Source organism: Collinsella sp. CLA-AP-H1 (assembly GCF_040092945.1).
In the GTDB taxonomy this organism is placed as follows: Bacteria; Actinomycetota; Coriobacteriia; order Coriobacteriales; family Coriobacteriaceae; genus Collinsella.
Map to the genome: position 1 here is coordinate 1 of NZ_JBBNKO010000001.1, position 56,451 is coordinate 56,451.

The window sequence follows — 56,451 nt, forward strand, 5'->3', positions numbered from 1 at the left end:
ATGGGGCACGGGCGGGCGCTCAAGGCCGTCGCGAGGAAGCGGCTCAGGGCGATATACGCCGTGATGCGCGACCGGGTGCCCTACCGGGAGTAGCCCCGACGGTTGACAAAACTATAGGAACACCCAACGACTACCTTGCATCAATCTAATAAGTTGCGGTGAGATAGTTCTTGAATTGGCCTTTTTGAGGGCTCAACAGGAACTATCTCACCGCAACTGCGTTGGGGCGTTTTTGGCAACTGGCTTACTTGCTCATGAACAGCCAGATTGCGATGATCACCAGGATTGCGGCGATGATGCAGGCGATGGCTCCGGTGAATTTGACGCGTGAGTCGCGGGTTCGCTTGCGCACGTCGTCTTCGGCGGCCTCGAGTTGGGCAACTTCGCGCTCGGTCTCGGTATGCTCGGCCTTGTCGCGTGACAAGGACCCGGCGAGCGATTCGGTGATCTCGGGATGGTCGTGCACCTCGGTCGCCTGTTCGATAATCGACTGCGCATGCGCGGCATCTGCCCGGGCGTTTGCGATGGCCTGCTCTTGCTCGCGGCGTGCCTTGTCCTGCGTGGCGATCTTTTCGCGCAGCTCGCGCTGGCGCGTCGCGGCGGCAGTTTTTGCGGACTGCAGCTCGTCGCGCGCGGCATCTGCCTCAGCCGTTACGGCCTGGTGCGCGCGTTTAGCGTCGGCGATGGGGGCCTGTGCCTGCTCGACGGCCTGCTCGGCGGCGGCAAGTGAATGCTCAAGATCGGCAGTCACTTGCGGAATATCTTCCTCGGCCTTGCGGAGGGCGTCGGCAGCGTCGGAGATTTGCATAGACAACTCGTTGGTGCGTACGGTGTAATTGGCGGGATTTGCCGAAGGGTTGCGCTGCAGCTCGGCATACTCGCGACGCAAGGTCTCGAGCTGTGCGCGCGTAGCATCGGCAGTTTGTCGTGCGGCGGCGACACCGGCATCGCGCTCAGCCTTCACTTTGTCGCGGATACGCTTGGAATCCTCAAGGCGACGAACGAGGCGGTTGCCGGTCTCGCGCGAGCTCGCCTCGCGGGCTTCCACGGCGTCGAGTGCAGCCTTCAGGCGGAGCTCGGTCGCATCGTCCTCTGCCTTCATTTGCTCGAGCTGGCCCTTGAGCTCCGTCGCTTTGGCGGCATGGGCATCACGGTTAATTTCAGCTGCCGCAGCGGTCTTCTGTGCCGCGGCAATCGCCTGGCGTTGATCGGCGACAATCTGGTCGAAGCGTCCCGCGATATCCTGCCGCGTCTCGAGTTCCTCTGCCTGGTCGGCGATGCGCTGCTCAAGCTCGGCTAAATGGGCGCGGGCATCGGCGAGTGCCTTCTTGGCGGCGTTCATCTCGCGCATGGCCGACGCGCCCTGGGCGATAAAAGTGCCCACGGCGTTAGCGGTGTTCGAGACGGCGCTCCCCAGGTCGCGACTCGTGGCGGAAGCATGCGAGGTGGTCGGGTGCGCGGCCTCGGCGGCATTCGTATCGGCAGTCTGCGGCGTGGTGATATTGCCGGTGCCGCCTTCGATCACGGAAAAGCCCGCTGCGTGCGGGTCGACCGCGTCGGCGCCGATCGTGGGGTGCTCGAGTTGTAGAAACGAGGGCATGGTGCTGCCCTGGTCGGCAACCGGGGTCTCGCCGGGCACAAACGTCGAGGCGGCCTCGGCGGCTTCCTCTTCCTCGGCGTCGACATCGGCATCGGCGACAGCGTCCTTCATCGCTTTGACGGCATCCATCATGGAGTCCATGACGGCGTCGAGCTCTTCTTCCGAAGACACCTCGATGGGGCCCGCTACTTGCGGAGCGTTCTCGGCCTTGGGCTCAGTGTCGCTCGGGTCCGGCTGCTCTAGCTGCTCTTCTTTGTCTTGCTCTGCGGCGACATTTGCGTCTGCGGCCTCGTCTGCGGCGGCAGGAGCCTCCTCGACAGCGGCATCAATGCCGCCATCGCTGCTGGTAGAAGTCTCGCAGTCGTCAATGGTGTCTGCGGAATCATCAATATGCTGTTGAGTCTGGGGGTCCAGCTCGTCTGTCATAGGCATGTGCTCCTCATCGTTGTTTGTCACCCTATGATAAAGTCTCGCGCCGACATCCCGCGCCCCGCAGCAAAGTTTCAAAACGTGTTCGATGGCTAGCGTCGATAGCAAAAACTCGGCCACTTTATCCAGTTTGTACTTGACAATCCCTTCGCCGAAAGACGTTATGCCGTTCGCCTGCCGAGGCCTTTTCTTTTCACTTGAACACGCTAAAGTTGCATCTCAGCTTTTGGCGCGTTTATTTTGGATGCGCGCAGTCGGCGGGCGTGCCCGTCGCGATTCGAAAGGACTTTGTATGGGACTTTTCACTGGTAAGACCGTGATCGTCACCGGCGGCGGCAAGGCCACGCTCAAGGACGGCTCCGCTGGCTCCATCGGTTACGGCATCGATATCGCTTTTGCCAAGGAGGGCGCGAACCTCGTTATCACCGGTCGTAACGTCGCCAAGCTCGAGGCCGCCAAGGAGTCTCTTGAGGCTGAGTACGGCGTCAAGGTTCTGCCTGTTCAGGCCGATGTCTCCGCCGGCCAGGACAACGAGGCCGTCGTGCAGAACGTTATCGACAAGGCGATTGAGGAGTTCGGTCGCATCGACGCCGTCGTCAACAACGCTCAGGCCAGCGCCTCGGGTGTGACCATCGCCGACCACACTATGGACCAGTTTAACCTGGCCATTTACTCTGGCCTGTATGCCACCTACCTGTACATGCAGAAGGCCTATCCGCACCTGAAGGAGACCAAGGGCTCCGTGGTCAACTTTGCTTCGGGCGCCGGTCTGTTTGGCAACTATGGCCAGTGCAGCTATGCTGCCGCCAAGGAGGGTATCCGCGGCTTGACCCGCGTCGCCGCCAACGAGTGGGGCAAGGACGGCATCAACGTCAACATCGTGTGCCCGCTTGCCTGGACTGCTGCGCTCGAGAACTTCCAGGATGCCTATCCCGAGGCGTTTAAGGCCAACGTCCACATGCCGCCGGCAGGCCACTACGGCGACGTCGAGAAGGAGATCGGCCGCGTGGTCGTTCAGCTCTGCGGCCCCGACTTTAAGTACATGAACGGCGAGACCGTTACCCTCGAGGGTGGCATGGGCCAGCGGCCTTAGGGGTTACGGCGTTTTACCAAACGCCGTAACGGGCCGACGCTGCGCGGTCACCAGGGCGACAACTTGTCATTCAAAGAGGGCGGCATGACCAGAAGGTCTATGCCGCCCTCTTTTCATGCCAATTTGTTCGCCCTGGCGACCGCTCGCTGGCGTTGCCAGAGCATCGGCGTTGCCTTGGCTGTTGGAAATGATCCCAATGACTATGACCCCTTTGCGCCAGTTTCTGTCGAGTCGGTGCTTCTTGCGGGTTGCCCGTATAATGGTCTGCGTATGAACCGCAACCAAGGAGTTCCAGTTTATGGACCAGAATCTCTTTAAATTCGACCTAATCGCCGAGGATCCGACGACGCACGCGCGCGCCGGCGTGCTGCATACCCCGCACGGCGACATCGAGACACCGATCTTTATGCCTGTGGGCACCAAGGCAAACGTCAAGGGCATCCCCACCGAGACCGTTAAGCAGCTCGGTGCGCAGATCGTGCTCGCCAACACCTACCACCTGTCCATGCGTCCCGGCGAGGACACCATCGCCGAGCTGGGCGGACTGCACAAGTTTATGAACTGGCACGGCCCCATCCTCACCGACTCGGGCGGTTTCCAGGTCTTCAGCCACAACGACGCCGTCAAGCTCACCGACGAGGGCGTGCGCTTTATCGTCAACGATTACGACGGCCGCCACGTGTTCTGGACGCCCGAGGACAACATGGAAATCGCCATGAAGCTCGGCTCCGACATCTGCATGCAGCTCGACCAGTGCCCGGGCTATCCCGCCACGCGTGCCTACGTCGAGCGCGCCGTTGAGCTGTCGAGTATGTGGGCCGAGCGCTGCTACAAGGCTCACACCCGCGATGACCAGGCGCTCTTTGGCATCGTCCAGGGCGGCATGCATCTGGACCTGCGCCTGCGCTCGCTGCGCCACCTGGAGGAGTGCGGCGACTTCCCCGGCTATGGCATCGGCGGCTACTCGGTGGGCGAGGACCACGAGACCATGTTCGAGACGCTGGCGCCGCTGGTTTCCGAGTACATGCCTAAGCACAAGCCGCGCTACCTCATGGGCGTCGGTAACCCTACCACGCTCGTGCGCGGCGTTGGCGTGGGCATCGACATGTTCGACTGCGTGCTGCCGACGCGCACCGGCCGCATGGGTACGGCGTTCTCCAGTGAGGGTCGCCTTAACTTTCGCAACGCGCGCTTTGCGCACGACGACGGCCCCATCGACCCCACCTGCACCTGCCCGGTGTGCACGGGCGGCTACAGCCGCGCGCTCATCCGCCACATGGTCACGCAGAAGGAGATGCTCGGCGGCATTCTGCTGTCGATGCACAACATCTACTACCTGCTCAACCTTATGCAGCGTGCCCGCCAGGCCATTATTGAGGGCCGCTACGGCGCGTTTGTGAGCGACTGGATGAACAGTCCTGCGGCGGTGGATTACTAAGGGCGGCGCGGACGCGTACGGAGCGCGGGCAACGGCAAAGGGCGAGCGTCGGCCGGTCGTCGCGTTTGCTAACACGGTTGCGCGACCGCTGACCGATAGCTTGCAAGCGCTTGATGCATCGTGGGTACCATACCGAATAGTTGATGTTCGGGCGGGTGTTTGGCGCATGGCGTCGACCCCGCCCATTTCTATTTTCGATAGGAGTATCCCATGATTAAGAATGAGAGCGTCGAGGGCGAGCCGGCCTACGACGAGACGTACCGCCGCGGTCCCGTGGTCATGCGCGGCCCTATGATTCCCAAGGACAACACCTACGCCAACCTGCTGGCGCCCGAGGATTCAACCGACTGGCTGCACGCCGACCCCTGGCGCGTGCTGCGCATTCAGGCAGAGTTTGTCGATGGCTTTGGCGCGCTGGCCGAGCTCGGACCCGCAGTGACCATCTTCGGCAGCGCCCGCACGCCCAAGACCGATCCGCTCTACAAGGCGGCGCGCACCGTCGGCCGCAAAATCGCCCAGCGCGGCGTGGCGGTCATAACCGGTGGCGGCCCCGGCATCATGGAGGCGGCCAACAGGGGAGCGGCGAGCGTCAACGGCAAGTCGGTTGGCCTGGGCATTGAGTTGCCGCACGAGCATGGGCTCAATAAATACGTGAACCTCGGCATGGACTTCCGTTACTTCTTTGTGCGCAAGACCATGTTCGTCAAATACAGCTCGGGTGCCATCGTGTTTCCCGGCGGTTTTGGCACGCTCGACGAGATGTTCGAGGTGCTCACGCTGGTGCAGACGCACAAGGTCAAGCGCATGCCGCTCGTGCTGGTAGGCAGCGAGTACTGGCAGGGCTTATTCGACTGGCTTAACGGTCCGGTGATGGACACCGGTATGATCAGCCCGCTCGATCCCGAGCTCGTACACAACACCGACGACCTCAACGAAGCCGTCGACATTGCCCTGAGCGGGCTGATGTAGGGCAATCGTGCCCACCGCGATATGAATATGTATGGCAATCTGATGCTATCTAACGTCAGTTTGCCATTTATATTGGGTATACTGATGCAAAAGACGAGGGCGAGGAGGTCGCGTATGTCTACTGCAACGGTTAAGCCTACGACGGTTCGCATCGAAGAGGGGCTCAAGGAGCAGGCGACTGAGTTCTTGGATTCGGTCGGCCTCAGCCTCAATTCCTATCTCAATCTTGCCGTTCGGCAGCTTGTAAATCAGCGAAAGATTCCTTTTGAGATTGTAGGAAGGGCGGAAGTGCCCAACGAGGCGACGAGGCGTGCCATGGTAATCGCCGAGGCTCATGAGTTGGGGATTTTGCCGGACGATAGCCCGTCATTCAACGACGCTGATGAGCTTATGTCGTTCCTCGATGAGGACTAGCGATGTTTGAGATTAAAGTCGAGGCTCAGTTTAAGGCGGATTACAAACGGACGATGCGCATCCATCCGCAGCTAAAGAGTGAGTTTAAAGCGGCGGTTGCAGAGCTTGTGGCCCATGGGTCGCTTCCAGCGGAGTACGGCGCCCACGAGCTCTCAAACCCGGGCGGAAACTACAACGGCCACATCGATTTCCACCTATCCGATGGCTTGGTCGATGTGGTTGTTCTATATCTGCCCCATAAGACTAACCCAGTGATCAGGCTGGTGCGAATGGGCACTCATCAGGAGCTTTTTCAGGGTCCGCTGGGCTGATCGCCGATTTATAAGTTGCGGTGGAATAGGGATTGATTTGCGGCCGATAAGCCAAAAACAGTCCCTATTTCACCGCATCTGATGTGGGCGTTCCTAGTGAGTTGGCTGGTAGCGGGGGCAGTAGCTGATGGCGATGGCGTCGATGCCTACATGGGTGGCAATGGTGCAGCCGATGGGGCCGGTGCCGGCGTCTACATAGTCTTGGCCTGCGAGCGCTTGGCTGACGAGCTCCTGTTCCTCGGCGGCGCCGGTCGTGAGCACGCGCACGCTGGAGCCCGGATGCTCGGCCAAAAATGCGAGGCAATCGGCCATGGTGTTGGCAACGATGCGCTTGGCGCCGCGGCCCTTCTTGATGGCCTTGATCTCGCCCGATTTCCACTCCGGCGAAACGGCCAGGCGAATGTTGAGCATCTGGGTGAGCTGGCCGGCGAGTTTAGGTGCGCGGCCGTTCTTAACGAGGTTCTCGAGCGTGCGGGGAATCAGCAGCAGGTGGGCGTCGGGCAGCGTCGCGCGGATCTGCGCCTCGGTCTCGTCCAGGCTGCGGCCGTCCTCGCGCATGGCCAACGCGTACTCCACCAGCAGGCCCTCGGCACCCGAGCCGGTGCGCGAGTCGATGCAGCGCACGTCGAGCTCGTGTGTTTCGGCCGTCAGGCTGGCGTTGGCATAGCAGGCGGACCACTCGCTGCACAGCGAGATAAAGATGGCGCTGTCGTGGCCGTTGGCGAGCACGCGGTCAAAGAGTGCCTTGAACTCGCCGGCGCTCGGCTGCGAGGTGTGCGGTAGCTGCTCGGAGCCTGCCATGCGGGCGACGTATTCCTCGGCGGTGATTTGCACCTGGTCGAGCAGATCCTCGCCCTCGATAATCACATGCAGCGGAATCACGTAAATGCCGAGCTCTTGGGCGCGGGCGGGGGAGATGTCCGACGTGGAGTCGGTTATGATGGCAAAAGACATAATTGCACCTTTCGTTGGGGCGCTTGCGCGCCGCCTTCTTAGAGCAAAGTGCGACAAGTATAGTGGAGTTGCTCTACATTGCTAGGTTCAATTGTTGAATAGTCAACAGTTTGAAATGTCGGTGTGGAAATCATCAACTGGGGAAGAGGAGTGCCGATGGCAGCGCTGGAGATATGCAAGCGGCCGGTTGTGCTGTTTGATTTTGACGGCACGGTGGCAGATACGGGTCGGGCGGTGATGACCTCGACGCGCAAGACGCTTGCCGCGCGTGGGTTTTCGGAGGCGCAGATGGGTGACCTGCGCCGCATGATCGGGCCGCCCCTGTGGAAGAGCTTTCACGACTTTTATGGCTTCTCCCGCGAGGAGTCGCTTGTGGTGGCTGACGAGTACCGTGCCTTTTTTGATGAGCTGGGACCGGAAGAGTATCCTGTGTTCGACGGAATCCCCGAGCTGCTCGATGGCCTTGTCGCGCAGGGGCATCGCTTGGCCGTGGCAACGTCACGCATGGAGGCGAAGTGTATCGACATGGTGGGAGAGCTGGGACTTTCTCAGTTTGAGGCGGTGGTTGGCATGAATCCGCCGCAGGGGCGCGAGACCAAGGCCGATTCGGTCCGCGATGCCCTGTCAGAGCTCGGTGCGACGGCGGGCGATGCCGTGATGATCGGCGATCGCTTTAACGACGTCGAGGGCGCGCACGCGATGAGCGTGCCGTGCATTGGTATCTATTCGGGCGCGGCGGCGCCGGGCGAGCACGAGGCGGCGGGTGCCGATGCAGTGGTGCACTCGGTGGCCGAGCTTGCTAAACTTTTCGCTATCTAATAGACGTAATGTGAGGGGCGGGCGTACCCGTCGCTCATTGGTAAGGAGGTCGTCCATGAATCAGGTGGAGCAGAGCGTTACCGAGTATGTCGACGAGGTCTGGGAGGACGTCGTCGCCGATATCGAGCAGCTGGTGAGTTATCCGTCCGTAGCCGTTGCTGCCGATGCGGAGCCTAGCGCGCCGTTTGGCCGCCCGGTTCGTGATGCGCTCGATTGCGCGCTCGGCATTGCGCAAAAGCTCGGCTACCAGACGAGCGACGACGAGGGCTATGTGGGCATTGCCGATATCCCGGGTCGCGGCGACAAGCAGCTCGCGACCATCTGCCACGTGGACGTGGTGCCCGCCGGCCCCGGCTGGAACACCGACCCGTTTGCGATGGAGCGTCGCGAGGGCTGGCTGCTCGGCCGTGGCGTGATTGATGACAAGGGTCCGGCGGTGTTGTCGCTCTACGCCGGTGCCTACCTGCTCAAGCACGGCATTGTGCCGCGCTATACCTTCCGCGCGCTGCTGGGCTGCGATGAGGAAGTGGGCATGTCCGACGTTCACCATTATCTGGAAAATCACGCAGACCCCGACTTTTTGTTTACGCCCGATGCCGAGTTCCCGGTCTGCAATGCCGAGAAGGGCCAGTTTGGGGCGACGTTTGTGAGCCCCAAGATTGAAGGCGGGCGCATCGTGTCGTGGAGCGGCTCCGAGGCGAGCAATGCCATTCCGTCGCAGTCCATCTGCGAGCTTGCGATTGCCGCCGATGAGCTGCCGGCGCCCGTTGAGAACGCCGACCGCCTGGAGATCACGGCGCTTGATAACGGGCGTGCGCAGATTTTCGCCCACGGTATTGGCGGCCACGCTTCGATGCCTGAAGGCACCATCAACGCCGTCGGCCTGATCGTGGCGTATCTGCGCGAGGCCGAGGACGCGTTTGGTGCACGCGACGAGCGCCTGCTGACGCCTGCCGAGCACGAGTTCGTCAAGTTCCTGGCCTTTGTGCATGCGGATGCCTATGGCCGCGGCCTAGGTATCGATGCGACGAGTCCGGCGTTTGGCCCGCTTACCTGCAACGCTGGCGTCATCCGCGTGGCGGATGGCCATATTGAGCAGGTCATCGACGTGCGCTTCCCCGACAGTACGAGTGCCGATACCATCCGCGAGCAGCTCGACCCGCTCGTGGGCCGTTTTGGCGTGACGTGCCAGCTGGGTCGCGCTAAGGTGCCGTTCTCGGTGTCTGCCGACGATCCGGCCGTGAAGGCGCTTATCGATACCTATAACGAGTTCACCGGCAAGCATGCCGAACCCTTTGCCATGGGCGGCGGCACGTACGCGCGCAACTTTGCCCGCGCCGTCTCGTTTGGCCCCGAAGAGACCGGCCTGGAGCTGCCCGCGTGGGGCGGCCAGATGCACGGCCCCAACGAGTGCGCCAACGAGGAACAGCTTAAACAGGCGCTCAAGATTTACATCGTGGCCATCCTGCGCTTGAACGAACTCGAGCTTTAAGGTTACGCGGTTTCCCAATCTAAGCTGCGGTGGAATAGTTCCTAGAATGGGCCATTTGATGGCCAAGCAGGAACTATTTCACCGCAACTTTGTTTTTATTGGTGTAAAAGGCTGGCCATGTTTGGCGGCGGGTTTGTTATTCGTTTGTAAAGCCGAGCCGCGCTTGCGGTAAGGGTCTATCAAATGCCCGTAAGAAACCGCAGTTGGCGCGGACCCTACCCGGTCGGGGCCGTATCTTTCCAAACAGCAAAGCGGGCAGGGTGCCCGCGAGTCGCATGTATGAAAGGAAGATCATGCTCGATCAGGCTTATTCTCGTCGTCAGTTCCTCGGCCTCGCTGGTGGTCTTGCCAGCATCGTCGGTCTCGGTCTCGTTGGTTGCGGCGGCTCCGGCGCATCCGACGCCGCCGACAAGGGTAGCGCCGCTGCTGCCGAGTCCGTCTCCGGCGAGGTGACCTACGACGGCGCCTCCTCGTTCCAGGCTCTCGTCGAGGCCGCTGCCGAGAAGTTCATGGATGCCAACCCGGACGTCTCCGTCTCCGGCTCGGGTAACGGTTCGGGCAAGGGCCTGACCGCTGTTGCCGCCGGCACCGTCACCATCGGCAACTCCGACGTCTTCGCCGAGACCAAACTCGAGGCCGACCAGGTCAAGAAGCTCGTCGACCACGAGGTTGCCGTCGTGGGCATGGGCCCCGTCGTCTCCAAGAACGTGACGGTCGACGACCTGTCCCTCGAGCAGCTCAAGGGCATCTTCTCCGGCCAGATCACCAACTGGAAGGAGGTCGGCGGCGACGACGCCAAGATCGTCGTCCTCAACCGCAAGGCCGGCTCCGGTACTCGCGCCACCTTCGAGGCTGCCGTCTTTGGCGACGAGGCTGTCGACTTTAAGGGCGACGCCGAGCTCGACAAGTCCGGCGACGTCCAGACTCAGATGGGCAGCACCGACAACGCCATCTCCTACCTCGACTTCTCGCACTTCGACGACTCCAAGTTCAACGCCGTCAAGGTCGAGGGCGTCGAGCCCAAGAGCAAGAACGTCACCGACGACTCCTTCAAGATCTGGGCTACCGAGCACATGTACTGCGCCAAGGACGCAGACGAGGCCACCAAGGCCTTCCTGGACTTTATGCTTTCCGACGACGTCCAGGGCAAGCTTGTCGAGGAGCAGGGCTTCATCCCCGTCTCTGCCATGAAGGTCGTCAAGGACGCCAGCGGTAAGGTCTCCGCTAAATAGGTAATCGCCCCCGGAAAGGTTTGCAATGGCAAAACAGCTGCCAAAGCGCGACCTTGAGAACGTGGGCCTGGGCGTCACGGGCGCGTGCGTAGCGCTCGTGACGCTTGTTGTTGCCGCGCTTATCTTCATGGTCGCCCAAAAGGGCCTCTCGGCTTTTGTTAAGGATGGCGTTTCGGTCGTCGAGTTCTTCACTGGTACCAAGTGGGACCTGGCTAACACAGCCGAAAACGGTCTGCCTTACACCGGCGCCCTGCCCCTGATCGTCACCTCGTTTGCGGTCATGGTACTCTCCACGCTCATCGCACTGCCCATCGCTATCGGCTCTGCCATCTTTGCGGTCGAGATCCAGCCTAAGTTTGGTTCCAAGGTCTTTCAGCCGCTTATTGAGCTTTTGACCGGTATTCCCTCGGTCGTCTTTGGCCTGATTGGCTTTCACGTGGTCGTCGGCCTTATGAAGAGCGTTTTCCATGTGAGCACGGGCCTGGGCATCTTGCCCGGCGCCATCGTGCTGGCCGTCATGATCCTGCCGACTATGACTACGCTTTCGGTCGACGGCCTGCGTGCCGTGCCCGACAGCTACCGTCAGGGCTCGCTCGCGCTGGGCTACACCCGCTGGCAGACCATCTGGCACGTGGTGCTCAAGTCTGCCATGCCGTCGCTCATGACTGCGGTCATCCTGGGCATGACCCGCGCCTTTGGCGAGACGCTCGCCGTGCGCATGGTTATCGGCGGCATCGAGGCCATGCCGACGTCGCTGCTGTCGCCGGCCTCGACCATCACCACCACGCTCACCACGTCCATGGCAGTCTATGCCGAGGGCTCGGCCCAGGACGATGTTCTGTGGGCGCTTGGTCTGCTGTTGATGGGCATGAGCCTCATCTTCATCCTGATCATCCATCTCATTGGCCGCAAGGGGGCGAAGGCTCGTGGCTAGCACGCGCATCCATACCGACGAGGCGAGACTCGGGCGCGTCCAAAAGCAGGACCGCATCGCTACGGGCGTGCTGACGGCGATCGTCGCCATCGTCATGCTCATCGTCATCTCCATGGTGGCCTATATCCTGTTCGAGGGCATTTCGACGCTGATCCAGCCGGGATTTCTCACGCAGCCCGCGCGCGCCAACGGAACCCAGGGCGGCGTGCTCTACCAGCTGTTCGACTCGTTCTATCTGCTGCTGATCACCCTGGCCATCTCGGTGCCCATCAGCTTGGGCGGCGCGGTCTTCCTGGTCGAGTACGCACCGAACGGCCCTATCCGCGACATCGCCTCCACCGCCATCGAGACGCTATCCTCGCTGCCTTCCATCGTCGTCGGCATGTTCGGCTTTCTGGTGTTCTCGGTGCAGCTGGGCTGGAAGTATTCCATCATCTCCGGCGCCGTCGCGCTCACCATGTTCAACATTCCCATCCTGGTGCGCGTGATTCAGCAGGCGCTCGAGGACGTGCCACAGGCCCAGCGCGATGCGTGCCTGGCCATGGGCCTTACTCGCTGGGAGGCCACGCTGCACATCCTGATCCCCGAGGCCATGCCCGCCATCGTGACCGGCATCGTGCTTTCGGCCGGCCGCGTGTTTGGCGAGGCCGCGGCGCTGCTCTTTACCTCGGGCATGAGCTCGCCGGTTCGCCTGAATTTCTTGAGCTTTAACCTGTCGAGCCCCACTTGCGCCTGGAACGTGTTCCGCCCCGGTGAGTCGCTCGCCGTGCACATCTACAAGATTTACGGCGAGGGCAGCCCCGAGGCCCAGCAGATCGTCTGGGGCACCGCGGCACTGCTGATGATCTGCGTGCTGCTGTTTAACGTAGTTGCCCGTATCGTGGGCAAGCAACTGGCAAGGAAGATGACGGCCGAATGAGCGAGATGAATGCAACGCCCGCAACCGAAGCGGCATCGTCCGAGGCCCAGGACTTCCTGTCGAGCGTGGGGGAGAGCGAAAAGCGCGTTCGCGTGAGCGGCAAGGCCGTGAGCGACGAGGTTGTGCTCTCCACCAAGGACGTCAACGTGTACTATGGCGACCACCATGCGCTGCACGATACGTCGCTCGACTTTCACAAGGGCGAGATCACGGCGCTCATCGGGCCTTCGGGCTGCGGCAAGTCGACCTTCTTGCGTAGCCTCAACCTCATGAATCGCGAGATTCGCGGCTGCCGCGTGGAGGGCGAGATCAATTACCGTGGGCGCAACGTGAATACCAAGACCGAGAACACGTACGAGCTGCGTCGCTCCATTGGCATGGTGTTCCAACAGCCCAACCCGTTCCGCAAGTCCATTCGCGACAACATCACGTTTGCGCCTAAGCGCCACGGCATCACCGACCGCGACGAGCTCGACCGCATGGTCGAGGAGAGTCTGCGCGGCGCGGCGCTGTGGGACGAGGTCAAGGACAAGCTCGACAAGAGTGCCTACGCGCTTTCGGGAGGCCAGCAGCAGCGTCTGTGCATCGCGCGCACGCTGGCGCTCAACCCCGACGTGATCCTGTTTGACGAGCCCTGCTCGGCGCTCGACCCCATCTCGACGCTGGCGATCGAGGACCTTATGTCGTCGATTGTGGCCGAGCGCGCCATCGTCATCGTGACGCACAACATGGAGCAGGCGTCGCGTGTGTCCAACCGCACGGCGTTCTTCTACATGGGCGATATGGTCGAGTACGACGAGACCGACGAGATTTTCCAGCGGCCCAAGGATAAGCGGCTGAATGATTACCTCACCGGCATGTTCTCCTAGTCCGGGACATGCTTGAGGCCCGCGGTGGCCACGGTCGCCACGGGACTGATTGGAGGGGCGGGTCATCTCTTGCGGGAGATGGCCCGCCTTTTTGCTCTGCGACCGAAACGACCACCACAAAGGGGACAGGCACCTTCGTGGTGGTTTGGGGTGGGGCTCGCTGCTATCATGGACAACGTTGAATTTCTACGAAGGAGCAGGGCATATGGCGATTCTTTTGGGATGCGATTCCGTCAGCCTAGAGTTTCCCACCAAGCATATTTTCGATAGCGTAACGCTCGGCGTGGGCGAGGGCGACCGTATTGGCATCGTCGGTAAAAACGGCGACGGCAAGTCGACGCTGCTGAGCGTGCTCGCCGGCACGCTGGAGCCCGATGATGGCCGCGTGACGCATCGCCGCGGCACGACGATCGGTCTGCTCGGCCAAAAGGACAACCTCGTCGATACCGACACCGTGCATCATGCCGTCGTCGGCGACACGCCCGAGTACGAGTGGGCGTCGAGTCCGCGTACACGCCAGATCCTCTCCGGTCTCATTAGCGATGTTCCCTGGGAGGGCGCGGTGGGCGAGCTTTCGGGCGGCCAGCGCCGTCGCGTGGACCTCGCGCGCCTGCTGATCGGCGACTACGACGTGCTCATGCTCGACGAGCCCACCAACCACCTGGACATGCGCACCATCAACTGGCTCGCGCGTCACTTAAAGGCCCGCTGGCAGCGCGGCCAGGGCGCCATGCTCGTGGTCACGCACGATCGCTGGTTCTTGGACGAGGTCTGCACTAGCATGTGGGAGGTCCACGACGGCCAGGTCGATCCCTTCGAGGGCGGCTACTCGGCATACATCCTGCAGCGCGTGGAGCGCGACCGCATGGCCGCCGTCACCGAGGAGCGTCGTCGCAACATGGCACGCAAGGAGCTCGCGTGGCTGAGCCGTGGCGCCCAGGCGCGCTCCACCAAGCCCAAGTTTCGCGTGGATGCCGCTCGCGAACTCATCGCCGACGTGCCGCCCGTGCGCGACGAGCTGGAGCTCAAGCGCCTGGCGGTGAGCCGCCTGGGCAAGCAGGTCATCGACGTGATCGACGTGGACGCCGGCTATGCGGATACCGACGGCGCGCCCAAGCAGGTGCTCTCCGACGTGACCTGGCTTATCGGCGCGGGCGACCGCTATGGTCTTTTGGGTGAGAACGGTGCCGGCAAGTCCACACTGCTCGACGTGATCCAGGGCAAGATCGCGCCCCTGCGCGGCCGCGTGAAGATCGGCCAGACGGTACGTTTTGGCGTGCTATCGCAGCAGCTCGAGGAGCTCGAGCCCTACATGGGCGACACGATCCGCGAGGTGCTCAGCAACTATAAGAAGTACTACGTCATCGACGGCAAGGAGACTTCGCCCGAGAAGCTCTGCGAGCGCCTGGGCTTTACGACCCAACAGCTCTGGAGTCGTATCGGCGACCTTTCGGGCGGCCAACGCCGTCGCCTGTCGCTGCTGCTGACGATCCTGGACGAGCCCAACGTGCTTATCCTGGACGAGCCGGGCAACGACCTGGATACCGATATGCTCGCGATTGTCGAGGATCTGCTGGACGGCTGGCCCGGCACGCTGATCCTGGTGACGCACGACCGTTTCCTCATGGAGCGCGTGACCGACCAACAGTGGGCACTGCTTGACGGCCACCTGACGCATATGCCCGGCGGCGTCGATCAGTACCTGCGCCTGTGCAACGCCACCGCCGAGGGCGAGCCCGTGGGTGCGCCGAGTGCCAAGACCGGCACGTTCGACACCGGCGCCGCAGCGGTTGCGGCCGAGAAGCCCAAGACGAGCGGGCAGCCCAACGGTCTTTCCAATGCCGAGCGCCAGAAGCTCCGCCGCGAGGTGAGCTCGCTCGAGCGCAAGATGGAGACGCAGCGCGCCCGCGTGGAGGAGGCCGAGGCCGCCATGGCCCAGGTCGATCCCACCAACTACACGGCGCTGGGCGAACAGCAGGCAAAGATCGACGAGGCCCACGCCGCCATGGACGAGCTGGAGATGGCGTGGCTTGAGGCGAGCGAAAAGCTCGAGGGCGAGGAGTAGACGAGGATGATCAAAGCCGCGTTTTTCGATATCGACGGCACGCTGCTGAGCTTTAAGACCCACCGGATTCCGGCGTCGGCGCAGCAGGTGCTCGACAGTTTTCACGAGCAGGGGATTGCATGCGTGATTGCTACGGGTCGTCCGACCTACCAGATGCCCGATTGGCTGTTCAACTTGGGTTGGGATGCGTACATTACGCTTTCGGGCCAGCACTGCTTTGATGCCGAGGGCGTCTACCGCAGCTGCCCGATTGACCCGGACGACGTCGCGGTGATTGTGGACCAGGTGGCGCAGGGGCGCTATGACTCGCTGTGCATGCAGGGCGAGAACTCGTTTGTGAACCGCCTGTCCGAGCGCGTGGTGACTGCCGGCAGCAATGCGGGAATCGTCTACCACGAGGAGCCGTTTGACCATGCCTTCGATGCGCCGGTCTACCAGTTCTGCGCCTTTGTGGATCCGGCCGACGAGCATATCGTGACCGACGCCGTGTCGCATTCGCTCACCACGCGCTGGTGCGATCTGTTCTGCGACATTATTCCGGCCAACGGCGGCAAGGACTTGGGCGTAGCGGCGACGCTGGAGCGGCTGGGTATCGACGCGAGCGAGGCGATCGCCTTTGGCGACGGCGAGAACGACCTGTCGATGTTTTCCGCCGTGGGCACAAGCGTGGCCATGGGTAATGCGCAGGATACCGTGAAGGCCGCGGCGACCTACGTGACGTCCGCCGTGGACGACGACGGGATCTACAACGCCGCGAAGCACTTTGGGCTGCTATAGCTGCGGCTCGGCACTTGGGGACGTTCCTTTTGTGCCGGCAGCTGGGGACACTCCTAGTACGTTGCGTACGGTGTCGCCCTGCTTGCCCCGCGCATTTTGTGAAACACGGTTAACTTTTTAAACAACGTAGTAAGACATGGGCAACTTTTGCGGTAAAGTAAGCCAAGGAAAGTATCCAAAGGCTAACTAACGATCATCGCGAAAGGCGGCCCATGGCCCTACGTGAATCTGGAGAAGACTATCTCGAATCTATTTATGTGCTCTCGGAGCGCCAAGGCACGGTGCGCTCAATCGACGTCGCCGAATACCTGGGTGTGACCAAGGCGAGCGTCTCTAAAGCCATGGCGACGCTGGAAAACAGCGGCTATGTCGAAATGGGCAAGCGCGACGTTCATCTGACGGAACGTGGTCTGGAGGTCGCTCGCCAAATGTGGGAGCGCCACTGCTTTTTCGTGCGGTTGCTCGAGGAAGCCGGTGTTTCGGCGGATGTCGCGTCGCAAGAGGGTTGCCACATGGAGCACTGCCTGAGTGAGGAGAGCTTCGAGAAGCTGAGGGCGATGTTGGGACGGGAAGATGCGGCCGGCGCAACAACGGAAGCCTAATTGACCCCCAGGAGCGCGGAGTTCGCGTAAAGCGCGAACCAGCGAAAGGGGGATAGGGGATTCGAACAACAACGAGTCCGACGCAGTCCAAAGTGGAGCATTCGGTGCGCGACGCCATCACAGCTGAGCTATCTCTTCGTTCCCAAAGAGGCGCGCCTCCCGCGCCAAAGGCGCGGGACAGCGACCGGGACCAGTGGCCCCACCAACTAAGTCCAACTCAGACAAGGAACCCCGCCAGCAAGCGATGCCCAAGAACCGCCAGCAACGTTACCGCAGGCCGGGACCGGGCTTGGTTTTGAAAACATTCCGCAGACCAGAAGTGCCCCCGTTCGTAGCTCCGAAGGAGCAGAACGGGGGCACTTCATTGGTCGAGGACGTTTTCAAAACCAAGCCCGGTCCCGGCCGGACAGCCCACGAACGCTACAGGTTCTTGACACCCATCGCGCGCATGGCGTTCAGGATGGCGATGATTGCCACGCCTACGTCGCCAAAGACCGCAAGCCACATGTTGGCGATGCCGAGCGCCGCAAGCACCAAAATCAGCAGCTTAATACCCAGCGCGAAGATGATATTCTGCCAGACAATCGACATGGTCTTGCGCGCCACGCGGATCGCGCGGGAAATGTTGGACGGCTTGTCATCCATCAGCACGACATCCGCCGCCTCAATCGCAGCGTCGGAGCCCATGGCGCCCATGGCAATGCCCACATCGGCGCGCGTAAGCACAGGCGCATCGTTGATGCCGTCGCCGACAAAGGCGAGCTTGCCCTTACCGCTTTCGGCCGCGAGCAGCGCTTCAACACGCTCGACCTTGTCGCCCGGCAGCAGCTGCGCATGGAACTCGTCGAGGCCGAGCTGCTTGGCCACCGCAGCAGCCACTTCCTCGCGGTCGCCCGTGAGCATAACGGTGCGCTTGACGCCGGCGGCGTGCAGGTCGCGGATCGTCTGCTCGGCATCGGCCTTAACGGTGTCTGCAATCACGATGTGGCCGGCGTACACGCCGTCAACGAGCACATGCAGAATCGTTCCAACGACCTCGCAATCGGGCGCTTCGACTCCGGCCGCGGCGAGCATCTTTGCGTTGCCAACGACGACGTGCTTGCCGTCGATGGTTGCCGTCACGCCGTGGCCCGCGTCGTTGGCGGAGTCGCTCACGCGTTTGGGGTCGACCTCGCCCTGGTAGGCGGTGCTTACCGACTGCGCGATGGGGTGATCGGAGAACGACTCCGCAAGGGCTGCGACCTCAAGCAACGACTGCTCGGTATAGCCAGCCTCGGGGTGCACCGCGACCACCGAGAAAGTGCCGTTGGTGAGGGTGCCTGTCTTGTCAAAGACGACGGTGTCCACGTCGGCGAGCGTCTCGAGGTAGTTAGAACCCTTGATGAGAACGCCCAGTTTGGAGGCGCCGCCGATGCCGCCAAAGAAGCTCAGCGGCACGCTGATCACGAGCGCGCACGGGCAGCTGACGACCAGGAAAGTCAGGCCGCGCAGAATCCAGTCGGACCAGGCACCGGTGACCAGGCCGCCGCCAAGGGCGAGCACCGCGGCCGCGCCGGTGACGGCGGGGGTGTAGACGCGGGCGAAGCGTGTGATGAAGTTCTCGGTGCGTGCCTTCTTTTCGCTGGCATTCTCCACGAGCTCCAGGACGCGCGCGACGGTGGACTCGCCAAAGGGCTTGGTGGTGCGCACGTGGATGAGGCCCGTCATGTTGATACAGCCGCTGATGATATCGTCGCCGGACTTGGCGGGGCGGGGGACTGACTCGCCCGTGAGCGCGGCGGTGTCGAGCTGGGTTTCGCCCTCGACGATGACGCCGTCGATAGGCACGCGCTCGCCGGGCTTGACCACGATCACGGTGCCGACGGCGATGTCATCGGGAAAGACCTGTTCGAGTGTGCCGTCGGCTTGCTCGACGTTGGCGTAGTCGGGCGCGATGTCCATCATGGCGCTGATTGACTTGCGGCTTTTGCCCACGGCATATGCCTGGAACAGCTCGCCGACCTGGTAGAACAGCATGACGGCGGCGCCTTCGGCCATGTGCGGGTCGGTATCGGGGAAGAGCACCATGGCAAACGCGCCGATGGTTGCGACTGCCATAAGGAAGCTCTCGTCGAAGGCCTTGCCGCGGCGGATGTTACTGAATGCCTTTTGCAGTACGTCGTAGCCGGCAATCAAAAACGGCACGAGGAACAGCACAAAGCTGGCGTAGATGTCGCCCGGGGTGCCGAATGCGGCGGCGAGGGTGCCAAGCTCATCGAGGGCGCACACCACGGCAAAAATGCCCAGCGCTACCAGGATGCGGTTGCGCTTATGCTCGAGTGACTCTTTTTTCTTGCGCTTCTTCTTTTTCTTTTTGGGGTCGACGGTGACCATGACTCGTATCCTCCCATTTGAATGTATGAACACTCGCTCATATAATTTCGCGAGCAAAGGCCGCGGTAAGCGCGGCCTTGCGGGTCAGCGTATGCGCAGGCTAGAGAATGATCTCGCAGTCCGGCTCGGCGTCGGCGGTGAACTCCACGACACGGTCGAGGACCTCCTCGAACTCGGCGTCGTCGGCCTCGAGCGTCAATTTCTGGGTCATAAAGTTGACGGACACGGATTTGACGCCCTCGAGTTTGGCCAGCTCGTCCTGAAGCTCGCGCGCACAGTTGGCGCAGTCGATCTCGTCGAGCTTAAACTGCTTTTTCATGGTGGGTTCCTTTCTCTGTGTTGGCGACCTGGGTGCCGGTCGCGTTGATACCGTGGTTGGTTGCTATTCGCAGATATGGCTCATGCCCTGGTTGAGCATGGTGTAGACATGATCGTCGGCAAGCGAGTAGAGGATGTTGCGGCCGTCGCGGCGGAACTTGACCAGGTGCGACTGCTTAAGCGTGCGCAGCTGGTGCGATACTGCCGACTGCGAGGTTGCGGTCGCCCCGGCGATGTCGGCCACGCAGAGCTCGCGGCCCATGAGGGCATAGAGAATCTTGATGCGCGTGGTGTCGCTGAAGACCTTGAACAGGTCGGCCAAGTCGTACAGCAACTCCTCGTCGGGAAGGTCCTCGGGCGAGCAGGTGGTGGGGATCACGGGTTCGGTGGCCTCGATGTCAGTCTTTGTTTCATCAGCGTGGTCGCTCATTGCAACATCCTTTCATATGAACATGCGCTCATATAACTTGCTTCCGATTATATGAGCGCATGTTCATATGTCAATAACGTTCAGGTAATTCGTCGTACAAAATGATGAGGAAAAGCGGACGAGATCCCGGACTAAGCGGTTTTGATTAGCGATGCCGGGGTGGGTGCCCCTGCGCCGTGCAAAAAATGGAGTATTCTGCAACGATAGGGGGTCTGTTAATCTATCGCGGGCCAAATAATGTAGTTCAAGAGCTATCTTAGGGTGTTAAACCGATGAGTTCTTCCTCAAATGTTGCCTAACGTTCTCACGCAAGAGTGATTTCGCTTCACATTTGGATCCACTCGAGGGTGATGGACACCCGACCCTGCTGAATACTCGCAATTTTGCACGTCGCTAGGGTACCCACCTTGTTAGTCGGCCTAGTTTCCGGCCCCGAAGACCCTGCCCTCGGGCGTGAAGCTGCTTGTTTGGTTGAGTGATGGGCTGCCTGGTTCGACGATTTGCATGTCATCGATTGCCGGAGCCTCGTTAATCATCGGATCGTCCAATGTGATGCTTTCGAGCATTGCTTTTTCGAGATCGATTCGTTGACGCTCTTCGGAATCCTGGCGAAGCTCCTCCTGGATTCGTTTCTTCTCCTCAATAAACCTTCTGAGCACAAACAGTCTCAGGTCCTCTTGCATGATTTGAAAGTCTTTTGGCAAACGCGAGGGGCGTATACCTTCTTTTCTTTGGATTGCCTCCATGACCCTAACGAAAGAGCTGGCATGCATAAAGGAATAACGGCTGACGGTGATGATTCCGTGCCCCATGGATGCAAGTGCGTTCTTGCGTTCTTCGTCGATGGCACGGACTTCTTCCGCGTCGTGATAAAAACCGTTGTATTCAATATCTGTTCGAGATTTCTTCAGATATGCATCCATAAAGAACTTTTTGCGTCTCGTGAGATTTTTTGCGGCAGCGGTGACCTGTACCTCGTAATCGGTCTCAATTCCCTTAATACCAAGTCCACCTTCGCTTTTGGGCAGCGTAAGCATCATGACAAAGGCCGTTTCCATGGGAGAGCGGCATCCATCGCGTACACATTGAATAGCCTTTCGGGCAAGGGCCAAACCATCGCATCTGGTAATGGAATTAAAGAACTGTTTTAACCTCTCGGTCGAGGTAAGTGGGAAACGCTCGGTATAAGAGGTAGAAGAACCGGTTCCAAGGGAATAGGCGCCGCACAGTTCAAAGTAGTACTCCACTAGTTCGCGAAAAGGGAGATAGGTGGCGGCCTGAAGTGCGCAAAGCTCAACGCCAACAATGTAGATGTCATCTTCTAGCTCTATAAAACGCGAGCATGAGAATCGCTTTGACGAAACGTGGCATCGGCAGTCCATCGCGTAGCGCGCGTTCCTGCGATCAAACACCATTACCTCGGGGGAATGGTTTGCGTCGCGGGCAACATCATGTTTGGCAAGCCATTCTGTGGCCGCGTCGAGGAGCGTTCCGGTGGGGCACGATCCGTAAATTGCGACAGGGCTGCAGGACTCGATGTCTTTCGCAGAAACCGAATGCGCGGCCTGGTAGACCGCTTTTGCCGTGGTATGTGACAATACGATACTCATGGTATATATCGTGTCAGCTAATGCTGCGTTGATGGCGCTGAGTGGAAAAGTCGTTTTAGAGGTCTAACCAAATGCTGTCCAAAAGCTTGACGCAATTATGGGTTGGTACGCCCTAAATAAATGTTTTCGCAGCTCGGCTATAGCATAGAAATACTCAATTGCTGCACATTTGGTATCGATGCATCGCCATCCGAACACGAATCACGTGTCGGGAAAGTGCCGAAGTAGTTAAAAAACAGGGTTCAGAATTTGTGAAGAGCGGGCCTGCTTGTGGAACGTAGGGCGGCCTCGCTGCGGGGGTTCCCGCTGTGAGGCCGCTCGTGAGCAAGCAGTGTTTGTTGCAGACGTTTCTACTTGGCAAACAGGTTCTTGAGGTTGAATTCGGCCTGGACGGTACGGAGCATGAGGTCGGTGTCGTCGAGGCCCAGGTGCTGCTCGTTGGCGTCGGCGGCGAGGGTGCCACGGCGGCGCGCCCAGTTCTCGAGCGCAGCGGGCGCGGACTCGCGGGGGAGCGAGCGCACGTCGGCGTCCAGGCTGCGGCAGATCTGGCGCGAGTCGATGACGATAATCTTGCCTGCGCGGCGTGCCTCGGCGTAACCGTCCAGATGAATTTTGAACCAGCTGTCCTCGAAGGCGGCATTGTGCGCCATATAGGGGTACTTCTTCATGAGCTTGAGCAGCTGCTTCTGCAGCTCCTTGTTCTCGCGGAACGGCTTTTTGCCGTCGATGTCGTCCCAGGTGATGTGATGGATGTTCGATAGCGGCACGTCCTCGCCGCGGTAGATGTCGGGCAGGCCGCAGTAGTGTGCCTCGGCGTCATGTGGCACGGCGTCGCTGGTGAGATCCATGATCTCCCAGCCCACGTTGATGATGTAGCCGCGCTCGGGCGCGCGACCGGTGGTCTCGATGTCGATGCCCAGCACCGTGCCTTGGATGGGCTTGCGGGCATATGCCACGCCGAGTGCGTCGCGGTCACCGCGGATCTCGCGCATGACCGATGCGGCGGTACGCTTTTGCATCTTGCCGATGGCAGCGCAGGTGTCGGCATCGGACAGGCCGCGCGAGAGCGTCGCGGGCGTCACGTTGCGCAGGCGCGCCTCGCCAATCTGGTCGCACAGGTCGCGGTTGCGGTCGGCCAGGTCGCGCACGGTGGCAAAGTCGAAGCCGGGGTCGCCCTCGGCGGTAAAGTACTCGGTCTCGAGCACCTTGAGGGCCTCCTCGCCCTTCTGGCGCTCGGACTCCATGGCGCCGTGATCGCCGTAGATAAACATGGGGATAAACGGCTGGCGCTCGTATTCGAGTGCTTGCGAAACATTCATATGCTGCTCCTTGGACGGGCCGCGTCGCGCGGCTCGGGGTTACTGAGTTGTGGCGAGATGATAGTTTACCATGGGCAACTATTGGCACCGCGCCCGGGACAACTACAATACCCTAGTTGACCGCTAGGACTTTTACAATGCTGCCGAAAGACACGAAAGGTTCCATCCGTCATGGATTTACTGATTGATATTCTGCTCGACGCCGGCAAGGACACGCTGTCGTTGGTGCCGTTTTTGTTGGTGACGTATTTGGCTCTTGAAACCCTTGAGCACGTTGCGGGCGATCGCGTCAACGGCGCTATCAAGCGCGCCGGCGCCGCGGGCCCCGTGGTTGGCTCGCTGCTGGGCATGGTGCCGCAGTGCGGATTTTCGGCCATGGCAGCAACGCTGTACGCCGGCCGCGTCGTGACGCTGGGCACGCTGGTTGCCGTGTTCCTCTCGACCTCCGACGAGATGTTGCCGCTGTTACTCGCCGAGCAAGTTCCCGTGCAGACCATGGCGATGCTGCTCGCCTCGAAGGCGCTGATCGCTCTGGTTACGGGCTTTATCGTGGATGCGGCTATCCGCGGCCTTCGTCGTAATGCCCGCGCGCATGCGGCGATTCGCCGTACCGTGCTGGGGACCGCTGCCAATCCGGCCCATGTGAACTGCGCGCACGACGACCATACCGGAGGCGACATCATTGACGAAGTGGCCGAGGCGGGCGTAAGTGCCGATCACATTCACGAGCTGTGCGAACGCGATCATTGCGGCTGTGACGAGGACGAGGACGAGCGCGGACATGGGCACGGCCACGAACACAGCCACGACCATGGTCACGCGGACGAGCACGAGCACCACCACGACCACAGCCACTCCCACGAGGGTGCGCCCGTTCTGTCGATTATCCGCAGCGCGATCTCGCACACCGTGCAGGTGTCGGTATTCATTTTCCTGGTGACGCTGATTCTGGTAGCCGTCCTCGAGACCTTTGGCGAGTCCGCAATCGAGCAGTTCCTGCGCGGCAATGAGACGCTCGCCGTCCTGGGTTCGGCGCTTGTCGGTCTGATCCCCAACTGCTCTGCTAGCGTCGTTATTACGCAGTTGTACCTCGAAGGTGCGCTGCAGTTGGCGCCGATGCTTGCCGGCACGCTCATTTCCGCCGGCGTGGGCTACCTGGTGCTGTTCCGCACCAACCGCAGCGCTCGCGAAAACGCCGTGTTCCTTGTCATGATGTATGTCATTGGCGCCGGTTGGGGACTCGTTCTTTCCGCCTTCGGCCTCTAAGCAGGCCTAACAAAACGGGCTTCAAAATAGTCATGCTCGGCGCCTGCACAATGCGGCGATGCATGGCATTTTGAAGCCCGTTTTTTTGTTGAGCCATGGATCCTGAGTGCCTACACCGCTCAAAACAAAAAAGGCAGATTTCCGGGCATGTCCCGAAAATCTGCCTTGGTTAGCGCAGCAGATTGGTGAGGTTGCGTTTAAAGCGGGCTCGGTCTTCGCTGGTGAAGGCTGCCGGACCGCGGGTGCGTCCCCCGGCGCGGCGCACCTTCTTTTCCTCGTGGCGAATAAATAGTTGCATGTCGATGGTCGCCTTATCGTAGACGCGCCCGCGCACGCCAATGGCGGCGGCATCGCGTCCGAGCGCCATGCTCGCCAGGCCTATGTCTTGTGTCACGACCACGTCGCCAGCCTGCAGGCGCTCGACAATGGCAAAGTCGGCACTATCGGCTCCCACACTCACATCGAGCGTCGTGACCCAAAAGCCCCGACGCGCATGCTCGGCGTCGCGCGGATCGTCGCGGCGAATGTGGCGCTCCAGGTTTTGCGTGCTGTTGCCGGCGATAACGACGGCGACGCCCGCCCTCCGCGCGCAGTCGATCGACTCGCGCGTGACCGGGCAGGCGTCGGCATCAATAAAAAGTGTCTTTGGCATCTAACGCACCAGTTTGCCAAACTGAATGGCGCGGACAACGAGCGTCACGGCAAACACCAGCAGTGCGGCACCGCTAAAGATGACGAGCATCTTGGCCGACCACAGCGGATAGATAAACACGAACATGCCCGCGATGATGGAGAGTGCGCCGCTCAGGATGGCGAGGGCGCGGTTGGCGGAAAGCTCGGACTCCAGAATGGACATGACGCCCTCGACGATCCAGCCAAAGCCGGCGACGACCACAACAAGCGTGGTGAGCGTCGCGGTCGAGAAGGCCTGGTTGCGCAGGATTATGACGCCGCCCAGAATGATGAGCAGGTTGGAGATGATGCTCGTCACGCGCCAGCCGGTGGGCAGCAGCGGCTCGAAAACAGCGGTAAACAGCCTGATCGCGGCCGTGATCACAAAGTAGAAGCCCAGGACGGTCGTCAGGAAGACGAGGGACTTGGCGGGCGCAAACAGCAGTTCGATGCCGGCGACGAGCGCCAAGACGCCCGTGATGGCGTAAATCCAGCGCACGGCCTTGACGGCCTTGCCTGCCATGCTTTTCTCGTCAAATCCAAACGCGCTCGATTGCTTGTCATCGTTCTTAAAGATGCCCATGATGTCTCCTTTCGTGCGGCGTAAGCCGTAGCTCTTGCAACCAGTATCGCCCAAGGGCGCTGTCGCGTGGGGCGGAAGGGGCGAATTGGAGCCTCACCTTCGCGAATTGTCACCTTTGTTCCCGTTTGGATGTGGGATATTCAACAGATGTAGAACATTACAGCTCTGTTCGTTATTGCCTACGTTTTAGGTTAGATTTTCTAAAGGACAATTGGCTTTTATTGAGGGGTCCCTATGAACGAAACAGTTCCCGCGGCGCCGACGAGCGCCGAGTCGATGGCAAAGCAGGGTTGCGAAAAGCTTGGCCTGGACACGTTTGACGCGCTGGTCCGCCGCGCCCGCACGTGCCGCCGATTTGACGAGTCCATGCGCGTACCGCGCGAGTTTTTGCTCGAGCTGGCGGAGCTGGCACACCTGGCCCCTTGCGGCGCCAACGCTCAGCGCCTGCGCTTTCATGTGGTGAGCGGTGCAGAGGACTGCGCGCGCGTATTTGATGAGCTCGCCTGGGCCGGTGCGCTCAAGGACTGGCCGGGTCCCGATGAGGGCGAGCGCCCGACCGGCTACATCGCGATTCTTGCCGAGCGCGCTGTTCCGGGTAAGCCCGCCGCGCCCATCACCGAGGTCGACACCGGCATTGCCGCCCAGACGATGATGCTCGCCGCTCGCAGCGCCACGCCCGAGGTGGCGGCATGCATGTTCAAGGCCTTTACGCCCCACGCGATTGCTGCCATGGGGCTCGATAACGACAAGTATGAGCTCAAGCTGATCATGGCTTTTGGCGTGCCAGCCGAGACACAAGTGATCGATGCGATCGACTCCAACCCCGACGGCTCTATCAATTACTGGCGCGATGAGGTGCAGGTGCATCACGTGCCCAAGCGTCCGCTTGCCGACGTGCTGGTGTAGTTGAGCGTCGCTGCGGCGTGATCCGTCGGAAACCACCACAGAGGTGCCTGTCCCCTTTGTGGCGATACGAGGGGAGGGCGTGTGGCCGATCTGTATTTGGTGCGGCATGGGCAGACCGAGCTCAATGTGAAGAACATTTTGCAGGGCTGGCACGATTCGCCGTTGACGGCGCGCGGGCGCGAGCAAGCACTGGCGACGCGTGCGGCGTTCGAGGACCGCGGCGTGACCTTTGACCATGTGTATTCGTCTCCGTTGGGGCGGGCGCGGTGTACGGCCGAGCTGATCGTTGGCGAGGGCCGTTCCATAGAGCTGGTCGATGACCTGCGCGAGTGGCATTTGGGATCGTTGGAGGGCACATCAAACCGCGAGATGCCGACGCAACCTTGGGGTGATTATCCGGTTGCCTTTGGTGGCGAGTCGGAAAGTGAGCTTCGCGCACGTATGGTCGCGGCGCTTTCCCGCATCATGGCCCGACCGCAGCACAGCTGCGTGTTGGCAGTCTCCCACGGCTCTGCCTGCCAGGAGTTTCTTAGATGCGCGACTGGCGGGGGAGAGCAACCCGACAACGGCGCCGTGCTTCATTTTGACTACCGCGACGGGGCGTTTTCGCTCTTGGGTTGGTAACAAACGAAAGGACCCCTATGAATAAAGACCTGTATCTGGTTCGTCATGGACAGACGATATTTAACCTCAAGCGCATTATTCAGGGCTGGAGTGACTCGCCGCTTACGCAGCTGGGATGCGACCAGGCGGCGCGTGCCGGCATGTTCTTGCGTGCGCGCGGCATTGAACCCGACCATGCCTACACCTCCACGCTTTATCGCACCGAGCAGACTATCGCCAACTTGTGGCCGGGCTTGGCGTACGAGCGTCTGGACGGCCTGCGTGAGTGGTTCTTTGGCGACTTTGAGGCCGAGCGCGTGATGCTCATGCCCGAACGCCCGTGGCGCGATTTCTATCGTCAGTTTGGCGGCGAGGGCCAGATGCAGGTTCGCGAACGCATGGTCGCGACGTTGACCGAGCTTATGCAGCGTCCGGACCATACGTGCGTGCTCGCGGTGAGCCATGGCTCGGCTATCAAGGAGTTTATGGATCACGTGAAGGGCGCGGCGGCAGACGAGCGCGACCGCGTGCCGGGCAATTGCTCGGTGCTGCACTTTGCGTTTGATAATGCGACGGATGCGTTTGAACTGGTTGAGATCTTTACGCAGGAAGACTACGCGCGCGAGCTGGGGCTTGAGCCGCTCGTGGCGGCAGCAGGCCCGCAGCGCGGGTAGCGCGGGCGTTGCGATGCGGTTTGCCGGCGTAATTGTTTGATGCGAAAGGGGCGGAGATGCATACGCATGTATCCCCGCCCCTTGCTTGTTGAGCTGCCGAGTCTTTGTACTGGGCGTTTAGACTCTGCTAGAACCGCGCGACCTGGTGAGTGAGCAGGCCCGTCGGGACCTGCGGTGCGGCGCCGCTGACCTGCGCGGCGGGGAACAGTACGGCTACAGCAAAGTTGAACGGCTCTTTGCCAGAGTAGGCGCCGGCGGCGCGGGCCTCGTCGGCCAGAATCTGCGATGCCCCAGCCAGTGCGGCGGCATAGGCGGGGTCGTCGGCCAGTGCCGGCTCCGGTGCCTGATCGAGCATAGCGCGGATGGCTCCGACGGCATCCTCGCGCTTGACCTCCCACACACGGTGCGTAATGCCGGCGGGGTCGGTGACGGCATAGAGCGAAGCGCCCTCTTTGGCGGCGCCGAGGATGATATCCATGACGGGCGAGGCTTCGTAGGCGAGCGACACGGGGCGCGGCTGAACTTTGAGTTCGGCGATCGCGTGCGCAGCGGCGAACGCGTCGACGTTCTCGGCGGCAGCCTCGTCGCTGCCCGTCAGCACGTTAACCGGGCAAATCGCCACGACACCCGTCACGCGACCCGGCTCGCCCGAGCATTCGTACACGTAATACGCCGCGCCTGGATCCTTGAGCATCAGGCCGTCGGCAATGGCGCCGCGCAGGGCATCGTTGCCGCTCAGGATACCGCCCATCGCAGGCAGCGCCTCGAGCACGCGGTCCTGAGCCGGTCGGATGCAGGGAAACGGAAGTGCTTTCATGGACGGTCCTAACGTGTGAGTCGGTTTGTTCGCGGCTTATTATGCCCCAACTTGGCCGCCTGCGTCCCAGAGCGCGTTGTCAGCGAGCGCGATGAGTACGTTCTGGCAGCGAACGATATCGGCGTGAGGCACATGTTCGTTGGGCTTGTGCGCGAGCGCGAGCGAGCCGGGGCCATAGCTCATGCAGTTGCGGTTACCTGTCTTGCCGGCAATGACGGCAGTGTCGGTGTAGCCGGTAAAGAAGCCGACGGTCGTGTTCGCGTCTGTCACGTCATCGGCGGCACGCTTGAGCGCAGCTAGAAGGGGAGAGCCTGGGTCGCGCTCGATGGCGGGGCGGTCGCCCGTCACGGTATAGCTTCCATGGCAGCCGGGAACCGCGGCCTCAGCGCCGGCGATGGCTTGCTCTACCATGCGCGTCGCGGCGGCCGTGTCGGTCGGCGGGGTCAGGCGCATGTCGACCCAGACCTTTGCGTGGTCGGGCACGACATAGGGACGGTAGCCACCCTCGATCTGTCCAAACGTGATGGTCGATGGCCCCAACTCATCATGCACGGGCAGCGCGGCAAACGCGCGGCGAAGCGAACACACGACCTCTGCCATGGCGGCGACGGCATCCGCGCCCTTCCAAGGCTGGCTCGCGTGTGCCGTGACGCCGGTCATCTCAATCTCGAACCATGCGCGTCCCTTGTGCGCCACCTGAATTTGTCCATCGGTGGGCTCGGTGTCCAGCACCCATTCGCGCGAGCCGATCCAGCCGGCATCGATGGCCGCCTCGGAGCCGCGCATAAAGTCCTCCTCGTCGACCGAGCAGATGAGCGAAAAGCCGCGGCGGGGCAGCGCGCCATCCGCCGCTACGCGCTCGAGCGTGTGGACCAGTGCGGCAATGGCGCAGGCCAGGCCACCCTTCATATCGCAAGCACCGCGGCCATAGAGTTTATCGTCACGCACGATTGCTCCGAGCGGCGGAATGCCTGCGTCCCAGCCGTCGCCCAAGGTGACGGTATCCATGTGGCAGATGTAGAGGAGCCGTGGCTCGTCGCTCAAGCCGGGCACGGTGACCATGAGATTGCGGCGTCCGGTCAGCACCTCGAGTTCCTCAACCTGCACGGCATGGAGCATCGGATGGCTCAACCGCTCCAATTGAGCCTCAACCAACACTTTGATATAGCGTTCAATCTCGCCCTCATACGCACCTGGGTCGGAACTGTCGATCCGCACGAGCCCTTGCGTAAGCCGCCAAGCAAAATCTGTATCAACCATAGGCACCTCACAGATAGTTAGGTCAACATACAGATTGTATGCCAAGAAGCGGCTCGGTGCATTTAATGGAGCGCTCACAAAAACGGGGGCGCCTCTCGTGCGAAAGGCGCCCCCGTGGGCATTCAATGTCAGTGACGGGCAGGCCACATGGGGAACTGCCCGTCAGATCAGCCGGCGCTACTTGATCACGCGCACGCGATACATCGACGGAATCTGCTTGAGCGCCTCGATGGTGCTGCTGTCCAGGTGCTCGTCGGTGTCGAACATGGTGTAGGCGTTCTCGCCAGCGGACTCGTTGGTCATACGCTGCACGTTGGCGTTGTCCTTGGCGAGAATGGCCGTGATCTGGCCGATCATGTTGGGCACGTTGGCGTGCAGGCAGGCGATGCGGCTTGCGGCGCGCGCCTTGCCCATGCTGCAGGCGGGGTAGTTGACGCTATGTGCGATGTTGCCGTTCTCCAGGTAATCCTTGAGCTCGCTGATGGCCATATCGGCGCAGTTGGCCTCGGCCTCGCCAGTGCCGGCGCCCGAGTGCGTGGTGATAAACGTGTTGGGCATCTTGACGGTCTTGGGCGTGGCAAAGTCGCAGCTAAACCAGCTGAGTTTGCCCGCGCGCAGGGCGGCGTCGACGGCGTCCTCGTCAATGATGGTCTCGCGTGCGTAGTTGATCAGCACGGCGTCGGGTGCCAGCAGGTTGATCTGCTCGGTACTGATCATGCCGATGGTGTCGGCCTTGCTGGGCACGTGCACGGTGAGGTAGTCACAGCCACGGCAGAGGTCCTCGAGCGTGCCCACGCGCTGCACCTCGCGGCTCAGCACCCACGCGTGCTCGACGGAAATGAACGGATCGTAGCCGTAAACGTCCATGCCCAGGTCGACGCAGGCGTTGGCGACCTTGGAGCCCACGTTGCCCAGACCGATGACGCCGATGCGCTTGCCCTTGAGCTCGCGGCCCACAAAGGCCTTCTTGGCTTTCTCGGCATCGACCTGGATCTCGGGGTCGTCGGCGTTGTCGCGCACCCAGTTCATCGACTGCACTACGCCGCGGCTCGAGAGCACCAGCATGCCCAGGACGAGCTCCTTGACGGCGTTGCTGTTGGCGCCAGGGGAGTTAAAGACGACGACGCCCTTCTTGGCGTACTCCTCGACGGGGATGTTGTTGACGCCGGCGCCGCAGCGGGCGATGGCGCGGATGCCCTCGGGCAGCCCGTAGCCGTGCAGGTCGGTCGAGCGCATCAGGATCGCGTCGGCCTCTTCGGCGGTGCTCACAAATTCGTAGCCCTCGCCAAACTCGACTTTGCCGTCCTTGGTGATGTCGTCGATGGTCTTAATCTTGCGCATGAAAAACTCCTTAGCAGGTTTTAATCTAAACAGGGTGGTTTGAGATGGCTGGTCGGCCCGCGGGTTGCGGGCTAGTTAGATCGCGGGCTCAAACTATGCTGCGCTTCGAAGTCCTTCATGTACGAGGCCAGTGCCTGCACGTCTTCCATGGTTACGGCGTTGTAGACGCTGGCGCGCATACCGCCCACCAGGCGATGGCCCTTGACGTTTTGAATCTGGTGCTCGGCCGCGCCTGCGACAAAGGCCGCGTCGAGTTCGGCTTCGTCGGTGCGGAAGGTGACGTTGGCGATGGAGCGACTGTCGGCCTGCGCGGTGCCATGGAACAGCTCGCTGTGCTCGAGCAGGTTGTAGAGTAGGTTAGCCTTGGTCCAGTTGCGCTCGGCCATGGCGGCAAGTCCGCCGGTCTGCTCAACCCAACGGAACACCTTGCCGCACACGTAGATGCCAAAGGTGTTGGGCGTGTTGAGCATGGAACCCTTGGCGGCCTGGGCCTTAAGGTCCAGGTACTGCGGCGTCTGCGCAAAGGCTGGGCCATCTGCGATGAGGTCGTCGCGCACGATGACCACAGTCACGCCCGCGGCGCCGGCGTTTTTCTGCGCGCCGGCGTAAATGAGCCCGTAGCGCTCAACGTCGAGCGGCTGTGACAAAAAGCAGCTCGAGACATCGGCGACCAGCGGTACGTCGCCGCAATCGGGCAGCTCGTGGAACATGGTGCCAAAGATAGTGTTGTTCTGGCAGATGTAGACGTAGTCGAGCCCGTCGCCCGCGGCCTCGGCGGCAATGCGCGCGTTGATGTCGGCCATGTTGGGAATGTGGTCGAAATTGGTGTCTTCGGAGCTCGCGAGCAGCACGGTCTCGCCGTACTTGGCGGCCTCCTTGTACGCCTTGTTGGCAAAGTTGCCGGTCACGACGTAGCCGGCGCGGCCGCGGCGCATGAGGTTCATGGGGATGCCCGCAAACTGCAGCGTGGCGCCGCCCTGCAAAAACAGGACACGGTAGTTGTCCGGGATGCTCAGCAGACGGCGCAGGGTTGCCTCAGCGTCGTCGATGATCTGCTGGTACATGCTAGATCGATGGCTCATCTCGAGCACGGACATGCCGCAACCGCGGTAGTCCATCATCTCGTCGGCGATCTCGGCGAGCACGCTTGTGGGCAGTGCGGCCGGGCCAGCTGAGAAGTTGTGCACACGTGCCATCTTCTATTTCCCCCTCGTAGTCGTTTGAACGTTCGGGATACTTTAGCACAGTGCAGCGTCAGGCGCGACCGCATCACAGCAAAACCCGAGTGCACCGCTATGATTTACAGGATGGTTACATGGGGGAGAGGTGACCTTACTCCTCAGGCAAATCCAAATCTGCGAGCGAAGACATGAGGTTCTCTAGGCGCTTGATCTCTTCGCCGCAAATTAGCTACCTCCTGCCCGCTACGACGCCAGTGTGGCAATGACGGCTTCGTCGCCGGCGTATATTAGGGTGTTGCCATCGGGAATGATCGTTTGGCCGTCGCGCTTGAGCATCACCACAATAAACGGATGCTTGCCTTGCGGCACGTCGCGCAGGCGCTGGCCGGCCAGGCGACCGTGGGGCGTCACGGTGACCTCGCGCAGCGTAACCTCGGCACGCTCTTCAAACGTCGGGGCAGCCATCACCAATAGGTCGCCTTCCTCAATCACGGTATCGCCATTGGGCAGCACCGGGTGCGCGCCATCGCGCAGCACCAGGACGACGAGCATGTCCGTGGCGCTGCCAATATCGGCGAGCGAGCGTCCGGAAAACGGATGGCCCGCGCCCACCTTGAACTTGACAAACGACATGCCGTCCTCGTCGCGGTAATCGTTAAACGTACGGCGCACGTCGCCTTCCGCGTCGATCATATTGAGCTTTTTCGCCACCGCCGGTAGCAGCGAGCCCTGCACCACAATGCTCGACACGGCAATCACAAATACCAGGTCAAACAGGTCGTGACCGCCAGGAACACCGGCCACCACGGTAAAGAGGCTAAACACGACCGAAGCCGCGCCGCGCAGACCCGCCCAGCTTACGAGCGCAACCTGGCGAGGGTTCGTCTTAAAGGGCGCTAGGAGCACGCCGACGGCGATGGGGCGGCTCACAAAGAGCATAAACGCCATGAGCGCCAGGCCCGGCAGCAGCATCTGCGGCAGGCGTGCGGGCGTTACGAGCAGGCCGAGCAAGAAGAAGATCGTCATCTCGGCCATCTCGGTGAGGGTATCGAAGAAGTGCGCCATCTCGACCTTGCCGGTGATGTCGCTCGCACCCAGCACAATGCCGGCCAGGTACACGGCCAAAAATCCGTTGCCGCCCAGGTAGCTCGGCAGCGCGTAGGCGACGATGGCCACGGCGAACAAAAAGATGGTCTGCGCGCCCTCGGCCGTTGCGTGCGCGCGTTCAATCAGGCGGCCCGCCGCCCAGCCGATGGCGAGGCCCAGGCCCACGCCCAAGATAATCTGCTTGGCCAGCAGTGCGGGAATGTTGATGTCGCCGCCGGCCGCGAGTGTGGCGAGCACGGCGGTGAGCATGTAGGCGACGGGGTCGTTGGAGCCCGATTCGACCTCGAGCAGCGAGTCGGTGCCGCCCCTCAGCGAAAGGCTGTGCTCGCGCAGAACGCTAAAGACGCTGGCCGCGTCGGTGGACGCCACGACCGATCCCAGCAGCAGGCCGCCGATCCAGTCGAAACCCAGCACAAAGTGGGCGAATACGCCGGTGATGCCGGCAGTGATGACGACGCCGAGCGTGCTCAGCAGCACTGCAGGTATGGCGACGGGCTTGGCGCGGTCGATGTTGGTGTTAAAGCCGCCGTAGAACATGATGAACAGCAGTGCCGTGCTGCAGACGGTTTCGGTGAGTGCGTAGTCGCTAAAGTCGATGTGCGCCGGGCCGTTGACGCCCAACAGCATGCCGAGCGCGATAAAGATGAGCAGGGTGGGGAAGGGGAGTTTTTTGCCGACGGGTTTGATGGTCAGACACAAAATGATGACGAGGCCGATAAAGAGAAGGATCTGGTTCATGGATGGTGTCCGCTCCTGGGTGGTTGGCGTGGCACGGTCAGTTGTCTGCGGTTATTTGTACCCAAAGATGGTGGGTTTATGGGGTTGGGTTGCGGGCATGCGCGATATCGTCATAGACGGCTGCCGTCTTTGCCTCTGCTCGGAAACCCTTTCCAGCTTTATTGCAACGGAGTACAATGGGTAACGTTTAAGTTCAACTTGAAGTTTTAGTTGCGGCGCCGGGCTTCGGCCGCAATGCAAGGAGAGGCGTACCATGGCGATCTATGTGACATCTGATGCTCACGGGCACGTGCGTGCGCTTGACGAGGCCCTGTCTAAGATCTCGTTGATGTCCGACGACACGCTGTACGTGCTGGGCGACATGATCGATCGCGGGCCCGATCCGGTCGGCGTTATTAAGCTCGTGCGCTCGCTGCCCAACGCCCGCGTGCTCAAGGGCAATCACGAGCAGATCATGCTCGATGCCATCATCGGCCAGGATCCGCTCGATGCCGAGACCTGGGATATCAACGGTGGCTGGACGACGCGCGAGCAGCTCAACGACATGGAATTTGAGGCATACGAGGAGCTCGTGCGATGGATGGCCGCGCTGCCGCTCTACGCGGTGGCCGAGACCGAGGAGCGCCCGTATCTGCTGGTGCATGCTGGAATCGAGATGAAGGCGGCGCGCGCGTTTTTGCTTGAGCATGGCGTCGATTGTGCCGATGGCGTTGGAGCGGTGGGTGCCGATTGCGAGCTGCTGCAGCAGATGCTCGCGGTGCAGTCGTCCGATGACCTGCTGTGGATTCGTCACGGCTATTGGGATGTGCCGACCGGGCTGCTTTCTGCCGAGGGCAAGGGTCCGGTCGTGGTGAGCGGTCACACGCCAACGGTGTCGCTCGGGCGTTATTGCGAGGTCGGTGGTCTTGCGGGGCTCGATGAGGAGTCGGGCCGCGGGCAGATTGTGCGCCTGGGCGGCGAGGATGCCGCCGGTGTGCCCGATCGCATCGACATCGACTGCGCTGCCGCCACCGGCTCCGAGTTCGGTCGCGTGGGCATCCTGCGGCTCGATGATGGGGCGGAGTTCTACGCGAACATCAACCCGGGCGAATAACCTTGTTCCGCCGATCTACCGTAGCTAATTTGGGACGGGGCTTTTTTGACTACTTTCGGAGAGTAGCGCCTTCTTGCTCGGTAAGCGCTAGAAATGAGGAGCGTCTGCGTCCTCGACAGCGCGAAAATGCTCGAAAAACCGTCGCAGCGGAGTCAAACGACGTCGCGGCGGTTCTTTTTTGGCTGCCCCGCTGGCTAAGTGAGTAGACTTTTTTGGAAATGCCGAGCACCCAACATATTTGCCTCAATAAAACCGCAGGTCACAGACTTGTGCTCTGTTGGTGTGGTCGGGGATTCGGTAAAAGTCTACTCACTTAGTTTTGCGTGATGAATATTGTCCGCAACGAGACCCCAGACGGGGTGATTCCATCGCAAATTCCGGTGACCGGGCAGCTAATTAGGCGCCGTATGGGTTGCGGTCGCGTTCGATGCGTTGGCGGATGTGGGCGTACTCGATTATCAGCAGCACCAGGAGTAGGACCATGATGGCTAGGTAGCTCGCCACAGCGCCCATCAGACCCAGCAGCTTAATCAGGATCACCGGCAGCACCACGCTTACGGCGAAGCAAATCAGGTAGATCTTGGTGACGTCGCCGGCATGGCGCAGCACCGTGATGATGGCGTAGATAAAGTCGATGGCCGCGGTGACGCCGCCGGCGACGACCATCAGCAACGCCAGCGTACGGTAGCGCTCAAAGCTGAGGCCGTACATAAAGCTCATGAGGGGAATACCGGGACCTGCCATAAATGCGGCGCACACGCCGGTGATGACCACGATCAGCGCCATAACGGCAACAATAATCAGGTCAAAGCGATGACGCTTGCGAGGATTAGCCCAAATGCTCGACAAGCGCAGGAGCTGCGGTTTATAGATAAATCCAATGCTCAGCAAAATAGCCTGCGCCGGAAAGAACAGGGCATTAAAGTACAGCTGATATTTGTATGCCAGCGTGCCTTCCATCACAAACTTGGGCATGCTCTCAATAAGGTTGAACAGGAACAGTGCACCAAAGAGCGGGGCGCACTGGACAAACAGGTGGCCGACCTCGCGCAGGCTCACGTGGCGCGATTTTTCGGTCTCGAGCAGGGCGAGCGGCGCGGTGACCAGCACGAGCGAGGCGATCGCGGTGACACCCATGGCCATGGCCGCGATGGGCATGCTGCGCGTGAGGAACAGCGCCACGCTGAAGACCGCGATGACGCCGACGGAGCGTAGCGTTTGGCTCATTCCAGCCAAGTAGAGTTTGTCGGCCTGCTGCAGGCGGCCTTCGTACACGTCGGCGACGCCGTCGATGACCTTATACAGGTAGACGCCCAGGCCGATCGTCGCCATCTGCGCGTCATAGCCGCGGGCACTGCTGTACATGAGGCCGCAGCCTAGGGCGAGCGCTCCGCAAAGCCAGCGGTTGAGCTGGTAGGAGGCAAAGGACGTCTTTTCGTCGATGTCTGAGACCTGGAAATTGCGCACGCCGTAGTTGCATGCGATCATGATGAGCGTGCCGGTGACGAAGGCGATGGAGAACTTACCGGCTTCCTCGGCGCCCACAAGCTGCGTGGACACAATGGTGAGCAGGGGAAACGCGAAGCCCCACACGGCGGTGCCCAGGGTATTCCAGAGATAGTCGCGGCGGGTGGCGTGCTCCTCGTATTCCGCTTCCTGCATGGAGAAGCCGCCGCCGTAGACGGCGCCGAGCAGGCGGTTCCACCAAGCGTTGACCATGCGGCGGACGGGGCCGGGCTCCCGATCGCGTTCGCGCCGGCGACGTGTGGCTTGGCAGCTATCGGGTCCGCCGGCGTTGCGCTGACTCAGCTCCTGGATGCGTGCGAGCTCTTCGGCCGTGTGGGAGGCAGGGAAGAGGCCGTTCTCGATGCGGCCGCCCTGGGCCTTCGCGGCGCCGTCTTTCGATGCAGCGGGGTTGGAGATGCCGTTGCGGCGGGCGATGGCGCGGCGAATGCTATCGAGGGGCGTGATGCTCAAAGCGGGGTCCTTTCTATTGCTGCGCTCTAGTATAGACACCTCGGTGTCCGCTCGTATTTTTGAACAGGTTGTTCGATAATTTCGGCGGCGCCATTCGGTAGTCGGCACTTAGGGACGTTCCTTATGTGCAGGCACTTTGGGAACGTCCCTAAGTGCCGGCATCCGGGGACACTCCTTGAATGTTGCCTGTTCAAGAGTGTCCCCAATGACTAGTCGTTTAAGAACGTCCCCAATGACTGGGCCGCTTGCCTGCGATTTTTGACCGTTGGGCGGGCTTGCCGCCCTTGCCGCAAAAACGTTTTTGCATATCGGGTACAACGGGCTTTACGTGAGTAAAGTGCGCGCCGCGTCCACGTGCCGCGTTTTTAAAGGAGGCCCCATGCCTGGTGTTACCCCTGCAGAAGTTCTGTCCAATTTTGGTATTACGCTGGTCGAAGATCCCGCCGAGAATCAACCCCGTCTGCTGGTCGATCTGCCCGCCGCGGAGCTCGTCGAGCACGCTATCCGCCGCGAAGAAGGCCGCATGGCATCCAACGGCGCGCTGGTGATCGAGACGGGGGAGCGTACCGGCCGTTCCCCCAATGACCGCTTTATCGTTGGCACCCCCGATGTTCACGACAAGATTGCCTGGGGCGCGGTCAACCGCCCGCTGTCCGTCGAGAGCTATGAGGCCATCAAGGCCGGCATCGTCGACTATCTCAACGAGCGCGACGTGTTCGTCACCCGCGGCATGGCAGGTGCCGACCGCAACCACACGCGTCGACTGCTCGTTGCCTGCGAGCGTGCCAGCCAGGCACTTTTTATTAAGCAGATGCTCGCCCGCCCGCTCGCTCGCGAAATCGCGCGCACCGGCGAGCCCGACTTCTGCGTGCTCGCAGCGCCCGGTTACCAGTGCGACCCCGCCATCAAGGGCCTCAACTCCAGCGCCGCGGTGGTCATCAACTTCCAGGAACGCGTGATTCTGGTCGCCGGCACCGGCTACTCCGGCGAGATTAAAAAGTCGATCTTTAGCGTCATGAACTATCTGCTGCCCGTCGAGGACGACGTGCTGCCCATGCACTGCTCGGCCAGCATGGATCCCGTCACGCACGAGACCGCCGTGTTCTTTGGCCTGTCCGGCACCGGCAAGACCACGCTTTCGGCCAATCCCACGCGCCTGCTGATCGGCGACGACGAGCACGGTTGGTCCGACATGGGTATCTTCAACATCGAGGGTGGCTGCTACGCAAAATGCGAGGGCCTGGACGCCTTCCACGAGCCCGAGATCTTCAACGCCGTCCGTTTTGGCGCCATTTGCGAAAACGTGGTGCTCGACGAGAACCGCAAGCCCAACTACGACGACATCTCGATCACGCACAACACGCGCGTGGCCTATCCCGTGGAGCACATTCCTAACGCTTGGACTAAGGGCATGGGCACCACTCCGAGTGTCGTGCTGTTCCTGACTTGCGACGCTTTTGGCGTGCTGCCACCCATCTCACGTCTGACGGCCGATGCCGCCATGTACCACTTTGTGACGGGCTTTACGGCTAAGATTCCCGGCACCGAGGTCGGCGTCACCGAGCCCACGCCCACGTTCTCCTCGCTGTTTGGCGAGCCGTTTATGCCGCTCGACCCCATGGTCTATGCTAAGATGCTCGGCGAACGTATCGCCGACGGTCGTACGCGCGTGTACCTGGTCAACACCGGCTGGATTGGCGGCGGTTATGGTGTGGGCCATCGCATCGAGCTTGCCTACACGCGCGCCCTGGTGGCCCGCGCCCTCGACGGTACCATCGAGGACAGCGAGTTCTTGCACGACGACATCTTTAACGTCGACATTCCCACGACGTGCCACGGCGTGCCCGATGGCATCCTGGTGCCGCGCCAAAACTGGCAGAGCACCGCGCGCTATGACGAGGCCGCGCACAACCTGGCGGTGATGTTCGAGGAGAACTTCGAGAAGAAGTACTCGCACCTGCCCGAGTCCGTCAAAGCCGCCGGCCCGCACGCCCAAGTACACGCCGACGCTCGTCATCGCGGCCGCGGGCTGCTGGGACTTCGCCACTAGCTTCGCCGTGAGTCCATATCCACCACAAAGGGGACAGGCGCCTTTATGGTGGTTTTGCTCGCGTGGATGACTCGGGTTACAATACGCTTGACATATCGTCCCCTTCTCCGGATGGGGACAGCGTAAGCGCTCTTGTGGCGGCACCGTAGGACTTTGAAGGTGGCCGCTGTGAGGGCGCTTTTTGTTTAGGCGCCCTCGCTCGGGCGTACGCTATGAAGGGAGAGCATATGAAGAGTTTCGTTGCCGAGGATTCGTTTTGGGAGCTGTTTCCGCAGGCGGCGGTCGGCGTCGTAGTCGTAAAGGGCATGAAGCCCGCGGCCCAGATTCCCCAGGAGGACGTGGATGCGATCGCCACGTTGCTCAATCGCGCCAATATCGATGCGGAGCGTCACCTGACAAGCGATACCATCAGCGAGAACGCGCCGGTTAAGGCATGGCGCGAGGCGTATCGCCTGTTCAAGACCAAGAAGGGCGCGCGTTGCTCAGTTGAGAACCTGCTCAAGCGCGTGCTCAAAGGCAAGCCGGTCGGCCACATCACACCGGCGGTGGATATCTACAACACGATTTCGTTGACTTATGCGCTGCCCGTTGGCGGCGAGGACCTGCATGCGATTGAGGGAGATCTTCGCTTGAAGGTGACCGATGGTGGCGATGCGTTCTTGCCGCATGGCGAGGAGGCGGACGATCCGACGCTGCCCGGCGAGCTCGCCTACATCGACGATGCGGGCGCTGTGTGCCGCTGCTGGAACTGGCGCGACGGCGTTCGCACGGCGCTGTCCGATGATTCGGCCGATGCGTTCCTGGCGATTGAGTGCGTGGAGCCCGAGCGGATGGGGGATTGCCAGGCCGCGATCGATCGCTTAGCCGAGCTGCTCGAGCGCTATCTGGGAGCGACGGTTGTCGTTAAGACGCTTGTGACCCGCGACAATCCCTGCGTGGAGCTGTAGCGACGCCTGCGGATCATGTTCGCCGGTCAAAACCACCACAAAGGTGCCTGTCCCCTTTGTGGTGGTTTTTATGTTGATGGGTTAACAAATGGGGTATTTGGGTACGGGTGTCGCCTTATGCGACTAAGATGTTTACCCGTAAGCATTATGCAAGCGAAAGGCGGTCGTCTCCCATGCAGCAGAACGACGAGACACGTTTCGAGGACTTTGTCGGACTGATCAGCGGGCTCTACAAGGAGATTCAGCGCATTAAGACATCCGAGGGCGCAAGGCTGGGCCTCAAGGGCTCCGACGTTATGTGCCTTTACTATCTTGAGCGCAGCAAGGACGGCCTGACTGGCGCTGACCTGGCTCGCATGGCAGGCGTGACCCGCGCCGCCGTCTCGCGTACGCTCGCGCATCTGGAGGAGGGCGGCTACGTCGAGGTCGACGATTCGGGCGATGCCGCCGTTAAGTATCGTGCTCCGGTGCGCCTGACCGCTCTGGGCGGCGAGAGCATGAGCGAAGCGGACCGCATCATTCGCGAGGTGCTCGATACCACCGGTAAGGCTATGGGTGTGGAGCAGCGCGAGCAGATGTATGCGTCGCTGCGCACGATTCTCAACACCCTGCGCGAGCTGTAGGGCCGCCAAGGCTTTTGCTTCCAATTAACAACTGCATAGTCCTGTTTGAGCGCGTATACCGTGCCGGGGCCTTGCTGTCAAAATTCCCTGCGCGGGATCTGCGCAAGAAAGGATTCGCTATGTCCGTCCGCATTATTACCGATTCCGCAAGCGATATGTCGCCGGCCGAGCACCCAGCACTGGCCGTTTTGCCGCTGTCCGTCACCTTTGGCACCGATGTGTACATGGATGGCATCGACATCGATCACCAGCGCTTTTACGAGATGCTCGTGGAGCGCGATGAGCTGCCCAAGACCGGCCAGGTCAACCCGTACGCGTTTTCGCAGGCGATTGCCAAGGTTCGTGAAGCCGGCGATGAGGCTGTGATTATTACCGTGGGCGCTAAGCTATCAGGCACCAATCAGAGTGCCCGTACCGCACTTGCCGAGGCGCCGGGCGGCGACGTGTTCGTGGTAGACAGCAACAACGTCACCCTGGGCGAGCGTGTCCTGGTCGAGTATGCCCTGCGCCTGGTGGATGAGGGCCGTAGTGCGGCCCAGATCGCGGTGGCCGTCGAGGCCGTCCGTGACCGCGTGGTCGTCATCGGCCTGCTCGAGACGCTGGAGTACCTGGTGCGCGGCGGTCGTCTGTCTGCTGCGGCCGGCGCCGTGGGCACGCTGCTCAACGTAAAGCCTGTGGTGGCTGTCGAGGACGGTCTGATCGTGCAGCTGGGCAAGGCGCGCGGTTCCAAGAACGGCTGCAACCTGCTGAACCAAAAGGTCGAAAAGGCGGGCGGCATCGACTTTTCCATGCCGCTGGCGCTCGGCTATACGGGTCTTTCGGATGCGGTGCTCAAGAAGTATATCGAGGACAGTGCCGCGTTGTGGGCCGGCCATGCCGAGGGTGAGCTGCCCATCCACACTATCGGCGCCACCATCGGCACCCACGTGGGCCCCGGCGCTGTAGCCGTAGCCTTCTTCCGCCCCGCCAACTAGCTTTCCGGTCAAAACCACCACAAAGGGGACAGGTACCTTTGTGGTGGTTTATGCTGGGTTCGGTTGAAAGGAGCACGCGATGGCGTCTGAGGGCTTTTTTGAACGGGTGTACGAGGTGGTCGAGCAGATCCCCGAGGGGATGGTCGCCACGTATGGTCAGGTGGCGCTGCTTGCCGGTCGACCACGAAGTGCGCGGTATGTGGGGTATGCCCTGCATAGCAATCCGCGCCCCGGCGAGATTCCCTGTCACCGCGTGGTGTTTGCCGACGGGCGCATATGCGAGGGTTTTGCTTTTGGCGGTCCCGATGCTCAACGTGAGCTTTTGCTAGGGGAGGGTGTGGCGTTTAAGGACGACATGCACGTCGACCTGGCCGTCTGTCGTTGGCCTGCCGGACTCTAACAGCTCTGCCGTGGCCAGAACTACCACAAAGGTGCCTGTCCCCTTTGTAGTGGTTTTCCGTTGCAGGTTTACCGGGGCTAACTTATGGAGAAGGTGTGGTGGGGTAGTTTGACGCTAGAAAGTAAACCAAGGTGAACTATATTGGTTTCAGCAACAGAGCAGGCAATAGGCGATGAAAAAGCCTGCCCTGTTGAGTTTGATTCGCATTCCTCCCCTCTGTGCGATTCAACGGTGTACTTCGGGAACAGGCCCGCTGGCAACTAACTGCCAGCGGGCCTGTTCCTGTTTGTCGGGGGAGTGCAGCGGGCAGAGTCGAACCGGTCGGGCACCAAAAAAGGCGGACGCCGTAGCGCCCGCCCTAAAACAATCCAAAGCTCAAGCCAGCAAATCGGCCTAGTACACCATGCCCATGGCGTCCTGAACCTCGGCCAGGGTCTGCTCGGCGATCTCGTTGGCGCGACGATTGCCCTCGTGCAGCACATCCTTGACGTAATCCAGGTCGTTCTCGTAGCGCTGACGACGCTCACGAATCGGGGCGAAGTACTCGTTGACGGCCTCGGTCACGTACTTCTTGAGCTGGCCGGAGCCGCCCATGCCGATTTCCTCGGCAATCTCGACCTCGGAACGACCAGTGCAGATGGCGGCCGTCGAAAGCAGGCCGGACACGCCGGGGCGGTTCTCGGGATCAAACGTGATCATGCGCTCGGAGTCGGTCTGGCTCTTCTTGATACGCTTGGCCGTCTCCTCGGCGGTCATCGAAATATTGATGGCGTTGCCGTAGCTCTTGCTCATCTTGCGACCGTCAAGGCCGGGCAACAGCGGGGTCTCGGACAGTAGCGCCTCGACCTCGGGAAATACCTTGCCGTAGCGGTTGTTAAAGCGGCGTGCGATGGTGCGGGTGAGCTCGATGTGCGGCAGCTGGTCGCGACCGACGGGCACCACATTGCCCTTGCAGAACAGGATGTCGCAGGCCTGGTGCACCGGGTAGGTGAGCAGAAGGCCGGTGAGCTCGTGGCCCGAGGCCTCCATCTCGGCCTTGACCGTGGGGTTGCGCGCCAGCTCGGCCTCGGACACCAGCGATAGGAACGGCAGCATGAGCTGGTTTGCGGCGGGCACGGCGGAATGCGCGTAGATCATGGTCTTGTCGGGGTCGATGCCGCAGGCAAGGTAGTCCATGACCATGTTGTACACGTTGTCCTGGATGTGCTCGGTGGTGTCGCGGTCGGTGATGACCTGGTAGTCGGCGATGAGCACGTTGGTCTTGGCGCCCATGTTCTGCAACTCCACGCGGCCCTTGAGGGTGCCGAAGTAATGACCCAGGTGCAAGCGTCCGGTGGGGCGGTCGCCGGTGAGCATGGTGAACTTCTCGGGCGTCTTTGCCAGGCCCTCGCGAATGGCGTTGCTCTTTTGCAGCGCGACTTCGTAGCTGTTCTCGTTTGGCATGATTGCTCCTAACGTTCGTTCGCAGGTTTTGATGATAGCGTGTTTATTGAGAGGGGTGGGCGTGAGTGGGTGAGGGACTGCCAGGGGCCGGCTTTCAAGTCCGCCGCGGCGTTCGCGCGAACGGCTGCCAACGCCTTGGTACATCCTCGGCAGCTTGCCCTAGAGCTTGTGGTGGCGCTCTTCTTTGCGCTCCTCGGCTGCCTGCTCCTCCTGCTTAAAAGCGGGGTCGTCGGGGGTGACCAGCTCGTCCTCGTGCGTGCGCTTGTTGTAATGGTGGCGCAGCACGGGTTCAAACAGGTGCAGGTGCTTGGCGAAGGCAGCCGAGCCAATGGCGAGCACGGTAAAGATGAGCACACGCATGGGCACCTCGACCTGGTTAATCGCGGCGGCGCCGGCCGAAAGCATGATGCACCAGGCATAGATGAGCAGCACGGCCTGTTTTTGGTTGTAGCCTTCTTGGATCAGGCGGTGGTGGATGTGGCCCTTGTCGGCCTGCCCGATGCTAATGTGGGCGCGCTTGCGGCGCACAATGGCGCTAAACGTGTCGATGATGGGCACGCCGGCAACGATGAGCGGGATGATAAGCGAGGTGAGTGCGGCGGTGCGGCTCACGTTGAGCAGCGAGATGGAGCCCAGCGCAAAGCCCAGAAGCAGCGACCCCGAGTCGCCCAAGAAGATGCTTGCGGGGTTGAAGTTGTAGCGCAAAAAGGCCAGACAGGCGCCAAAGAGCGCAATGGAGAGCGCGGCGGCGTCGATGCGGCCCGAGAGAACGGCCATCGAAAACATGGTGAACGACGCGATGCCGCAGATGCCCGTGGCCAAGCCGTCGAGGCCGTCGATGAGGTTAATGATGTTGGTGAATGCCACCAGATAGATCACGGTAATGGGGTAGGCGAGCCATCCGAGCATGATCTCGCCGGGAGCAAACGGGTTGACGATGACGCCGATCCGCAGGCCGCCCATGCAGGCGATAAGCGCGGCGAGGACCTGTCCGGCCAGCTTTTGCTTGGGCGTGAGCTGGAAGACGTCGTCGATAGCGCCGGTCGCAAAGATAACGGTAAAAGAAAGCGCAAGTATGGGGTAGCTGATGTGCAGACGGGGGTGGGGCACCAAAACGGGCGGCCAACCCAGGTACCAGGTGCCTAGGATTTGCACAGTGCAGGCGACGACCAGGCCCAAAAACACCGCCGTTCCGCCCAAACGCGGGATGGGCTTGGTGTTGATGCGGCGCTTAGAAGGATAGTCGACGGCATCGAGCTTAATTGCCAAGCGCTTGACCAGGGGCACCGCGAGGAAGGTCGTGATAAAGGCCGCCGCTGCCACGCATAGGTACGGTATGTAGCTCGGGGATGAAGCCATGAATCTAAAAACCGCCAAGCGTCGAAGGAAAAGGTCAGAAGAACGCCATGCGCAAAGGGCATAGCCGAACCATAATACTCGACCAAGGGGGGTGCATGGAATTGCACGCAGCGATAATCACGCGTTTACCAGATATTGGGATGTTGTCGATGGCTTGTCGGGATGCCGGCGTGGATCCATATGGACTGTAATGGCAATTTTCGGCAAAAGAAAACCACCCCCCACGTTACGAAAATGAACCCACCTAAAACAGGTGGGTGCCCTCATCGACTGTTCCAGCGTCCTTAACAACGAAGGATACCTGTACTAGGTACGACTGTGTGGGCTCCCTAAATAAACGCGACGGTTCACCCAGTTGCTCCGCGGGGGGCGGAATACCTACATCATAAAGCGGCACTTTATCGATTCCAGTCTTGACATTACAAAAATCGTGTCGGACGATTACGGCGCCTTGGGCTCGAGCCGTCTGTGGGGTTGATCCCTTTACGTTTGAGCTGCTGAATCGTTGTTTTGGAGCATGGTTTTATGCCGACGTCGTTGACCGAACTTTTTTCGCCCGCCTGCCATTTGTGTCCGCGCCGTTGCGGTGCGGCGCGCGATGAGGGCGCGCACGGCGTCTGCGGTGCTAACGACACGCTCAAGGTGGCCCGCGCCGCGCTTCATATGTGGGAGGAGCCGCCTATCTCGGGCGAGGCCGGTTCGGGCACGATCTTCTTTAGCGGCTGCTCGCTCAAATGTATCTACTGCCAGAACCACGAGATCTCGACCGGCAATTTTGGCCTTGAGATTTCGCCTGAGCGCCTGGTCGAGATTATGCTGGAACTGCAGGACCAGGGTGCCAACAACATCAATTTGGTGACGGCGACGCACTATGCGCACCTGTTGCCTGCCGCGATTGCCGCGGCACGGGCGCGCGGACTGGTTATCCCAATCGTCTACAACACGAGTGGTTACGAGCGCGCGAGTGCCGTGGCGGCGCTGGGCGACCTGGTCGATGTGTGGCTCACCGACTTTAAATATGCCGATGCCGGGCTTGCGCAGTCGCTCTCCCATATAAAGGATTACCCGCGTGTGGCCGTGTCGGGTCTGGCCCAGATGGCGCGCGAGATCGAGCGCCGCGGGGGAGAGTTGGTGGACGAGGACGGGCTTATGAAGCGTGGCATGATCGTGCGTCACCTGGTGCTTCCGGGGCATGCAGACGATTCGTGTCGCGTGCTGGACCTGGTGTGGCAGACGGTGAGCGACGTGCCGATCTCGGTTATGAACCAGTACACGCCCAATGCGCTCATGCGCGAGCAGGGCGGCGACCTGGCACGCGCCGTGACGCGTGAGGAGTACGAGCAGGTGCTCGACCATGCCGACGACCTGGGTTTTACGACGATGTTCTGGCAAGAGGGCGGCGCGGTAGACGAGAGCTTCACCCCGGCCTTCGACACCACCGGTGTTCTTACCAGCGCAAAGTAGTGCGTTCGTCGATGATTTTTCTGGGACGGGGATAAAAAATCATCGAGAGGATCGCCTGTTCGAAAAGTTGCCAAAATAGCCGCGCCCCAAAAAGACTGGTTATTGGGCGTTGACAGTTGGCGAGCCGTAGGTAAAATATCGACTTGTCCTGGGGACGTAGCTCAGTTGGGAGAGCGCTGCCGTCGCATGGCAGAGGCCGAGGGTTCGACTCCCTTCGTCTCCACCCTTGGATTTGATAAGCCGCTGACATTGTGTCGGCGGCTTTTTTTAAAAGAAAGGGCTATACCATGGCCGAGCTTGAGTCCCAACCATTGTCCGACGAGGAGCGCGCTGAGTTGGAAGAGCTCCGCGCTGAGAAGGCCCGCCGCGAGGCTCGGGAAGAGGCCCGTCGCGAGCGCGAGGAGCTGGCTGCCCTGCGTGCCGAGCGCGCGAAGGCCGAGGAGGTCGCCTCGAACGCCGCATCCGAGCGCAAGCCCGCGCCCGCACCCAAGCCCGCTGCAGCGAAGCCTGCACCTGCCGCGCCCAAACCTCAGCCTAAAAAGGCCGCTCGTCCCAAGTCCGTCGAGCCCAAGCCGAGCCGTGACGAGATGACCTTTGCCCAGCGCATGGTTACCTCCAAGGAACCTACGGGCGAGAACGAGATCCCTGGCATGGCGCCGGCTCAAAAAATCATCATTGTCCTTGCCCTCATCGCGTTTGTCATCTTTATGGGCTACACGATCCTGACCAGCATGGGACTGCTCTAACCGATTTGCATCGGGTGTCATGTCCTCATCCTCTGCTCTCGTCTAACCCTCAAATTCTGTACCACACATCCGAAAGGTCGCCCCATGGCTTTGACCGACATCTCGCATCCCACCGACATTGCAATGCTCACCGATCTGTACGAGCTCACTATGGCCCAGGGCCTGTGGGAGAGCGGCAAGGCCAATGAGCAGGGTTGTTTTACCGCGTTTTACCGCGACCATCCCTTTGGCAGCGCCTATGCCGTCATGTGCGGCACCGCCGAGCTGCCCGAGCTGGTCGAGAATCTGCGCTTTACGCCCGAGGATATCGACTACCTCGCCTCGCTTGAGGCCCCGGCCGGCGGCGCGATGTTTAAGTCCGCATTCCTCGACTATCTGCGCGATTTTCGTGCGCATGTAAACATCGACGCCGTGCCCGAGGGCGAGCTCGTCTTTCCGCGCGAGCCCATGGTGCGCGTCACCGGCCCCGCGCTGGAGTGCCAGCTGCTCGAGACGGCGCTGCTCAACATCGTCGGCTTCCAGACGCTTGTCGCCACCAAGACGGCGCGCGTGGTGCTGGCGGCGGACGGCCGTCCCGTGGCCGAGTTTGGCCTGCGCCGTGCCCAGGGCCCCGATGGCGGCCTGGCCGTCGCGCGCGCGAGCTACGTTGCCGGCTGTTCCTCTACGTCCAATGTGCTCGCCGGGCGCCGCTACGGTATTCCCGTCTTTGGCACGCATGCGCACAGCTGGGTGATGAGCTTCGATTCCGAGCTCGAGGCCTTCCGTGCCTTTGCCAAGTCGAGCCCCAAGAATTGTACGCTGCTCATCGACACCTACGATGTGCGCGAGGGCTGCGAGCATGCCATTACGGTTGCCAAGGAGATGGAGGCGGCGGGCGAGCGCCTGTCGGCTATTCGCATTGACTCCGGCGACCTCGCCAAGCTCTCCAAGTATGTTCGCGGCCGTTTTGATGCCGAGGGCCTGCCCTATGTGGGGATCTCGGTTTCTAACGATCTGGATGAGTACACGATTCAGTCGCTGCTCGACCAGGGCGCGCCCATCGATAGCTTTGGCGTGGGCACCAAGCTCGCGACCTGCTACGACCAGCCGGCGCTGGGCGGCGTGTACAAGCTTTCCGCCCGCCGTGCGAGCGAGGCCGACCCGTGGACGCCGGTGGTCAAGCTCTCCGAGCAGCCCTACAAGCGCACAATCCCGGGCGTGCAGCGCGTGCGCCGTTATTACGACGGCTTTGGCGGCCCGGTCTGCGACATGATCTACGACGAGGACCATCTGGTGGGGGAGGGCGCCGCGCGCGGCAATACCCTCGTGGCCGTGAATGATGCCGCCCTGGTGACCGACGTGTCGGAGCTTGAGTATCGCGAGCTGCTGGTGCCGATCGTGCGCGATGGCAGCGCAGTGGCTCCGCGTGAGAGCATCCAGGACGCGCGCGAGCGCTGTGTTTGGGCGCTCGATCATCTGGACGCAGCTTTCAAGCGCTTCCTGTACCCGCAGACCTATGTGGTGGGCATGGAGCAGGGCCTGGCTCAGGTGCGCGACGAGCTCGTGCGCAAGAACATGGCCGCGGCCTCGGCTTTCCCCTGGGCAAAATGATCAGCATGCGACGGAAGATAACGGATCATTTTCTCGCTTGCCCGTTCGCCCGTTCGCTGAACAGTTGATTGGTTTGACGTATGACGACTTCTTATAAAACGATGGTGGTAAAGATCGGTTCGTCCACGGTGGTGGGCGCCGATGGCAAGGTCAACCGCGCCTTTATCGGCGGACTTGCCGATCAAGCCGCAGCGCTGCGCAAGCTCGGCTGGCGTCTGGTCGTGGTGAGCTCGGGCGCTATCGCCTGTGGCTATCCCGTGTTGGGTTTCGACCGCAAGCCGGTCGGCGACCTTCCGAGCCTGCAGGCCTGCGCCTCGGCTGGTCAGTGCATCATCTCGTCGGCCTACGACGAGGAGTTCCATGCGCGCGACCTGCTCACCTCGCTCGTGCTGCTCACGCGTCACGATACGGCGCGTCGCACGTCCTACCTGCACGCGCGCGACGCCCTGCTGCGTCTGGTGGAGCTGGGCGTGGTGCCGGTCGTCAACGAGAACGACACCGTTACCGTCGACGAGATCAAGTTTGGCGACAACGACACGCTGGCGGCGCTCGTGAGCTGCCTGGTTTCCGCCGACCTGTGCGTGACGCTGTCCGACATCGACGGCCTCTACACCGCCAATCCGCACGAGGATCCGACGGCCGAGTTTGTCCCGGTCGTGCATAAGATCGATGCCAAGATCATTGCCTCGGCGGGTGATTCTTCGACCTCGGTGGGTACGGGCGGCATGATCACCAAGATTCGCGCGAGCCGCATCCTGATGACGGCGGGCATTCAGAGCGTGATTTGCTCGGGCGAGGAGCCCGATGCCCTCGTGCGTCTCGCCCGCGGCGAGAGCGTGGGAACCCTGTTCGATCCGCCGGCGGAGCGCCTGGACATCGCACCCCGCAAACTGTGGATCGCGCTGGGCGACAAGGCCCACGGCTCGGTGACGGTTGATGACGGTGCTGCGAAGGCGCTGGTCAGCCGTGGCTCTTCCCTGCTTGCGGTGGGTATTCGCGAGGTCGATGGCCAGTTTGCCGAGGGCGATGTGCTCGATGTGTGCGATCCGAGCGGTATGGTCGTCGCCCGCGGTATCGCCGAGGCCGATTCGGACGTGCTGGAGCTTGCAGCCGGCCGCCGCCAGGACCAGATCGCCAGCAACCGCCTGCTCGCTAACCTGGCCGAGAAGCCGGCGATACACAGGGATAACTTGATCGTATTTGCATAAAGAAAGACAGCGCTGCGGATCGTTTCCTGCAGCGCTGTCTTTCTCGTGCCGGCACTTGGGGACGTTCCTTATGTGCCGGCACTTTGGGACACTCCTTAGCTAGAAGATCCGGCGCAGGTCTCCGCGGTTGAGGGCTTCGTCGAAGAGGTGCTTGAATACCACGCTGCCGTGCAGGCCGTCGTGCTCGAACTCGTTGGTCACCCAGGCGTGCGAGTTGCCCACGCGGCTGAGCGTGTCGAGCTGCATACCCGAATCGACGTACATGTCGTCGAAATACACCGCGGCCTGGAGCGGCGCCTCGTTACAGACTAGGCGCTGAGGGTCGTAGATCTTGTCCCAGCTGGTGTCCTCCATCAGCAGGTCCATCGCCGGCTTGAAGGGCTTAAGTTCGGGCATCTGCTCGAACATCCACGGGAACATGGCCTCGCCGGTAAACATGAGCGGGCGCGCGAGCGTGTCGAACTCGGCGCGGTGTGCCTTCTCCTCTGCCGCGGCCCAGCGAATGGGCATGGTGTCGCCGTCGGCGTATATGAACTCCTGCAGCGTCCAGTACAGCGGATTCGTGCGCGTGTTGGTGCGCTCGAAGGCGCGCATCAAAAAGCTGTCGGATATCGAGGAGCCGCAGCTCGGCGTGCCGTCGCCATCAACAAACGCATGGTCGATAATCCAGTGCATGCGCTCAAAGCTCGGCTTCATGCCAAAGTCGCTGCCCATGAGCTGAAGGCGCTCGACCGTCATCGGCGAGCCGTCGGGTAGCACGGGCTTTTGCTCTTCGATAGCATCGGCCAGGGCCGCCACACGCTCTACGTCGGCGGGGTAGCGGTCATAATACTGCTGAGTCTTGGCTGCCATGCGCGGGAAGGTGTGCGCGTAGACCTCGCTGGCGCTCGCCGGCACGTGCGGAATGCCGCCACAGGTAAAGCTCGCCGCCACGCCCTCGGGGAAGAGCGACAGATAGCTCAACGTCAAAAAGCCGCCGTAGCTTTGGCCGAGCGTGACCCACGGCTTGCCGCCAAAGCCCACCAGGCGCAGGTACTCAAAATCGCGCACGATGGAGCTGGCGAGGTGGCGCTTGAGGTAGTCCGCCTGCGAGCGTGCGGCATCGGAGCCGTCCGCCGTCGCGCGATCACCCAGTGCCTTGATCGTGCGCCCGTCTACACAGCTACTGCGTCCGGTGCCGCGCTGGTCGGGAAGGACCACGCGGAAGTGCTTGACGGCTTCCTCAATCCAACCGTCGCTTGTGGGCGACAGCGGACGCGGGCTCTCGCCGCCGGGGCCGCCCTGCAAAAACAGGAGCAGTGGCAGATCGTCGTTGATGCGGTCGGGCGCGCAAACCACGCGGTAGAAGAGCTTGATGCTCTCGGGCGCGCCGGCGATTGGTGCCGGCATAGCGCCGCGGCGCATGGTGCTGCCGACGGCCAGGAGCATCGGCTCCAGGCCGCGCCAGTCAAGGGGGACGTCGATGCTGTGGTCCTCGACGTAAAGGCCAGGGACGTGGTACGAAGTGATGAGGGCCATGTGAGTCTTCCGTTCGTTGCGGTGTTTCGGGTTGACCAATTCTACCGCCGCGGGCGAGGCCATGCGCAAATCGGCTACCATGGTTGCAAACTTCTAGGAGAAAGGGCCGCCCATGTCGGTCGATATAGCCACGTATGTCCACGATCTTGCCGTTGCCGCCAAGGCAGCGTCGGCCTCTCTTGCCACGGCGAGCGATGAGCAGCGCCAGGAGGCCGTGCGCGCCATGGCCGCAGCACTGCGCAACGGTGTCGACTCCATCGTCGCCGCCAACGAGCTTGATATGTCCGCCGCGCGCGATGCGGGGACCTCGGCAGGGCTCCTCGATCGCCTGTTGCTGACGCCCGAGCGCGTCGAGGGCATGGCCGCCGGCCTGGAGAAGCTTGCCGAGCTGCCCGATCCTGTCGGCCGCGTGCTCGACCACCGCGTGCTTGCAAGCGGCGTGGACCTCACCCGCGTGAGCGTGCCGCTTGGTCTGGTCGCCATGGTCTATGAGGCGCGCCCCAACGTGACGGCCGACGCCGCGGGCATCTGTATCCGCACCGGCAACGCCTGCATTCTGCGCGGCGGCTCGCTGGCCTATCACTCGTGCGCCATGATTTCCGTGTTGCTGGCCGATGCGCTTGAGGCCCAGGGTTTCCCGCGCGAGGCCGTGTCGATGATCGAGTCTACCGACCGCGAGGCCACCGGCGAGCTCATGAAGCTCCGCGGCATCGTCGATGTGCTCATCCCGCGTGGCGGTGCGGGTCTGATCCAGCGTTGTGTTCGCGAGTCGCTCGTTCCGGTGATTGAGACGGGCACGGGCAACTGCCATATCTACGTGCATGAATCCGCCGACTTTGACAAGGCGCTCAACATTATCCTCAATGCCAAGACCCAGCGCGTGGGCGTTTGCAATGCTGCCGAGTCGTTGCTGGTCGACCGCGCCGTGGCCGACGCGTTTTTGCCCGCGGCCGTGGCCGTGTTGCACGACCATGGTGTGCTCATCCACGGCGACGAGTCCACGTGCGCCGCTTGCGCCGATGCCGGTCTTGCCGAGGGCGACGACTACGTGGCCGCGACCGAGGAGGACTGGGGCCGTGAGTACCTGGCGCTCGAGATGAGCGTGAAGGTCGTTGCGAACGAGGATGAGGCCATTGCGCACATCAATCGCTATGGCACCATGCATTCCGAGGCCATCATCGCGGAGGACGCGGACGCCTGCGAGCGCTTTTTGGATGAGATCGATGCCTCGGCCGTGTATGCCAACGCCAGTACGCGCTTCACCGACGGCGGCGAGTTTGGCCTGGGCGCCGAGATCGGCATCTCGACCCAAAAGCTCCACGCGCGCGGCCCCTTCGCCGCCGAGGCCCTCACCACCTACAAATACAAGCTCCGCGGCACCGGCCAGGTCCGCCCCTAAAATCCGTATAAACGAAAACCACCACAAAGGGGACAGGCACCTTTGTGGTGGTTTTAGGTGGCGTGAGCGGTTAGGCCTGGAAGGTGTCGCGGTCGGGGGCGAAGGACTGCATGGCTGCGATGGTGCGGTCGAAGAGTTCGGGAAGCTCCCAGCCCAGCATCTCGGCGCCCTGCGAAATCACGTCGCGCGAGCAGCCGGCGGCAAAGCGCTTGTCCTTGAACTTCTTCTTGAGCGACTTGGTCGTAAAGTCCATGACGCTCTTGCTCGGGCGCATGATGACGGCGGCGCCGATCAGGCCAGTGAGCTCATCGCAGGCAAACAGGATCTTTTCCATCTGCAGCTCGGGCTTGGGCAGCGAAGAGTTGAAATCGGACGTGTGTGTCTGGATGGCACGGATAAGCTCGGGAGAGGCGCCCTCGCCCTCGAGGATCTCGGCCGCATAGATGGTGTGGTTCACGGGGTCGTCCTCATGCTCCTCCCAATCCAGGTCGTGCAGCAGACCGACGATGCCCCAAAACTCCTCGTTCTCGGGGTCGAACTCGCGCGCAAAGTAGCGCATAGTGCCCTCGACCGTCTCGCCATGGGTGATGTGGAACGGGTCCTTGTTGTGCTCGTTGAGCAGTTCGAACGCGCGGTCGCGGGTGATTCCGGCGGTAAGCGGCTCTGCCATAAGGGACTCCTTGTGCTCGTGGGTATCGATAAGAATGAATACTACTAGAACAAGAAAACCACCACAAAGGTGCCTGTCCCCTTTGTGGTGGTTTTTGGTGCGGATGGGTTAGTTGAGGGCGGCTTGGGCTAGGCGGGCTTCGGCATCCTCCTCGGTGACGCCCAGGGCCACGGCGAACTCCTCGATGGAGCGGCGTTTGGCCTCCTTGAGTACGCGCATGTAGTAAGAGCTGGGCTTTTTGTCTGCTTCCTCGGCCTGGCGAATACGGTGCATCATGGTTTTTGCCACGCGGACCGTCTCGGGCGCACCCAGCTTAAGCTGCTGCTTAAAGTGCGTCTCCTCGAGCGAGCTGTTGCGCTCGGTAAAGGTGTCGCACTCCAACTCGCTGTAGTGGCTCAGCAGATGCTCGGCATCTTGCTGGGAGATGGCGGCATGCAAACGGTCGGCCTGCGCCACGGGGTACATGAGGATCGTCTGCGCATGTCCCTGCTTGGTCTCGAGCAACAGCATGGGCTGCGGCGTGTCGTCCCTAAAACCGACGACGGTGCAGACTCCCTGACCCGGATGAATGACGTGTTGACCGATTGAGAACATGCTACCTCCAACTTATACGAATTTACGTATGTCTAGAATACCACGCTGACGTGCGCAAACCCTTACTTTATGCAGGAAAAGCACACAACTCTGATAGGTAAGAGTATTCGATAAATAGAACGGCTTATTCAGGCGTTTATGCATTTCCAGAACGTGTATAAATTGCAGGCAAACCGCCAACTTTGTACCACCGCGCAAGAGCGGTAGTCATTTTTGTGCATATGCAATTTCGATTGGCTTTACCCTGCGACAGTGTGCGTCGCTTGTGATAGAGTGCTACAAACTCTGGCTTTTGCCCTACGAGTGACCAAGAGCTCGGGGGCTTTAACACAAGGAGGATCTATGCCCGAGAAGATTGAAGAGCTGGTACGCGCTGCGCTTGCTGCGGCCCAGGAGGCCGGCGACCTTTCCGCATTTGAACTTGACGATTGCGCCATCGAGCGACCGGCTGACACTTCTCATGGCGAGTGGACCTCCACCATGGCCCTGAAGTCCGCCAAGCTGGCTCACTGCGCTCCGCGCAAGATCGCCGAGGCCGTCGTTGCCCATATGCCCGAGGACCCCGCGATCGAGAAGGTCGAGATCGCAGGCCCCGGCTTCATCAACTTCTACCTCTCCGTCGCCGTCAAGAACGCCATCTTCGGCGAGGCCCGCGAGAAGGGCATGGACTTCGCTAAGTCCAACGTCGGCGGCGGCCTGAAGACCCAGGTCGAGTTCGTTTCCGCCAACCCCGTCGGCCCCATGCACATCGGCCATGGCCGCTGGGCCGCTCTGGGCGACTCCCTCTGCCGTGTTATGGACCACGCCGGTTACGATATCCAGCGTGAGTTCTACATCAACGACCACGGATCTCAGATGAACACCTTCGGCAACTCCATCAGCACGCGCTATATGCAGCTCGCCGACATCATCGCCAAGCAGGGCGTGGATATCGACGAGGCTCACAAGCTGCTGATCGCCGACCGCGACGCCTATGTCGCCGACGAGAACGACGAGCACCCCGAGACCCATCCCTACCAGGACAACTTTGCCGAGACTCTGGGCAAGGACTCCTACGGCGGCGACTACATCATCGACGAGGCTGCCGAGTTCTGGCGCACCGACGGCGACAAGTGGGTCGAGGCCGATCCGCAGGAGCGCATGGAGAGCTTCCGCGAGCGCGGCTACGTAAAGATGGTCGACAACATGCGCGACCTTTGCCATGCCGTTAACTGCGACTTCGATCGTTGGTTCTCCGAGCGCTCGCTGTATGTGAAGGACACCGAGGGCGAGACCGCCGGCACCTCCGCCGTCGACCGCGCTTTTGAGAAGCTCGACAAGATGGGCTATCTCTACACCAAGGACGGCGCCCTGTGGTTCCGCTCCACCGACCTGGGCGATGACAAGGACCGCGTTCTGATCAAGTCCGACGGCGAGTACACCTACTTCGCCTCCGACGTTGCCTATCACTGGGATAAGTTCCAGCGCGTCGACCACGTCATCGACATCTGGGGCGCCGACCACCACGGCTACATCGAGCGCGTCCGCTGCGTCTGCGATGCCTTGGGTTACCCCGGCAAGTTTGAGGTTCTGCTGGGCCAGCTCGTCAACCTGCTGCGCAACGGCAAGCCCGTCCGTATGTCCAAGCGTAAGGGCACCATGGTGACCCTGCAGGAGCTCGTCGACGAGGTCGGCTCCGACGCTGCCCGTTACACCCTCATCTCCAAGAGCTCCAACCAGATGGTCGACTTCGATATTGAGGCCGTCAAGAAGCGCGACAACTCCAACCCGGTGTACTACGTGCAGTACGCTCACGCCCGCGTGTGCTCCATCCTGCGCCGTGCCGCTGACGTTACGCCCGAGCAGGCTGACGAGATGGGTATGAAGGCCGTCGCCGCCAAGGCCATCGGTGAGAACGTCGATTACTCGCTGCTGATCGACCCGACCGAGCTCGCCCTTTCGCGCAAGCTCAACGAGCTCACCGACCTCATCGCCAGCTGCGCTCGCGACCGCGCCCCGTTCCGTCTGACGCACTTTGCTGAGGAACTCGCCGGCGACTTCCACAGCTTCTACGCTGCCTGTCAGGTGCTGCCGAGCGAGGGCCGTCCCGTCGACCCCGAGCTTTCGCGTGCCCGTCTGGCCGCTTGCGATGCCGTCCGTGTGACGCTCGCCCTGGTGCTCACCCTCGTTGGCGTTTCCGCGCCCGAGCAGATGTAATCTACGGGTCATTTGACCGTACAGACTTGGTTTAACTAAGCCTTGAAAGCCCGATCTCCCACGGAGGTCGGGCTTTTTGCAAACG

General features: G+C 61.4%; 51 protein-coding genes and 1 tRNA gene. 32 read left to right on the forward strand and 20 right to left on the reverse strand.

Annotated elements, in window-relative coordinates:
* Positions 1-244 precede the first annotated feature (244 nt).
* Positions 245-2,026, reverse strand: a complete 1,782-nt coding sequence (locus AAAV44_RS00005) for a hypothetical protein (RefSeq protein ID WP_349113943.1) — start codon at positions 2,024-2,026, stop codon at positions 245-247.
* A gap of 295 nt (positions 2,027-2,321) precedes the next feature.
* Between AAAV44_RS00005 and AAAV44_RS00010 the strand changes: the two genes are divergently transcribed.
* The 6 genes from AAAV44_RS00010 to AAAV44_RS00035 all read left to right on the forward strand — a co-directional run bounded on the left by AAAV44_RS00010 (position 2,322) and on the right by AAAV44_RS00035 (position 6,254).
* Complete coding sequence (locus tag AAAV44_RS00010) at positions 2,322-3,122, forward strand: SDR family oxidoreductase (protein ID WP_006235414.1); 801 nt, start codon at positions 2,322-2,324, stop codon at positions 3,120-3,122.
* Between the two features lie 63 nt (positions 3,123-3,185).
* On the forward strand, positions 3,186-3,440 hold the full coding sequence (locus tag AAAV44_RS00015; protein WP_349113944.1) for a hypothetical protein: 255 nt from the start codon (positions 3,186-3,188) through the stop codon (positions 3,438-3,440).
* Positions 3,421-4,560, forward strand: coding sequence for a tRNA guanosine(34) transglycosylase Tgt (gene tgt, locus AAAV44_RS00020; RefSeq protein WP_022093813.1), 1,140 nt, complete (start codon positions 3,421-3,423; stop codon positions 4,558-4,560). Before AAAV44_RS00015 ends, tgt begins: the two co-directional genes overlap by 20 nt.
* 210 nt (positions 4,561-4,770) lie before the next feature.
* Positions 4,771-5,529: a TIGR00730 family Rossman fold protein gene (locus tag AAAV44_RS00025; protein ID WP_349113945.1), complete on the forward strand. Its 759-nt coding sequence runs from the start codon at positions 4,771-4,773 to the stop codon at positions 5,527-5,529.
* A gap of 114 nt (positions 5,530-5,643) precedes the next feature.
* On the forward strand, positions 5,644-5,943 hold the full coding sequence (locus tag AAAV44_RS00030; protein WP_117747007.1) for a type II toxin-antitoxin system RelB/DinJ family antitoxin: 300 nt from the start codon (positions 5,644-5,646) through the stop codon (positions 5,941-5,943).
* 2 nt (positions 5,944-5,945) lie between these two features.
* The gene (locus AAAV44_RS00035; protein WP_138374901.1) at positions 5,946-6,254 is read left to right on the forward strand and encodes a type II toxin-antitoxin system YafQ family toxin; all 309 of its coding nucleotides are present in this window, start codon (positions 5,946-5,948) and stop codon (positions 6,252-6,254) included.
* Positions 6,255-6,347: 93 nt separating this feature from the next.
* Here the strand turns inward: AAAV44_RS00035 and AAAV44_RS00040 are convergent, their stop codons facing one another.
* Entirely contained in the window at positions 6,348-7,208 is an 861-nt protein-coding gene (locus AAAV44_RS00040) for a DegV family protein (protein ID WP_349113946.1), read from the reverse strand.
* Between the two features lie 156 nt (positions 7,209-7,364).
* Between AAAV44_RS00040 and AAAV44_RS00045 the strand changes: the two genes are divergently transcribed.
* The 9 genes from AAAV44_RS00045 to AAAV44_RS00085 all read left to right on the forward strand — a co-directional run bounded on the left by AAAV44_RS00045 (position 7,365) and on the right by AAAV44_RS00085 (position 16,917).
* On the forward strand, positions 7,365-8,027 hold the full coding sequence (locus AAAV44_RS00045; protein ID WP_349113947.1) for an HAD hydrolase-like protein: 663 nt from the start codon (positions 7,365-7,367) through the stop codon (positions 8,025-8,027).
* A 55-nt stretch (positions 8,028-8,082) separates the two neighbouring features.
* Positions 8,083-9,519 (forward strand): M20 family metallopeptidase, encoded by a 1,437-nt coding sequence (locus AAAV44_RS00050; RefSeq protein WP_349113948.1) that lies wholly within the window; start codon positions 8,083-8,085, stop codon positions 9,517-9,519.
* A gap of 293 nt (positions 9,520-9,812) precedes the next feature.
* A complete protein-coding gene (locus tag AAAV44_RS00055; RefSeq protein ID WP_349113949.1) occupies positions 9,813-10,751 on the forward strand; it encodes a phosphate ABC transporter substrate-binding protein in 939 nt (312 codons plus the stop codon).
* A 25-nt stretch (positions 10,752-10,776) separates the two neighbouring features.
* A complete protein-coding gene (gene pstC, locus AAAV44_RS00060) occupies positions 10,777-11,685 on the forward strand; it encodes a phosphate ABC transporter permease subunit PstC (protein ID WP_117735562.1) in 909 nt (302 codons plus the stop codon).
* A complete protein-coding gene (gene pstA, locus AAAV44_RS00065) occupies positions 11,678-12,604 on the forward strand; it encodes a phosphate ABC transporter permease PstA (protein WP_349113950.1) in 927 nt (308 codons plus the stop codon). Before pstC ends, pstA begins: the two co-directional genes overlap by 8 nt.
* Positions 12,601-13,473, forward strand: coding sequence for a phosphate ABC transporter ATP-binding protein PstB (pstB, locus tag AAAV44_RS00070; protein ID WP_349113951.1), 873 nt, complete (start codon positions 12,601-12,603; stop codon positions 13,471-13,473). Before pstA ends, pstB begins: the two co-directional genes overlap by 4 nt.
* A 205-nt stretch (positions 13,474-13,678) precedes the next feature.
* Positions 13,679-15,538 carry an ABC-F family ATP-binding cassette domain-containing protein gene (locus AAAV44_RS00075; protein ID WP_349113952.1) on the forward strand — a complete coding sequence of 620 codons (1,860 nt, stop codon included), beginning with the start codon at positions 13,679-13,681 and terminating at the stop codon, positions 15,536-15,538.
* A 6-nt stretch (positions 15,539-15,544) separates the two neighbouring features.
* Entirely contained in the window at positions 15,545-16,315 is a 771-nt protein-coding gene (locus tag AAAV44_RS00080; protein ID WP_349113953.1) for a Cof-type HAD-IIB family hydrolase, read from the forward strand.
* Positions 16,316-16,527: 212 nt separating this feature from the next.
* On the forward strand, positions 16,528-16,917 hold the full coding sequence (locus AAAV44_RS00085) for a metal-dependent transcriptional regulator (RefSeq protein ID WP_195521150.1): 390 nt from the start codon (positions 16,528-16,530) through the stop codon (positions 16,915-16,917).
* Between the two features lie 420 nt (positions 16,918-17,337).
* Here the strand turns inward: AAAV44_RS00085 and AAAV44_RS00090 are convergent, their stop codons facing one another.
* From AAAV44_RS00090 to AAAV44_RS00110, 5 genes are all read right to left on the reverse strand, one after another.
* Positions 17,338-19,290, reverse strand: a complete 1,953-nt coding sequence (locus AAAV44_RS00090; protein ID WP_349113954.1) for a heavy metal translocating P-type ATPase — start codon at positions 19,288-19,290, stop codon at positions 17,338-17,340.
* A 100-nt stretch (positions 19,291-19,390) separates the two neighbouring features.
* Positions 19,391-19,609 carry a heavy metal-associated domain-containing protein gene (locus AAAV44_RS00095; RefSeq protein ID WP_260699455.1) on the reverse strand — a complete coding sequence of 73 codons (219 nt, stop codon included), beginning with the start codon at positions 19,607-19,609 and terminating at the stop codon, positions 19,391-19,393.
* Between the two features lie 63 nt (positions 19,610-19,672).
* Positions 19,673-20,038: a metalloregulator ArsR/SmtB family transcription factor gene (locus AAAV44_RS00100; RefSeq protein ID WP_260699454.1), complete on the reverse strand. Its 366-nt coding sequence runs from the start codon at positions 20,036-20,038 to the stop codon at positions 19,673-19,675.
* A gap of 419 nt (positions 20,039-20,457) precedes the next feature.
* Positions 20,458-21,648: a hypothetical protein gene (locus AAAV44_RS00105; protein WP_349113955.1), complete on the reverse strand. Its 1,191-nt coding sequence runs from the start codon at positions 21,646-21,648 to the stop codon at positions 20,458-20,460.
* 350 nt (positions 21,649-21,998) lie between these two features.
* Positions 21,999-22,967 (reverse strand): 3'-5' exonuclease, encoded by a 969-nt coding sequence (locus AAAV44_RS00110; RefSeq protein ID WP_152073679.1) that lies wholly within the window; start codon positions 22,965-22,967, stop codon positions 21,999-22,001.
* 171 nt (positions 22,968-23,138) lie between these two features.
* Here AAAV44_RS00110 and AAAV44_RS00115 point away from each other — a divergent pair, with 171 nt between their 5' ends.
* On the forward strand, positions 23,139-24,233 hold the full coding sequence (locus AAAV44_RS00115) for a putative manganese transporter (RefSeq protein WP_349113956.1): 1,095 nt from the start codon (positions 23,139-23,141) through the stop codon (positions 24,231-24,233).
* Positions 24,234-24,402: 169 nt separating this feature from the next.
* Here the strand turns inward: AAAV44_RS00115 and AAAV44_RS00120 are convergent, their stop codons facing one another.
* Both AAAV44_RS00120 and AAAV44_RS00125 read right to left on the reverse strand, forming a co-directional pair.
* Positions 24,403-24,885 carry a DUF188 domain-containing protein gene (locus tag AAAV44_RS00120; protein WP_349113957.1) on the reverse strand — a complete coding sequence of 161 codons (483 nt, stop codon included), beginning with the start codon at positions 24,883-24,885 and terminating at the stop codon, positions 24,403-24,405.
* Positions 24,886-25,488, reverse strand: coding sequence for a DUF308 domain-containing protein (locus AAAV44_RS00125; RefSeq protein WP_349113958.1), 603 nt, complete (start codon positions 25,486-25,488; stop codon positions 24,886-24,888).
* 234 nt (positions 25,489-25,722) lie between these two features.
* Between AAAV44_RS00125 and AAAV44_RS00130 the strand changes: the two genes are divergently transcribed.
* From AAAV44_RS00130 to AAAV44_RS00140, 3 genes are all read left to right on the forward strand, one after another.
* Positions 25,723-26,394 carry a nitroreductase family protein gene (locus AAAV44_RS00130; protein WP_349113959.1) on the forward strand — a complete coding sequence of 224 codons (672 nt, stop codon included), beginning with the start codon at positions 25,723-25,725 and terminating at the stop codon, positions 26,392-26,394.
* 81 nt (positions 26,395-26,475) lie between these two features.
* On the forward strand, positions 26,476-27,018 hold the full coding sequence (locus AAAV44_RS00135) for a histidine phosphatase family protein (RefSeq protein ID WP_349113960.1): 543 nt from the start codon (positions 26,476-26,478) through the stop codon (positions 27,016-27,018).
* A gap of 17 nt (positions 27,019-27,035) precedes the next feature.
* Positions 27,036-27,671: a histidine phosphatase family protein gene (locus AAAV44_RS00140; RefSeq protein WP_349113961.1), complete on the forward strand. Its 636-nt coding sequence runs from the start codon at positions 27,036-27,038 to the stop codon at positions 27,669-27,671.
* A 127-nt stretch (positions 27,672-27,798) separates the two neighbouring features.
* Here AAAV44_RS00140 and AAAV44_RS00145 read toward each other — a convergent pair whose 3' ends face one another.
* The 5 genes from AAAV44_RS00145 to AAAV44_RS00165 all read right to left on the reverse strand — a co-directional run bounded on the left by AAAV44_RS00145 (position 27,799) and on the right by AAAV44_RS00165 (position 34,115).
* Positions 27,799-28,488, reverse strand: coding sequence for a DUF1015 family protein (locus tag AAAV44_RS00145; protein WP_349113962.1), 690 nt, complete (start codon positions 28,486-28,488; stop codon positions 27,799-27,801).
* 39 nt (positions 28,489-28,527) lie between these two features.
* The gene (locus AAAV44_RS00150) at positions 28,528-29,748 is read right to left on the reverse strand and encodes a M20 family metallopeptidase (RefSeq protein ID WP_349113963.1); all 1,221 of its coding nucleotides are present in this window, start codon (positions 29,746-29,748) and stop codon (positions 28,528-28,530) included.
* 177 nt (positions 29,749-29,925) lie between these two features.
* Positions 29,926-31,089, reverse strand: a complete 1,164-nt coding sequence (locus tag AAAV44_RS00155) for a phosphoglycerate dehydrogenase (protein ID WP_349113964.1) — start codon at positions 31,087-31,089, stop codon at positions 29,926-29,928.
* A gap of 71 nt (positions 31,090-31,160) precedes the next feature.
* Entirely contained in the window at positions 31,161-32,285 is a 1,125-nt protein-coding gene (gene serC, locus AAAV44_RS00160; protein WP_349113965.1) for a 3-phosphoserine/phosphohydroxythreonine transaminase, read from the reverse strand.
* A 228-nt stretch (positions 32,286-32,513) separates the two neighbouring features.
* Positions 32,514-34,115, reverse strand: a complete 1,602-nt coding sequence (locus AAAV44_RS00165; RefSeq protein ID WP_349113966.1) for a potassium/proton antiporter — start codon at positions 34,113-34,115, stop codon at positions 32,514-32,516.
* Positions 34,116-34,368: 253 nt separating this feature from the next.
* Between AAAV44_RS00165 and AAAV44_RS00170 the strand changes: the two genes are divergently transcribed.
* Positions 34,369-35,208, forward strand: a complete 840-nt coding sequence (locus tag AAAV44_RS00170; protein ID WP_349113967.1) for a metallophosphoesterase — start codon at positions 34,369-34,371, stop codon at positions 35,206-35,208.
* A gap of 396 nt (positions 35,209-35,604) precedes the next feature.
* Here the strand turns inward: AAAV44_RS00170 and AAAV44_RS00175 are convergent, their stop codons facing one another.
* Positions 35,605-37,185: a lipopolysaccharide biosynthesis protein gene (locus AAAV44_RS00175; protein WP_349113968.1), complete on the reverse strand. Its 1,581-nt coding sequence runs from the start codon at positions 37,183-37,185 to the stop codon at positions 35,605-35,607.
* A 379-nt stretch (positions 37,186-37,564) separates the two neighbouring features.
* Here AAAV44_RS00175 and pckA point away from each other — a divergent pair, with 379 nt between their 5' ends.
* The 5 genes from pckA to AAAV44_RS00200 all read left to right on the forward strand — a co-directional run bounded on the left by pckA (position 37,565) and on the right by AAAV44_RS00200 (position 42,179).
* The gene (gene pckA, locus AAAV44_RS00180) at positions 37,565-39,235 is read left to right on the forward strand and encodes a phosphoenolpyruvate carboxykinase (ATP) (RefSeq protein WP_349113969.1); all 1,671 of its coding nucleotides are present in this window, start codon (positions 37,565-37,567) and stop codon (positions 39,233-39,235) included.
* A 227-nt stretch (positions 39,236-39,462) separates the two neighbouring features.
* Positions 39,463-40,182 (forward strand): phenylalanine--tRNA ligase beta subunit-related protein, encoded by a 720-nt coding sequence (locus tag AAAV44_RS00185; protein ID WP_349113970.1) that lies wholly within the window; start codon positions 39,463-39,465, stop codon positions 40,180-40,182.
* 173 nt (positions 40,183-40,355) lie between these two features.
* A complete protein-coding gene (locus AAAV44_RS00190) occupies positions 40,356-40,805 on the forward strand; it encodes a MarR family transcriptional regulator (protein ID WP_035137250.1) in 450 nt (149 codons plus the stop codon).
* Positions 40,806-40,924: 119 nt separating this feature from the next.
* Positions 40,925-41,779 carry a DegV family protein gene (locus AAAV44_RS00195; protein ID WP_349113971.1) on the forward strand — a complete coding sequence of 285 codons (855 nt, stop codon included), beginning with the start codon at positions 40,925-40,927 and terminating at the stop codon, positions 41,777-41,779.
* A gap of 79 nt (positions 41,780-41,858) precedes the next feature.
* On the forward strand, positions 41,859-42,179 hold the full coding sequence (locus tag AAAV44_RS00200; RefSeq protein ID WP_217107928.1) for an MGMT family protein: 321 nt from the start codon (positions 41,859-41,861) through the stop codon (positions 42,177-42,179).
* Positions 42,180-42,572: 393 nt separating this feature from the next.
* Here the strand turns inward: AAAV44_RS00200 and trpS are convergent, their stop codons facing one another.
* Together trpS and AAAV44_RS00210 are read right to left on the reverse strand one after the other, a co-directional pair.
* Positions 42,573-43,622, reverse strand: a complete 1,050-nt coding sequence (gene trpS, locus AAAV44_RS00205; RefSeq protein ID WP_117757745.1) for a tryptophan--tRNA ligase — start codon at positions 43,620-43,622, stop codon at positions 42,573-42,575.
* Positions 43,623-43,781: 159 nt separating this feature from the next.
* Positions 43,782-44,981, reverse strand: a complete 1,200-nt coding sequence (locus AAAV44_RS00210; RefSeq protein WP_271748482.1) for an MraY family glycosyltransferase — start codon at positions 44,979-44,981, stop codon at positions 43,782-43,784.
* A 525-nt stretch (positions 44,982-45,506) separates the two neighbouring features.
* On the opposite strand from AAAV44_RS00210, the gene AAAV44_RS00215 reads away from it, so the two are divergent.
* The 5 genes from AAAV44_RS00215 (at position 45,507) to proB (ending at position 49,989) form a co-directional block, all read left to right on the forward strand.
* Positions 45,507-46,445 carry a radical SAM protein gene (locus tag AAAV44_RS00215; protein ID WP_349113972.1) on the forward strand — a complete coding sequence of 313 codons (939 nt, stop codon included), beginning with the start codon at positions 45,507-45,509 and terminating at the stop codon, positions 46,443-46,445.
* A 150-nt stretch (positions 46,446-46,595) separates the two neighbouring features.
* Positions 46,596-46,668, forward strand: a tRNA-Ala gene (locus AAAV44_RS00220).
* A gap of 64 nt (positions 46,669-46,732) precedes the next feature.
* A complete protein-coding gene (locus tag AAAV44_RS00225) occupies positions 46,733-47,191 on the forward strand; it encodes a hypothetical protein (RefSeq protein ID WP_195645291.1) in 459 nt (152 codons plus the stop codon).
* Between the two features lie 84 nt (positions 47,192-47,275).
* Positions 47,276-48,781, forward strand: a complete 1,506-nt coding sequence (locus AAAV44_RS00230; RefSeq protein WP_148332245.1) for a nicotinate phosphoribosyltransferase — start codon at positions 47,276-47,278, stop codon at positions 48,779-48,781.
* Positions 48,782-48,861: 80 nt separating this feature from the next.
* Positions 48,862-49,989: a glutamate 5-kinase gene (gene proB, locus AAAV44_RS00235; protein WP_035137237.1), complete on the forward strand. Its 1,128-nt coding sequence runs from the start codon at positions 48,862-48,864 to the stop codon at positions 49,987-49,989.
* A gap of 99 nt (positions 49,990-50,088) precedes the next feature.
* On the opposite strand, the gene AAAV44_RS00240 is transcribed toward proB, so the two are convergent.
* Positions 50,089-51,507 (reverse strand): alpha/beta fold hydrolase, encoded by a 1,419-nt coding sequence (locus AAAV44_RS00240; RefSeq protein ID WP_349113973.1) that lies wholly within the window; start codon positions 51,505-51,507, stop codon positions 50,089-50,091.
* A 112-nt stretch (positions 51,508-51,619) separates the two neighbouring features.
* Here AAAV44_RS00240 and AAAV44_RS00245 point away from each other — a divergent pair, with 112 nt between their 5' ends.
* Positions 51,620-52,906 carry a glutamate-5-semialdehyde dehydrogenase gene (locus tag AAAV44_RS00245; RefSeq protein WP_349113974.1) on the forward strand — a complete coding sequence of 429 codons (1,287 nt, stop codon included), beginning with the start codon at positions 51,620-51,622 and terminating at the stop codon, positions 52,904-52,906.
* Positions 52,907-52,976: 70 nt separating this feature from the next.
* Here AAAV44_RS00245 and AAAV44_RS00250 read toward each other — a convergent pair whose 3' ends face one another.
* Together AAAV44_RS00250 and AAAV44_RS00255 are read right to left on the reverse strand one after the other, a co-directional pair.
* Positions 52,977-53,576, reverse strand: coding sequence for an HD domain-containing protein (locus tag AAAV44_RS00250; RefSeq protein ID WP_349113975.1), 600 nt, complete (start codon positions 53,574-53,576; stop codon positions 52,977-52,979).
* A gap of 108 nt (positions 53,577-53,684) precedes the next feature.
* The gene (locus tag AAAV44_RS00255) at positions 53,685-54,170 is read right to left on the reverse strand and encodes a CarD family transcriptional regulator (RefSeq protein ID WP_349113976.1); all 486 of its coding nucleotides are present in this window, start codon (positions 54,168-54,170) and stop codon (positions 53,685-53,687) included.
* Positions 54,171-54,512: 342 nt separating this feature from the next.
* Between AAAV44_RS00255 and argS the strand changes: the two genes are divergently transcribed.
* Entirely contained in the window at positions 54,513-56,366 is a 1,854-nt protein-coding gene (gene argS, locus AAAV44_RS00260; protein ID WP_349113977.1) for an arginine--tRNA ligase, read from the forward strand.
* The last annotated feature ends 85 nt before the right edge of the window (positions 56,367-56,451 follow it).

What these genes read in the sequence shown, in the direction of transcription:
- AAAV44_RS00165 (WP_349113966.1), bottom strand. Translation starts at nt 34,115, where the DNA reads ATGAACCAGATCCTTCTCTTTATCGGCCTCGTCATCATTTTGTGTCTG.
- argS (WP_349113977.1), top strand. Translation starts at nt 54,513, where the DNA reads ATGCCCGAGAAGATTGAAGAGCTGGTACGCGCTGCGCTTGCTGCGGCC.
- AAAV44_RS00215 (WP_349113972.1), top strand. Translation starts at nt 45,507, where the DNA reads ATGCCGACGTCGTTGACCGAACTTTTTTCGCCCGCCTGCCATTTGTGT.
- AAAV44_RS00115 (WP_349113956.1), top strand. Translation starts at nt 23,139, where the DNA reads ATGGATTTACTGATTGATATTCTGCTCGACGCCGGCAAGGACACGCTG.
- serC (WP_349113965.1), bottom strand. Translation starts at nt 32,285, where the DNA reads ATGGCACGTGTGCACAACTTCTCAGCTGGCCCGGCCGCACTGCCCACA.
- AAAV44_RS00190 (WP_035137250.1), top strand. Translation starts at nt 40,356, where the DNA reads ATGCAGCAGAACGACGAGACACGTTTCGAGGACTTTGTCGGACTGATC.
- AAAV44_RS00090 (WP_349113954.1), bottom strand. Translation starts at nt 19,290, where the DNA reads ATGGTCACCGTCGACCCCAAAAAGAAAAAGAAGAAGCGCAAGAAAAAA.
- AAAV44_RS00045 (WP_349113947.1), top strand. Translation starts at nt 7,365, where the DNA reads ATGGCAGCGCTGGAGATATGCAAGCGGCCGGTTGTGCTGTTTGATTTT.
- AAAV44_RS00185 (WP_349113970.1), top strand. Translation starts at nt 39,463, where the DNA reads ATGAAGAGTTTCGTTGCCGAGGATTCGTTTTGGGAGCTGTTTCCGCAG.
- AAAV44_RS00195 (WP_349113971.1), top strand. Translation starts at nt 40,925, where the DNA reads ATGTCCGTCCGCATTATTACCGATTCCGCAAGCGATATGTCGCCGGCC.
- AAAV44_RS00230 (WP_148332245.1), top strand. Translation starts at nt 47,276, where the DNA reads ATGGCTTTGACCGACATCTCGCATCCCACCGACATTGCAATGCTCACC.
- AAAV44_RS00050 (WP_349113948.1), top strand. Translation starts at nt 8,083, where the DNA reads ATGAATCAGGTGGAGCAGAGCGTTACCGAGTATGTCGACGAGGTCTGG.
- tgt (WP_022093813.1), top strand. Translation starts at nt 3,421, where the DNA reads ATGGACCAGAATCTCTTTAAATTCGACCTAATCGCCGAGGATCCGACG.
- AAAV44_RS00225 (WP_195645291.1), top strand. Translation starts at nt 46,733, where the DNA reads ATGGCCGAGCTTGAGTCCCAACCATTGTCCGACGAGGAGCGCGCTGAG.
- proB (WP_035137237.1), top strand. Translation starts at nt 48,862, where the DNA reads ATGACGACTTCTTATAAAACGATGGTGGTAAAGATCGGTTCGTCCACG.
- AAAV44_RS00075 (WP_349113952.1), top strand. Translation starts at nt 13,679, where the DNA reads ATGGCGATTCTTTTGGGATGCGATTCCGTCAGCCTAGAGTTTCCCACC.
- AAAV44_RS00040 (WP_349113946.1), bottom strand. Translation starts at nt 7,208, where the DNA reads ATGTCTTTTGCCATCATAACCGACTCCACGTCGGACATCTCCCCCGCC.
- pstB (WP_349113951.1), top strand. Translation starts at nt 12,601, where the DNA reads ATGAGCGAGATGAATGCAACGCCCGCAACCGAAGCGGCATCGTCCGAG.
- AAAV44_RS00105 (WP_349113955.1), bottom strand. Translation starts at nt 21,648, where the DNA reads ATGAGTATCGTATTGTCACATACCACGGCAAAAGCGGTCTACCAGGCC.
- AAAV44_RS00035 (WP_138374901.1), top strand. Translation starts at nt 5,946, where the DNA reads ATGTTTGAGATTAAAGTCGAGGCTCAGTTTAAGGCGGATTACAAACGG.
- trpS (WP_117757745.1), bottom strand. Translation starts at nt 43,622, where the DNA reads ATGCCAAACGAGAACAGCTACGAAGTCGCGCTGCAAAAGAGCAACGCC.
- AAAV44_RS00155 (WP_349113964.1), bottom strand. Translation starts at nt 31,089, where the DNA reads ATGCGCAAGATTAAGACCATCGACGACATCACCAAGGACGGCAAAGTC.
- pckA (WP_349113969.1), top strand. Translation starts at nt 37,565, where the DNA reads ATGCCTGGTGTTACCCCTGCAGAAGTTCTGTCCAATTTTGGTATTACG.
- AAAV44_RS00145 (WP_349113962.1), bottom strand. Translation starts at nt 28,488, where the DNA reads ATGAAAGCACTTCCGTTTCCCTGCATCCGACCGGCTCAGGACCGCGTG.
- AAAV44_RS00100 (WP_260699454.1), bottom strand. Translation starts at nt 20,038, where the DNA reads ATGAGCGACCACGCTGATGAAACAAAGACTGACATCGAGGCCACCGAA.
- AAAV44_RS00255 (WP_349113976.1), bottom strand. Translation starts at nt 54,170, where the DNA reads ATGTTCTCAATCGGTCAACACGTCATTCATCCGGGTCAGGGAGTCTGC.
- AAAV44_RS00080 (WP_349113953.1), top strand. Translation starts at nt 15,545, where the DNA reads ATGATCAAAGCCGCGTTTTTCGATATCGACGGCACGCTGCTGAGCTTT.
- AAAV44_RS00200 (WP_217107928.1), top strand. Translation starts at nt 41,859, where the DNA reads ATGGCGTCTGAGGGCTTTTTTGAACGGGTGTACGAGGTGGTCGAGCAG.
- AAAV44_RS00110 (WP_152073679.1), bottom strand. Translation starts at nt 22,967, where the DNA reads ATGAATGTTTCGCAAGCACTCGAATACGAGCGCCAGCCGTTTATCCCC.
- AAAV44_RS00150 (WP_349113963.1), bottom strand. Translation starts at nt 29,748, where the DNA reads ATGGTTGATACAGATTTTGCTTGGCGGCTTACGCAAGGGCTCGTGCGG.
- AAAV44_RS00240 (WP_349113973.1), bottom strand. Translation starts at nt 51,507, where the DNA reads ATGGCCCTCATCACTTCGTACCACGTCCCTGGCCTTTACGTCGAGGAC.
- AAAV44_RS00095 (WP_260699455.1), bottom strand. Translation starts at nt 19,609, where the DNA reads ATGAAAAAGCAGTTTAAGCTCGACGAGATCGACTGCGCCAACTGTGCG.
- AAAV44_RS00025 (WP_349113945.1), top strand. Translation starts at nt 4,771, where the DNA reads ATGATTAAGAATGAGAGCGTCGAGGGCGAGCCGGCCTACGACGAGACG.
- AAAV44_RS00170 (WP_349113967.1), top strand. Translation starts at nt 34,369, where the DNA reads ATGGCGATCTATGTGACATCTGATGCTCACGGGCACGTGCGTGCGCTT.
- AAAV44_RS00120 (WP_349113957.1), bottom strand. Translation starts at nt 24,885, where the DNA reads ATGCCAAAGACACTTTTTATTGATGCCGACGCCTGCCCGGTCACGCGC.
- AAAV44_RS00250 (WP_349113975.1), bottom strand. Translation starts at nt 53,576, where the DNA reads ATGGCAGAGCCGCTTACCGCCGGAATCACCCGCGACCGCGCGTTCGAA.
- AAAV44_RS00005 (WP_349113943.1), bottom strand. Translation starts at nt 2,026, where the DNA reads ATGACAGACGAGCTGGACCCCCAGACTCAACAGCATATTGATGATTCC.
- AAAV44_RS00210 (WP_271748482.1), bottom strand. Translation starts at nt 44,981, where the DNA reads ATGGCTTCATCCCCGAGCTACATACCGTACCTATGCGTGGCAGCGGCG.
- AAAV44_RS00130 (WP_349113959.1), top strand. Translation starts at nt 25,723, where the DNA reads ATGAACGAAACAGTTCCCGCGGCGCCGACGAGCGCCGAGTCGATGGCA.
- pstC (WP_117735562.1), top strand. Translation starts at nt 10,777, where the DNA reads ATGGCAAAACAGCTGCCAAAGCGCGACCTTGAGAACGTGGGCCTGGGC.
- AAAV44_RS00030 (WP_117747007.1), top strand. Translation starts at nt 5,644, where the DNA reads ATGTCTACTGCAACGGTTAAGCCTACGACGGTTCGCATCGAAGAGGGG.
- AAAV44_RS00245 (WP_349113974.1), top strand. Translation starts at nt 51,620, where the DNA reads ATGTCGGTCGATATAGCCACGTATGTCCACGATCTTGCCGTTGCCGCC.
- AAAV44_RS00140 (WP_349113961.1), top strand. Translation starts at nt 27,036, where the DNA reads ATGAATAAAGACCTGTATCTGGTTCGTCATGGACAGACGATATTTAAC.
- AAAV44_RS00010 (WP_006235414.1), top strand. Translation starts at nt 2,322, where the DNA reads ATGGGACTTTTCACTGGTAAGACCGTGATCGTCACCGGCGGCGGCAAG.
- AAAV44_RS00085 (WP_195521150.1), top strand. Translation starts at nt 16,528, where the DNA reads ATGGCCCTACGTGAATCTGGAGAAGACTATCTCGAATCTATTTATGTG.
- AAAV44_RS00055 (WP_349113949.1), top strand. Translation starts at nt 9,813, where the DNA reads ATGCTCGATCAGGCTTATTCTCGTCGTCAGTTCCTCGGCCTCGCTGGT.
- AAAV44_RS00125 (WP_349113958.1), bottom strand. Translation starts at nt 25,488, where the DNA reads ATGGGCATCTTTAAGAACGATGACAAGCAATCGAGCGCGTTTGGATTT.